This is a genomic window from Kitasatospora sp. NPDC093550, from assembly GCF_044764985.1.
GTDB lineage: Bacteria > Actinomycetota > Actinomycetes > Streptomycetales > Streptomycetaceae > Kitasatospora.
Genome location: NZ_JBIWJF010000025.1, coordinates 1 through 57671, shown reverse-complemented (window position 1 = coordinate 57671; position 57671 = coordinate 1). Strand labels below are relative to the sequence as shown.

Here is a 57671-nt window from a genome sequence, read left to right as displayed (position 1 = left end):
GATCCCGGTCCGGTCGCCCTGCTGACCGCGGCCGGACGGGCCGTGGCGGAGCGGGCCCCGACGCCCGGGAGCGCCCGCTCGGCCGGGGAGCGGTCGGCCCGGGGCCTGCGGCTCGGCCGAGCGGCGTGCGCGCCCGCCGCGTCCCGCCCCGGGAGCGGCCCGCACCGCTGCCGCGGGGTCCGGCGGGCGGCGAGGGGAGGCCGTCGTGCCCACTGAGCCACCCGCCGCCGCACCGGCCCGTCGGCTGCTACGCCTCGCCGTGCGCCATCGCGATCAGGCGGTCCAGCACCGCGCGGCCGCTCACCCGCAGGCCGTCGTGCTCCCACTCGTTGGTGATCCAGGTCCGCAGGCCGCGCACCGCGCGCGCGGTCTCCAGCGAGTCGGCGGTGTCCACGTACATGTCGTCGTGGTACACCGCCGCCACGACCGGCACGCTGTTGGCGGCCAGCCGTGCCCGGTCGTACAGGTCGGGCCAGTCGGTACGGGCGGCGAGCAGCTCGGCGGTCTCCTTCAGCGGGCGCAGCGCCGGGTCGGTGTCGAACATCCAGGGGTAGATCATCTCCCCGGTGAACAGCACCGGTGCGTCGGACTCCAGCGCGGCCCGGGCGTCGAACTGCGGGAACTCCTTGCGGAGCCGCTCGGCCGACCAGGCGGTGCCGCCCTGGTCCACCGACCGCTGGCCGTAGATCGACTCGTGCAGCACCGCGTACAGCGGGCCGCCCGCGAAGGAGAGCTGGGCCTGGGCGCCGGCCAGGAAGGTGTCGGAGAGCTCCGGCCCGGCCGCCCCCTCCACCCAGGCCTCCTCCAGCAGGTAGTGCAGGGTGCCGGAGCCGCTCCCGCCGCCGAGCAGCAGACCGAGGGCCTGGAACGCCTCGACGGTGAGCACCCCGCCGTCCGGCAGGGTCGCGGGGGAGTCCGCGAGGTGGGCGGCGATCCGCCGCACCGCCTCGACGTCCTGCGGGTACCGGGCGTAGTGGTCCTCGTTCTTGCGGACCACCCGCGGGTAGGCGGCGCGGTAGACGTCGTCCGCGGAGCTGCCGAGGCCGGCCAGGCCACCGGTGATGAAGGCCTCGGTCAGGCCCTCGGGGGCGACGGAGAGGTAGGTGAGGGTGCAGAAGCCGCCGAAGCTCTGGCCGAGCACGCTCCAGCGCCGGTCGGCGCCGAGCAGCCTGGTGCGGATCAGCTCGGCGTCCCGGACGATCGAGTCCGCGCGGAAGTGGGCCAGGTAGTCGGCCTGTTCCCGCGCGCCGCCCCGGCGGGCGAGGGTCTGGCGGGTGGCGGGCGTGGAGCGCCCGGTGCCGCGCTGGTCGAGCAGGAGCACCCGGTAGTCGTCCAGGGCGCGGTCCAGCCAGGAGTCCCGGCCGAGCGGGCGGGCGGCCTTGCCGCCGGGCCCGCCCTGGAGGAAGAGCAGCCAGGGCAGGTCGTCCCGCTCGCGGCCCGCGGCCACCACCTCGCGGGCGTACACCTCGATCTGCTCGCCCTGCGGGGCGGCGTGGTCGAGGGGGACCTGGAACACGTGGTCGGTGGCGACAATCCCGGGCAGCCGGCTGATGGTGGACATGCAACTCCTCGGTCTCTGCTGGTCACAGCGCTGGCGTCGCGGTTCACGGGGTCACCGGGTGCGGGGCCGCGACCCCCGCACCGTATCCTGGCGGCGGTCGAGCGCCGGTTCGACCGCCATCGGCCGCGGGGTCGGGCGGCGGACACCGGCCGGAGCCACTGCGAGGCACGTCGGCGGACGGCCCGGGAGGCGCGGATCCGGGCCGGGCCGCAGACGACGACGGGCCTGCGGCGAGCCCCCGGCGGGCGCCCCGGCGGAGACGGCGCGACCGCCCGGCAGGGCCGGTCCCGACCGGCGGCGGACGCGCCGGGGCGTGACCTGGCGGCCGTGCGCGGCGTTCACCCCGGGGGCCCTGTGCCCGGGCGGGGTCCGACCGGCGGCGCGGTACCCGGCGGCCCCGGCCGCCGAAGGCGTTCGGCCGGGCGCGGCACCGGAGCCCGGTCGCCGCCAGGGCCGACCGGCCCGACGGGCGAGGGCCACGGGGGCGGGGCGTCACGGGCGGGCCTGGCCACCGGACCTGACGGGCCGTACCGGGCAGCGCGGAAGGCCCGACGCGAACGCGGGGCGGCGGTACCGGACCGGTACCGGGCACCGCTTGGCACGACCCGGCACCGGGTACGGCCAGACACGGCACACCAACGGCACACCAGCCGACGGGGCACCCCGCCGGCCCGGCACCATCAGCACGCGATCGAGCACGCTCGCGGCCCACCGGCCTGACCCGGCCACCGGACCGCCGAGGGGAGGAGAGTCCGGTGACCGCCATGAGGCCACCACAGGCCATGCCGGCCGAGAGCGTGCTCGGCGCGCCGAGACCGGTCGGGCGTCCCGACCAGGTCCCGCCGACCGGCCCCGGGGGCGCCCCCGCCGGCCCGGGGCGCCCCGCGGTCCCGCCGCGCCCGCAACCGCCCGCCGTCCACCACGCGGTGATCTGCGTCAACGCCCCGGCGATGGCCGCCTCCGGTCCCGACGGCCAGCTGCGCGGCCACGGTCTGCACGGCTTCTACCGCAACGGCGTCCGGGCGCTCGCCCGGATGGAGCTGCGGCTGGGCGGCATGGAGCCGCTCCCGCTCCAGGGCGCCCTGACCAGCACCGCCCAGGCCCGCTTCCTCGGCGCCGTCCGCCTCCCCGGCGACCTCGACCCGGACCCGGCGCTCACCGTCGAGCGGCTGCGCCACGCGGACGGCGTGGAGACCGTGGTCGTGCGCAACACCGGCTCGCGGCCGGCCCGGCTGCCGCTGGAGATCGCCGTCGGCACCGACCTCGGACCGGTCGCCGAGATCGCCGCCGGACACCGCCCGCCCGACCTGCCGGGCCAGGTGCAGTCCGCCGGGCTGCGCTGGACGGGCCCAGTGCACAGCGCCGTGGTCAGCGCCAAGCCCTCCCCGCACGCCGTGCTGGCCGGCGCCGGGGTGCTCCGCTGGGACCTGGAGGTCCAGCCCGGCGCCCGCTGGTCGGTCGAGCTGCGCACCGAACTGGAGGGCGTCGCCACCGGCCCGCGTCCGCCCGGCGGCCGCGGCACCGGCGTCCCGTTGCCCTGGTCCGAGCCGGAGGTCCGCAGCGACGACTCCCGGGCCGCCCCGCTGGTCTCCCGCTCCCTGGACGCCCTCGGCGCCCTGCTGTTCGCCGATCCGGACCGCCCGACCGACCTCTACCCGGCGTCCGGAGCGCCCTGGCGCTTCGGCCTCGCCCCGGCCGACGCGCTCTGGGGGGCCCGGCTGACCCTGCCGCTCGGCACCCGGCTGGCCGCCGGCACCCTCCGGGCGCTGGCCCGCCGTCAGCAGCTCACCGCCGCCCCGGGCCGCACCGAGGGCCTGCTGCCCGGCGCCCTGCGGCACGGCGGCCCGGAACTGCCGCCCACCTGCACCGCGACCGAGGCCACCCTGCTGTTCGTCACCGTGCTGGCCGAGTCCTGGCGCTGGGGCCTGCCGCGCTCGGAGGTCGCCGAGCTGCTCCCGGCCGCCGAGCGGGCCCTGGCCGCCCTGCGCGACGGCCTGGTGGACGGCTTCGTCACCGACCTGAGCCGTCCCGCCGAGGAGCGCTCCGCGCACCCGGTCGCCGCCCGCGCCGAGGTCCAGGCGCAGGCCCACCGCGCCGCGCTGCACGGCGCCGAGCTGCTGGAGGCCTTCGGCCGCCCGGGCGCCGAGGGCTGGCGGAGCTGGGCGGCCGGGCTGCGCGGACGCTTCCGCGAGCGGTTCTGGATCGACGACCTCTCCGGCGGCCGCCCCGCCGCCGGTCTGGGCCCTGGCGGACAGCCGCTGCCCGCCGTCGCCTCCTCCCTGGTGCACCTGCTGGACACCGGGCTCGCCGCCGACGGCGAGCGGCACGAGGGCCTGCTGGACCGCGAGCAGACCCGGCTGCTCGCCCAGCGCCTGGTCGCGCCGGAGCTGGACAGCGGCTGGGGCCTGCGCACCCTCAGCGCGAAGTCCCCCCGCTTCAACCCGCTGGGGCACCGCGGTGGCGCCGTACGGGTCCACGAGACCGCGCTGGCCATCGCCGGACTGGCCGAGGCCGGTCACGAGAACGAGGCCGGCACCCTGCTGGAGGGCCTGCTCGCCGCGGCCGCCCACTTCGAGGGACGGCTGCCGGAGATGTACGCGGGGGAGCAGCGCACCCCCGGCTGTCCGCCGGTGCCGCACCCGGCCGCCTGCCGCCCGGCGGCGGTCTCGGCGGCCGGCGCCGCGCACGCGGTGTTCGCCCTGGCCGGGGTCCGGCCCGACGTCCCGGGCGGCCGGGTCCTGGTCCGGCCGGCCAGCACGGCGCCGCTCGGCGAGCTGGAGCTGACCGGGCTGCGGGTCGCGGGCGAGCCCTTCTCCGTCCGGGTGAGCCGGATCGGCGTGGCGATGGTGGAGGAGGCGTCCGCGGACCTGCAGCTCGTCGCCCGCTGAGGCGACCGCGCGGCCCACACCGCTCCGGTGGCAGCCCCCGCCGACGGCAGCGGACCCGGGCCCCGCCCGCCCGTGCGCGAACCGTGCCGGGCGGGCGGGCCACCGGGCTCGCGCGGTCCCCGCGCAAGGCCTGTGCTTATCGTCAGAGAGACGACTATGATCGTCGCCATGTCGCGTTACGATCCGTCCGCCTTCCCGCCGTTCGCCGTCACGGTTGACCTGGTGGTGCTGACGGTGCGCGACCACTCGCTCTGCGCCCTCCTGGTGAGACGGGGCGAGCCGCCGTTCCAGGGGTACTGGGCCCTGCCCGGGGGCTTCGTCCGCCCGGACGAGGGACTGGCCGAGGCCGCCTCCCGCGAGCTGGCCGAGGAGACCGGCCTGCGCGCGCACTCGGCGCCGGGCCACGAGGCGGTCGGCCCCGGCGCGGCCGGAGCGCACCTGGAGCAGCTCGCCACCTACGGCCATCCGCAGCGCGACCCCCGGATGCGGGTGGTCAGCGTCGCCTACCTGGTGCTCGCCCCCGATCTGCCGACCCCCCGGGCCGGCGGCGACGCCAGCAGCGCCCGCTGGGCGCCGGTCGGCGAACTCCTCGGCGACAACCCGGCCGACGGCGTCCCGCTCGCCTTCGACCACGGGCTGATCCTCGCCGACGGCGTGGAGCGCGCCCGGTCCAAGATCGAGTACTCCTCCCTCGCGACCGCCTTCTGCCCGACCGAGTTCACCGTCGGCGAGCTGCGCCGGGTCTACGAGGCGGTCTGGGGCGTGGTGCTGGACCCCCGGAACTTCCACCGCAAGGTCACCGGCACCCCGGGCTTCCTGCTGCCCTCCGGCGGCACGACGACCCGTCAGGGCGGCCGCCCGGCCCAGCTGTTCACCGCCGGGGGCGCGACCGTCCTGAACCCGCCGATGCTCCGGCCGGAGTCCTGAGGCCCCACCGGACGGGACCGGAGCCCGCACCCCCGCGGCGCCTCGACGCGCCGCACTCGCACGCGCGTCCGCGCGCCGCGTGGAGGCCCGACCCCGCGCGGCCGAACGGGCCGGCCCGGCTGCGGCGGCTCCGGCGTCGGCGCAGAGTGTCGGTGGACGCTTCGGCCGCCGGGCCGAAGGCCTTCCGGACCCCAGGAGCCCCGTGATGGCCCTCAAGGACCGCGCGAACCGGCGACTCCTCATCGAGGGGCTGGCGGCCGACTACAGGAGCCTCGACGCGACCACCACGGCCACGGAGGAGGAGCTGGCCGCGCTGGAGGCCGGGCCGGCCGCGCCCGAGTCGGTCGCCGCCGTGCAGGAGCGGCTGGCGGCCGAGCACGAGCAACTGGGGCAGCTCGCGCTCGAGGGCCGGGCCGCCGTCGACGGGTTCCGGGCGGTCTGCGGAGGCGAGGAGCTCCCGCCGCTGCCCTGGCCGCCCGGCTAGCCGCGGCGAGCGCAGGGCGACGTGGGGCCGTGCCCATCACCCCGGAACGGCCGGTCCCGTGAATCGCAGGATCGGATTGTCCCCTGATCGGGTGAGGTGGGCAGCCGGCGGGCCCGCGCCGTTCCCGCAATGCCCGGAATAGCCCTCACCGCCCCCTAATGTGCTGGCGCGGAGCCGTCCGGGCGCAGGCCCGCCCGTCAGGGGCGCTCCGCGTCGAGCAGGTCGGCCGAGGGCATGGGAGCAGCCAGCGATGATCCAGATCACCGGACTGACCAAGGTCTACCGCAAGGGCGCCCCACCCGCGGTACTGGATCTCACCTTCGACGCCCGGCCGGGCATGGTGACCGTGCTGCTCGGCGCCGAGGGCGCAGGCAAGTCCACCGCGCTGCGGCTGATGCTCGAGCTCGAACGCGGCCAGGGCGTCACGCTGTTCGACGGTCACCCGTACCGCCGCCTGCGCCGTCCCGAGCGCGAGGTCGGCGTGCTGCTCCCCGGGCCGGGCGAGGGCGCGGCCGGGCACCCGGGCCGCAGGGCGCGCGGCCATCTGCGGATGCTCGCCGCGGCCGTCGGCGCCCCCGCCCGGCGGGCCGACGAACTGCTGGAGCAGACCCGGCTGGCGGCTGTCGCCGGGCAGCGGCTGCGCACCTTCTCACCCGGCATGCACCGCCGGCTGGCGCTGGCCGCCGCCCTGCTCGGCGACCCCGGCACGCTCCTGCTGGACGCGCCGACCGAGGGGCTGTCGCCGCGCAACGTCGAGTGGTTCCACTCCTTCCTGCGCTCGTTCGGCGTCGCCGGGGGCACGGTCCTGGTGACCACCCGCACCCCGCAGGAGGCCTCGCAGCTCGCGGACCGGGTCATCACCCTGGACCGCGGGCGGCTGGTGGCCGACCAGCCGGTCACGGAGTTCCGCCGGACCAGGCTCAGCCCCGAAGTCGCCGTCCGGGGGCCGCAGATGGCGCGGCTGGCTGACCTGCTGGTCGGCCAGGGCGCCGAGGTCCGCCGGGACGGCAGCGTGGGCCTCGCGGTGGCCGGGATCGACCGCACCGAGATCGGCGAACTCGCCTACCGGCACGGGATCCTGCTGCACGAACTGGCCGACCGGGTGGTCGAGCAGCCCGTACCCCGGGCCGTCCTGCCGACGCCGTCGGGCCGCTCCGGCGGGCTGCTGGTCCGCCCGGTGGCGGACGCCGTACCTGGCCCCGCGCCGAGCGCCGAAGCGGACCCCGGAACGGCCTCCCCCCAGGTCCCCGGGCCCGCCCGCCCCTCCGCCGTCGAACCCTCCGCGACAGAGCCCTCCGCGACGGAGGCCGCCGTCGCCGAACCCGCCGAGCCGGCCGGCGGTGAGTCGGCCGTCGACCCCGACGCCCAAGTCACCACCCGGCAGAGCCGGGTGCCGCGCCCCCAGGACGACGCGTCCCTGCCCACCCGCGCCCTGCCCGTCGCCGTGGTCGCGGCGGCCCTCCCCGTCCTCGCCGGCCCCACACGTGGGGCCGGCTCCGCCCGCTCCGCCCGACCCGGCCCGACCGCCGAGCGCGCCGGTACCGCCGGTACCGCCGGTACCGCCGAGCCGGCGCCCACCGTCGCCGTCGACCGGCTGTTCCGCGACGACCCGGCCCCGGCGGAGGAGACGGTCCGGCCCGAACCCCCGGGCCGCCGGAAGACCGCCGACCTGCTCACCGACGACACCGTCCGCCTCCGCCGCCTCACCTCGGGCGCGACCGCCGCCCCGGCCCCCGCCACCCCCGACGACCACCGGAGCGAGTGAACCGTGCGTGACCTGGCCTACGAGCTGCGCCGGCTGCGCGGCCTGCGTTCCACCTGGCTGCTGCTGGCCGCCGTCCTGCTCGGCGACGCGGCGGTGGCCGCCGTCCTGGCGAGCCAGACCCCGGACGGCCCGCTGGCCGCCCCCGCCGGGGTGCGGCTGCTGACCGCCGCCGTCCCGCTGATCCCGCTGCCGTTCGCCGCCCTCGGCGCCGGCGTGCTGGGCGCGCTCTCCTACGGCCACGAGGTGCGCCATCCCGGGCTGCCGGCCTCGCTGGTGTCCTACCCGCGCCGGGTGCGGTTGCTGCTGGCCAAGCTGCTGGTGGTCGGCCCGGTGGCGGCGCTGCTGGCGCTGGCCACCCTGGTCCTGGACACGGCGGCCGTGCACCTCGCGCTGCCGGACGGGGTGACGGTCGCGGCCTGGGCGGAGCCCGCCGCGCTGTCGGCCCGGGTGTCCGAGGCGGTGACCGGCGCCGGGCTGTCCGGGCTGTCCGACCTGCCGGGCGGCTTCGCCCCGCTCGGGCTGGTGGCCGGCCACGGCGTGCCGGCCGCCCTGCTGGCGTTCGTCCTGCTGGCGGTCGTGGCCGCCTGGACCGGGGTGCTGACCGCCGCGCTGACCCGCAGCGCCGCGGCCGGGGTGCTGCTGCTGTGCGCGCTGCCGCCGGTGCTGGAGTCCGGTGTCGCCCTGCTGCTGCGCCGGACCGGCCGGCCGTGGCCGGTGCGCGCGGCCGAACTGCTGCCGTTCCAGTCCGGCATCGAGTGGGCCTACGGCTGGGTGTACGGCGGAGCGCACGGGGCGGCGGCCGGGAGCGCGGCGCTGACGGACCCGATGCTGCTCGCGGCGGTCGCGGCCCCCGCAGCCGTCCTGCTGCTCGCCGTCCTGCTCGTCCAGGCCCGCCGCAGGACGCTGTAGGGCCCGCCGCGGCGGGCCGCGGGGCGGGCGCTGCCCGAAGTACCAAGATCGACCAGCAGTGACCGTAATGAGCGGTTCTTCCTGATAAGAAGTCAATTATCCAGTCACGGTCGATCACCCTTTCGTGTGCTTTTCACGAGAATTCTCAAGCCGCGCCTGCCGATCGCCGACAAAGGAGGCGTGAGTACCCTTGCGCACCCCCCCATGACCCCCGCCCGTTCCGCCGATGGGCCCATCCACGGCTCCGGCGATCTGGACCGCTTCTCGTACGCCGACCGGCCGACCCCGCCCGCGCCCCGCTGGGAGGGCGCCGAGTCCGACATCGGCCGGGTCGGCCGCAAGACCACCAGCAGCCGCGGCCGCGGTCTGCACGGCCAGCTGGTCCAGCAGCTCGGCCAGATGATCGTCTCCGGCGACCTCGGCGCCGACCGTCCGCTGGTGCCGGAGGAGATCGGCCAGCGCTTCGAGGTCTCCCGGACCGTCGTCCGCGAGTCGCTGCGCGTGCTGGAGGCCAAGGGCCTGGTCAGCGCCCGGCCGAACGTCGGCACCCGGGTCCGCCCGGTCGGTGACTGGAACCTGCTGGACCCGGACATCATCGAGTGGCGCGCCTTCGGCCCGCAGCGGGACGAGCAGCGCCGGGAGCTGTTCGAGCTCCGCTGGGCGATCGAGCCGCTGGCCGCCCGGCTGGCCGCCGGTCACGGCCGGGAGGACGTCCAGCAGCGGCTGGTCGAGCTGGTCGAGATCATGGGCCACGCCGCCGCCCAGGCCGACCTGTCCACCTACACCCGGGCGGACGCCGAGCTGCACGGCCTGGTCCTGCAGATGGCCGGCAACCGGATGCTGGAGCACCTGTCCGGGATCGTCGCCTGCGCCCTGCAGGTCTCGGGCGGCCCGGCGATCTCCTGCGAGCGGCCCTCCGAGTCCTCGGTCAGCCTGCACGCCCGGCTGGTCGACGCCCTGGGAGCCGGCGACGGCGCCGCGGGCGAGGTCGCGATGCGGGCGCTGCTCACCGTCCACCCCGAGATCGAGCCCTCCGTCCCCGCCCCCCGGGAGCACTGAGCGGGCTGTTCTCGACGAGCGGAGGCGCCGGGCCCAGGTGGCCCGCTCCGCCCGGGCCCTCCGGCCGCACCGCGCGGCGCAGCCGGGGGGCTTCCGCATGCGGACGGTCCCTCCGGGGGAGCGTCCGCGCCGGCTCCGGCGACCGCCCTGGTCATGACAACGACTTCGCCGTGAGTGCGCGATGATGGAATCCGGCCCGTGGCCGCAGGCGCCGAGTGGTGTGACCCGCGACACGAAGGCCATGCGTAACACTTGACGAGTAGCAGCGATGTGTCCTGAGCGGGAGCAGCTCCGGAATACTCCAACATGTCAGAATGCTGTGTTGGTCCGCGGCGCTGCTGCCGTCCTGCAAACCCAGTCCTCAAGCCCGAGTCGGTCGGAATCGACACCGCGCGCCCGACGCGCGATCTCTTTCCCCGCCCTCTCGGGCGGCCGGTACGGGTTCGAGTCCACTCATCGTCCGAGAGGTTGTTCGTGTCGGCCAGCACATCCCGTTCGCTTCCCCCCGAGATCGCCGAGTCCGCGGCTCTGCTGGCGCTCATCGAGCGGGGCAAGGCCCAGGGGCAGATCGCCGGTGACGACGTGCGCCAGGCGTTCGAGGCGGACCAGATCCCGGTCACCAAGTGGAAGAACGTCATGCGCAGCCTCAACCAGGTGCTGATTGAGGAGGGGGTGGACCTCATGGTCAGCGCGGCCGAACCGGCCGGCGCCAAGCGCAAGAGCGTTGCTGCCAAGAGCCCCACCAAGCGCACCGCCACCAAGGCTGTCACCACCCGGACCCCGGCCGCCCCGTCGGCCCCGACCAAGCCGCCCGTGCGGATCGCCCCCGGTGCCCCCGTCGCGGCTCCGGCCGTCGCGGCCGCCGCCGCGGCCCCGGCCCCCACCGTCTCCGCCGAGATCACCGTCGAGGAGACGGCCGCCGTCGTCACCGAGGTGAAGGCGGTCGCGGCGAAGAAGGCCGCCCCGGCCAAGAAGGCCGCGGCCAAGAAGACCGCCGCGCCGGCCAAGAAGGCCGCCGCCAAGAAGACCACCACCGCCAAGGCCGCCAAGGGCGGCGAGGAGGAGCTGCTCGGCGAGGAGGAGCTGCTCGAGGACGTGGCTCTGCCGGGCGACAAGGCCGAGGCCGAGGGTCCGGAGGAGGAGTCGGAGGGCTTCGTCCTCTCCGACGACGACGAGGACGACGCGCCGGCCCAGCAGGTCGCCGTCGCCGGTGCCACCGCCGACCCGGTCAAGGACTACCTGAAGCAGATCGGCAAGGTCCCGCTGCTCAACGCCGAGCAGGAGGTCGAGCTCGCCAAGCGCATCGAGGCCGGCCTGTTCGCCGAGGACAAGCTCTCGGCCGCCGACAAGCTCGCCCCCAAGCTCAAGCGCGAGCTGGAGATCATCGCCGAGGACGGCCGCCGGGCCAAGAACCACCTGCTGGAGGCCAACCTCCGTCTGGTGGTCTCGCTGGCCAAGCGCTACACCGGCCGCGGCATGCTCTTCCTGGACCTGATCCAGGAGGGCAACCTGGGTCTGATCCGCGCGGTCGAGAAGTTCGACTACACCAAGGGCTACAAGTTCTCGACCTACGCCACCTGGTGGATCCGCCAGGCGATCACCCGCGCCATGGCCGACCAGGCCCGCACCATCCGCATCCCGGTGCACATGGTCGAGGTCATCAACAAGCTGGCCCGTGTCCAGCGCCAGATGCTCCAGGACCTGGGCCGCGAGCCCACCCCGGAGGAGCTGGCCAAGGAACTCGACATGACCCCCGAGAAGGTCATCGAGGTCCAGAAGTACGGCCGCGAGCCGATCTCGCTGCACACCCCGCTGGGCGAGGACGGCGACAGCGAGTTCGGTGACCTGATCGAGGACTCCGAGGCGGTCGTCCCGGCCGACGCGGTCTCCTTCACCCTGCTCCAGGAGCAGCTGCACTCGGTGCTGGACACCCTGTCCGAGCGCGAGGCGGGCGTGGTCTCGATGCGCTTCGGCCTGACCGACGGTCAGCCGAAGACGCTCGACGAGATCGGCAAGGTGTACGGGGTCACCCGTGAGCGCATCCGCCAGATCGAGTCGAAGACCATGTCGAAGCTGCGGCACCCGTCGCGTTCCCAGGTGCTGCGCGACTACCTGGACTGATCGACAGCGATCGTCGCGGCGAAGGCCCGGAGCCGTACGGCTCCGGGCCTTCGCGGCTGTTCGGGCCCGGGTGCGTCAGCGTCCGGGTGGCGGTTGTCGCTCGTCCGGGTGGCGGCGTGGCGGGAAGTGGTCGCGCAGCGTAGTTGATCACCTACGCTGTGCCGGTTGCCTGCTGCCGAGCCTTCTGGAGTCACGGTGCCGACCGACCCGGACCGCACTGACCTGCCGATCCCCGCCGAGCCCCGGACGGGCCCGGTCGTCGCCCGGGCGAACCGCCGCCGCCGGGCCGCCGTCCTGGCACTGCTCGCCGCCGCGCCCGTTCCGCTGGTCGCCTTCGGGACGGCGGCGCCGGCCGCGGCGCAGCGCCGAGTGGTCGGCGGCAGCGCCGCGAGCACCGTCGACCACCCGTGGATCGTGGCGCTGGCCAGCCGCCCGCAGTTCGGCAGCGGCCGTTCCGGCCAGTTCTGCGGGGGTGCGCTGGTCAGCCCGACCAAGGTGGTCACGGCCGCGCACTGCTTCTACGACGAGGCCAAGGGCCGGGTGGACCGGCCGGGCCTCAAGGTGATCGTCGGCCGGGACGACATGCGCGGCACCTCCGGCCGGGAGGTGGTGGTGCGGTCGGTCTGGATCCACCCCGACTACTCCTTCGCCGCCAACATGAACGACGTCGCGGTGCTCACCCTCGGCGAGTCCCAGGGCTCCCGGCCTGTGGTCGAGCTGGTGGGGCAGGGCGAGACGGCGCCGTACGCGGCCGGGAACACGGCGCAGGTGTACGGCTGGGGCGACACCAGCGGGCGGGGGGACTACTCACCCGTGCTGCGCGGCGTGGACGTGTCGATCGTCCCGGACCAGACCTGTGCGCACGCCTACCCCGGCGGGCAGGACGGCAAGTTCGACGCCCGGGGCATGGTCTGCGCGGGCGAGGAGAAGGGCGGCAAGGACGCCTGCCAGGGCGACAGCGGTGGTCCGCTGATCGTCGGCGGCCGACTGGTCGGCCTGGTGTCCTGGGGTACGGGCTGCGCCGAGGCGGCCCACCCGGGCGTCTACACGCGGGTGTCCTCGGTCTCGGACGCGGTGCGCTCGGTGCTGTGAGCGCGGGAGCACCCACGGTGAGAGTCGCGGTGCGTGCTGCGGCCGTCACGTTCTGACGCCGCGTCTGGCCGCCGCGGCCCGCCCGGGTCGAACGCGGGGGAACCGTCCCGAGAACAGCAGAGCCGGGCGACCGGCCCCCGAAGGGGTTGGTCGCCCGGCTCCCCGGTCGCGCGCGGTGCGCGACCGGACACAGCTCGACGCTGGCTGCTGGTGGCGCCCGGGATCAGCGCTCGTCGTCGGTGGCCGTCGCGGTGGTGCTGGTGAGCCGGCCGCTCTCGTCCTGTATCTCCACGGCGATCTTCTTGAGCTCGGGCTCGAACTTCCGGCCGTGGTGGGCGCAGAAGAGCAGCTCTCCGCCGCTGGCGAGTACGACGCGCAGGTAGGCCTGGGCGCCGCAGCGGTCGCAGCGGTCAGCCGCGGTGAGCGGGCTCGCAGGTGTCAGAACAGTAGTCACGTCGCCTCTTCTCTAGCTCGACGAGCTGTCGTACCAGGGTCAACATCCAACCAGGCCGAAAACGTTCCCGCTCGTGGCTTTTCTTCTCTGAGGATTCTGCTGTGTTGATGAGGACGTGCCCCGGGGGCCGGTGGTTCATGCGTGCCGAATCCCGGGATCCGCCCCCGGCTCGAACGCCCGATCGGGATCGGGTTCGAGGTCCGCGTAGCATAATCCTCTGCCGGGTTGGAGCATAAGCCCCGTCCCGGGCCCCGGTAGCCTGCATAACGGCAGTTCCGGAGCCTGCGCCGGGCCCCACGATCCGCCAGGACCGGTGCTACCGGGAGGAGATGGCGCCCCCAAGGCCCACACCCGGGCGCGGTGGTTGTTCGCGCAGCGCGTACAAGCTGCGCGGGACCTGCCCGTCGTGCTGTGCACCCGACGGAGGGGTGCGGGCACGCAGGGCGACGGATGTCGGTGCGGCGTGCTGCACTGGCGTTTGATCCGGATCCGTCCGGATGTGACCGATGAGACAGACTTCACCGAGGAGAGTGCCGCGTGAGTGCCGAAACGACCGTGCCGTCCGCGCTGCTGGCCGGCGACGACGGTTCCAACTACACCGCGCGGCACCTGCTCGTCCTGGAGGGGCTGGAGGCGGTCCGCAAGCGCCCCGGCATGTACATCGGCTCGACCGACAGCCGCGGCCTGATGCACTGCCTCTGGGAGATCATCGACAACTCCGTCGACGAGGCGCTCGGCGGCCACTGCGACCGCATCGACGTCGTGCTGCACCCGGACTCCTCGGTCGAGGTGCGTGACAACGGGCGCGGCATCCCGGTGGACGTCGAGCCCAAGACCGGCCTGTCCGGCGTCGAGGTCGTGATGACCAAGCTGCACGCCGGCGGAAAGTTCGGCGGCGGCTCCTACGCGGCCTCCGGCGGTCTGCACGGCGTCGGCGCCTCGGTCGTCAACGCGCTCTCCGCCCGGCTGGACGTCGAGGTCGACCGCGGCGGCCACACCCACGCCATCAGCTTCCGCCGCGGCACCCCCGGCATCTTCACCGAGACCAGCCCGGACGCGCCCTTCGAGCCCGCCAACGGCCTGACCAAGACCCGCAAGGTGCCGAAGACCCGGACCGGCACCCGGATCCGCTACTGGGCGGACCGGCAGATCTTCCTCAAGGACGCCAAGCTCTCCCTGGAGACGCTGCACAGCCGCGCCCGGCAGACCGCCTTCCTCGTCCCCGGCCTGACCATCGTCGTGCGTGACGAGCGGCTCACCGAGAGCGAGCAGATCGAGGAAACGGTCTTCCGCTACGACGGCGGCATCGCCGAGTTCTGCGAGTTCCTGGCGCCCGACAAGCCGGTCTGCGACGTGCTGCGGCTGCGCGGCGAGGGCACCTTCAAGGAGACCGTGCCGGTCCTCGACGAGCTCGGCCACATGACGCCCACCGAGGTCACCCGCCACCTCGGCGTGGACATCGCGCTGCGCTGGGGCGCCGGCTACGACACCACCCTGCGCTCCTTCGTCAACATCATCGCCACCCCCAAGGGCGGCACCCACGTCACCGGCTTCGAGCGCTCGCTGGCCAAGACCGTCAACGAGGCGCTGCGCGCGAGCAAGCTGCTGCGCGTCGCCGAGGACGACATCACCAAGGACGACGCCACCGAGGGCCTCACCGCCGTCGTCACCGTCCGGCTCGCCGAGCCGCAGTTCGAGGGCCAGACCAAGGAGGTGCTCGGCACCTCGGCGGCCAACCGGATCGTCGCGGCCGTCGTCGCCAAGGAGCTCAAGGCCTTCCTCACCTCGGCCAAGAAGGACGAGAAGCTGCAGGCGCGGGCCGTGCTCGAGAAGGTCGTCGCGGCCGCCCGCACCCGCGTCGCCGCCCGTCAGCACAAGGAGGCCCAGCGCCGTAAGACGGCACTGGAGACCAGCTCGCTGCCCGCCAAGCTGGCCGACTGCCGCAGCGACGACGTCGACCGCAGCGAACTGTTCATCGTCGAGGGGGACTCCGCGCTCGGCACCGCCAAGCTCGCCCGCAACTCCGAGTTCCAGGCGCTGCTGCCGATCCGCGGCAAGATCCTCAACGTGCAGAAGGCCTCGGTGAGCGACATGCTCAAGAACGCCGAGTGCGCCGCGATCATCCAGGTGATAGGGGCCGGTTCGGGCCGCACCTTCGACATCGACCAGGCCCGCTACGGCCGCGTCATCTTCATGGCCGACGCCGACGTCGACGGCTCGCACATCCGCACCCTGCTGCTCACCCTCTTCCACCGCTACATGCGGCCGATGGTCGAGCAGGGGCGGGTCTTCGCCGCCGTGCCGCCGCTGCACCGGATCGAGCTCACCAACCCCAAGCGCGGCCAGGAGAAGTACCACTACACCTACTCCGACGCGGAACTGCGCTCCACCCTGCTGGAGTTCCAGCGCAAGGGGCTGCGCTGGAAGGACCCGGTGCAGCGCTACAAGGGCCTGGGCGAGATGGACGCCGACCAGCTGGCCGAGACCACCATGGACCCGCGCCACCGCACGCTGCGCCGGATCAACCTGGGCGACCTGGAGCAGGCCGAGAAGATCTTCGACCTGCTGATGGGCAACGACGTCGCCCCGCGCAAGGAGTTCATCGTGGACTCGGCGGCCACCCTGGACCGTTCCCGCATCGACGCCTGACGCCGGCCGTCCGCGCGGGCCCTCCACCCACGGGTGGAGGGCCCGCGCTCTTTCGTTTCCACCCGAGGTCCACCCCGGCTCCGATCAGCGGGAACGCCGCGGTCCGTAGCGTCGGAGAGGTCAGCAGAAGCCTTCCGTCGGGACGGAGATCCCCATGAGCGCCATCGCCAACCTCCTCGTGATCGCCGTGGCGGTGGTCGTGGTGGTCCAGCGCCAGATGCGTGTGCAGCGACTGGACACCGAGCGCCGCTTCTGGCTGCTGCCGCTGATCCTGGGCGCGCTCGCGCTGCGGGACCCGCAGATCATCGACCACCAGCACACCGGAGTCTCGGTGGCCCTGCTGGCCGCCGGACTGGTCACGGTGCTCGCCATGGGCTCGGTCTGGGGCTGGACCGTCCGGCTCTGGCGGGACGCCGACGGCGCCGTGCTGGCCAAGGGCACCAAGGCCACGATGGCCGCCTGGGGTGGGATGATCGCCGTCCGGGTCGGCCTGTACGGGATCGGCTCGGCGCTGCACGTCCACCAGTCGGGCAGCTCGCTGATGCTGGGCATGGCGGTCATGCTGCTGGTCCGCTCGCTCGTGGTGAACTGGCGGGCCCGGATGCTGGAGCCCGCCGGGCGGACCGCCGCGGTGCGGTGACCCCCGTCGACGGACCGCAGCGATCCACCACCGGTGAGCCCTGGGCCGCCGTGAGCACCGAGGAGGCACCCGTGGCCGGGTGGTACTGGACCCGCTGGCCGTCCCGCGAGGGGCTGGAGCGCGAGGCCGAGAGCCGGCCGCGGCGGGTCCTCACCGTGTTCGGCCGGACCGTCCTGCTGGCCGTCGTCGGCTGGGGGACCTTCTCCGACGGCAAGTACGCCGGCTGGGCGGCGGCGGCCGCGGCCGCGGGGCTGGTCGCGGCCGTCGCGCTCTGCGCGCTGTACCTGCGCGCCACCCGGGAGCAGCACCTGGCGGCCTCCTGCCTGCTGGCCGCCGCCCTGGTCGGCGGCGGCTGGCTCGCCGACTGCGGGCGGGCCTACACGCTGGCCGACTTCCTCTGGATCGGGCTGGCCGTCACGGTGCTGATCCGGCTGCCGCCCGCGCCCGCCGCGCTCGCCGCCGCGGCCGCGCTGGGCTCGTACACGGCGGCCTCCCCGGCGAGCTGGCTCAGCGTCTCCGCCACCGTCGGGGGTTCCGTCCTGGTCGGCTTCCTGCTGCGGTTGGACAGCGAGGCGCGCGGCACCGCCCGCCGACTGCTGGTCCAGGAGCGGGCCGCCCGGGCGGCCGAGGCGGAGAGCGCGGCGCTCGCCGAACGCGCCAGGATCGCCCGGGAGATCCACGACGTGCTCGCGCACAGCCTCTCCGCGCAGCTGGTCCACCTGGAGGCGGCCCGGCTGATGCTGGAGCGGGACACCGACCGCGAGCAGATCCGCGAACGGGTCGTCGCCGCCCGCCGGATGGCGCAGGACGGGCTGGCGGAGACCCGGCAGGCGCTGTCCGCGCTGCGCGGCGAGTTCACCCCGGTCGGGGAGTTCCTGGTGGAGCTGACCGGTCGGGAGCACGCCCCGCTCACCGTCACCGGTACGCCCCGACCGCTGGCCGCCGAGGCCGGGTTGGCGGTGCGGCGCACCGCGCAGGAGGCGGTGACCAACGTCCGCAAGCACGCGCCGGGCGCCCGGTGCTCGGTCGAACTGCGCTACCTGGACGACGTGGTGGAGCTGGAGGTGCGCAACACCCGGCCGCCGCGCGGTGAGTCCGCCGGGGAACTGGCGGCCAGCGGCAGCGGGTACGGTCTGCTGGGAATGCGCGAACGCGCGGAACTGCTCGGCGGCACACTGCTGGCGGGCCCGGAGGACGGAGGGTGGCGCGTGCTGCTGCGGGTGCCGGCATGACGGCGGCGGTCACCAGGGTGCTGGTCGCCGACGACCAGACGGTGGTGCGCGAGGGCATCGTGATGCTGCTGGGGCTGCTGCCCGGCATCGAGGTGGTCGGTGCGGCCGGGGACGGCGAGGAGGCCGTCGCCCTGGTGGAGCGGCATCACCCGGACGTGGTGCTGATGGATCTGCGGATGCCGCGGGTGGACGGCGTGGAGGCCACCCGGCGGATCAGGGCCGCCCACCCGGAGACCGAGGTCGTGGTGCTCACCACCTACGCCGACGACGAATCGCTGTTCCCGGCGCTGCAGGCCGGGGCGCGCGGCTACCTCACCAAGGACGCCGGCGGCGAGGAGATCGCCAAGGCCATCGCGGACGTCCGCGCGGGTGCGGCCGGGCTCTCCCCGCAGGTCCAACTACGGCTGCTGGAAAGGCTGTCGGAGCATCCCGGCCGGTCCGGGCCGGTCGCCCAGCGCCCCGCCGTCCGGCCGGGGGAACTGCCCGACGGGCTGACCGTCCGGGAGGCCGAGGTGCTGGCGCTGATCGCCGAGGGGCTCTCCAACGCCGAGATCGCCCAGCGGCTGTTCGTCAGCCAGGCCACCGTGAAGACGCACATCAACAACCTGTTCGCCAAGACGGCGGTACGGGACCGGGCTCAGGCGGTCGCGTACGCGTTCCGGCACGGAATCACCGGTACGCAGCAGTAGTCGGATGAGTGCCTGTCGGATGATCGACCACCTCATCGAGTGAAGGTATCTGCGATGGTCAGAGGGGCTGTCCCGGGGCCCCCATGATGGTTCGGGTCAGAGCGTCCGGCCGTCCAGGAGCAGCAGTGCCACAGCAGCAGACGAGCAGTCCCGGGCAGGGGCAGCGATTCGACTGGTGGGCCGCTCCGGCTGCCACCACCGACTCCGGTCCGGCCGCCGCGCCCCGCCGAACGGCGGTACCGGCCCAGCCGACGCAGGCCCGTACCGCACCCGCTTCCGTTCCGGCCGCCGCACCGGCCTCCGCACCCGCGCGACCCTCGGCCGCCGCGCCCGAGCCCGCGGTCGCGCCACCGGCGCCGCCCGCTCCGCCCGTCGCACCCCCCGCAGCCCCGCCGGTACCGGCTCCGGCGGTAGCGGCATCGGCGCCGGTCCCGGCTCCGCGGCCGGGGAGCAGCCCCGACAGCACCGAGGTCTACCGGACGGTCCAGGCCAGCGCGGCCTTCCAGGAGATCCGCCGCAGCTACCGGTCCTTCGTCTTCCCGACCAGTGGCGCCTTCCTCGGCTGGTACCTGATGTACGTGGCCGCCCAGGCCGCCGCGCCCGGCGTGATGCGCAGCCAGGTGGCCGGCCCGCTCAACGTGGCCTGGCTGCTGGGCCTGCTGCAGTTCGCCTCCACCTTCCTGCTCACCTGGCTCTACGCCCGCAACGCCCGGACCGAGCGCGACCGCGCCGCCCTGGGCCTGCGCTGGGACACCCAGGACCAGCTGCGATGACCGACCGGACCCCCGCGGTGCTGACCACCGCCACCCCGCCGCCCGTCGCCCCCACCGGTGACCACCACTCGCTCGCGATCGTGCTGTTCGCCGTGATCGTGCTGGTCACCCTGGGCATCACGCTCTGGGTCGGCCGCCAGGGCAACGCCGCCGTGGACTTCTACGCCGGCGGCCGCGACTTCACCCCGCTGCAGAACGGCGTCGCCCTCTCCGGTGACTACCTGTCCGCCGCCTCCTTCCTCGGCGTCGCCGGGCTGATCGCCCTGTACGGCTACGACGGCGTGCTCTACAGCATCGGCTTCCTGGTCGCCTGGCTGGTCGTGCTGATGCTGGTCGCCGAACTCGTCCGCAACGCCGGCCGGTACACCCTCGCCGACGTGCTCGCGCTGAGGCTGCGCCGCCGCAAGGTCCGTGCGGCGGCCGGCGGCGCCAGCGTCGTCGTCACGCTGCTCTACCTGGTCGCCCAGATGGTCGGTGCCGGCTCGCTGGTCGCCCTGCTGCTCGGCACGAACAGCGCCCAGGCCAGGACCTGGACCATCATCGCCGTCGGCGCGCTGATGATCGTCTACGTGACGATCGGCGGGATGCGGGCCACCACCTGGATCCAGATCGTCAAGGCCTGCCTGCTGATCGCCGGCTCGGTGCTGCTCACCGTGCTGCTGCTGGTCCGCTTCCACGGTGACGTGTTCGAGCTGATGCGCCAGGCCGCCCGGCACAGCGGCGCGGGGCACCGCTACCTCGAACCGGGCCTCAAGTACGGCGCCACCTTCACCAGCCGACTGGACTTCTTCAGCCTGGGCCTCGCCCTGGTGCTGGGCACCGCCGGTCTGCCGCACATCCTGTCGCGCTTCTACACCGTGCCCACCGCGCGGGCCGCCCGCCGCTCCACGATGTGGGCGATCGGACTGGTCGGCGGCTTCTACCTGATGGCCATCGCGCTCGGCCTCGGCGCCACCGCGCTGGTCGGCTCGGCGGAGGTGCGGCACGCCAACTCGGCCGGGAACACGGCCGTCCCGCTGCTCGCCCTGGTGCTCGGCGGGGGCAACGGCAGCACCGGCGGGGTGGTGCTGTTCGCGCTGATCTCGGCGATCGCCTTCGCCACCATCCTCGCCGTGGTCGCCGGGCTGACCCTGGCCTCCTCGGCGGCCTTCGCCCACGACATCTGGGCGGGCGCCTGGCGCAGCCGCCCGGGCCGCCGCCGCAGCGCAGGCGCGACCGAGGAGAAGGCGGGCGAGCAGCAGGAGGTGGTGGTCGCCCGGTTCGCCGCCGTCGGGATCGGCGCGGCCGCGATCGCGATCAGCCTGTTCGCCCAGCAATTGAACGTCGCCTTCCTGGTCGGCCTGGCCTTCGCCGTCGCCGCCTCCGCCAACCTGCCCGTGCTGCTGTACAGCCTGTTCTGGTCGCGGTTCACCGCCCGGGGCGCGGTCTGGTCGGTGTACGGCGGGCTGGTCCCGGCGATCGTGCTGGTGTTCTTCTCACCGGTGGTCTCGGGCACCAAGGTGGCGTTGTTCCCCGGCGTCGACTTCCACTGGTTCCCGCTGGAGAACCCCGGCATCGTCTCCATCCCGCTCGGGTTCCTGGCGGGCTGGCTCGGGACGCTCACCTCCCCCGAGCCCGCCGACGCGGACCGCTTCGCCGAGCTGGAGGTCCGTGCCCTCACCGGTGCGGGCGCGGCCTGAGCCGTCGCGCCCGGGGAACCCCGGCGGGCCTGGGGCCGCCGGGGTTCCCCCCTGTCCGGGGACTCGACGGCGGGGGCGCGCTGGCTACGCCCGGGCGGGGAGCCCGTAGCGGTGCTCGGGGCGGCCGGTGTCGCCGTACCGCAGGGTGAGCCGCAGCCGGCTGTCCCGTTCGAGCTGCTTGAGGTAGCGCTGCGCCGTGGAGCGGCTCAGCCCGGTGGCGTCCGCGACCTCCTGGGCGGACAGCGGCCGGCCCGCCCGGCGCAGGACGCCCAGCACCAAGTCGGTGGTCGGCGCGGAGTGGCCCTTGGGCAGCGTCCCGGCCGGGGCGGTGGCACCGCGCAGGGTCGCGAACAGCCGGTCCACCTCGTCCTGGCCGGCCTCCCGGGCCGGGGCGGCCAGCGCGTGCCGCAGTTGCGCGTACGCCACCAGCTTCTCCCGCAGCCCGGCGAAGGTGAACGGCTTGACCAGGTACTGCAGCGCGCCGTGCTGCATGGCGGCGTGCACCGTGGAGACGTCCCGGGCGGCGGTCACCATCATCACGTCGCAGGTCACCTGGCGGTCCCGGAGCCGGCGCACCAGGGCGAGGCCGGTCTCGTCGGGCAGGTGGTGGTCGAGCAGCAGCAGGTCCACCGGGCGGCGCTCCAGCGAGGCCAGCGCCTCCCCGGCCGAGTGCGCGGTGCCGGTCACCCGGAAGCCCGGCACCTTGGCCACGTACGCGGCGTGCACGTCGGCGACCCGGAAGTCGTCGTCCACCACGAGTACGTCGATCATCACGCCTCCACGAGCCGATCGGTGAGCAGGGCCTCGGGCAGCTCGACGGTGAACCGGGCGCCGCCCAGCGGCCCGGCGTCGAGCACGATCCGGCCGCCGGTCCGCTCGACCAGCCGCCGCACCATCGCCAGCCCCAGCCCGCGCGGACGGTGCGCGGGCGCGTCCTTGCTGGTCCACCCCTCCTCGAAGACCTGCTCCCGCAGCTCCTCCGGTACGCCCGGGCCGCTGTCCGCGACCTGCAGCAGCAGGGTGGAGCCGGCCGCGGCCAGGCTCACCTCCACCCGACCGGCCCCGCCCGGCGCGAGCGCGTCCACCGCGTTGTCGATCAGGTTGCCGAGTACCGTCACCAGCGCCCGGGCGTCCACCACCGCGTCCGGCAGGTGCGCCGCCGGGGCCAGCACCAGCCGGACCCCGCGCTCGCCCGCCACCGCCGTCTTGCCCGCCAGCAGCGCCGCGACGTGCGGGTCCTGCACCTGTTCGGCGATCCGGGCGGCCACCACGGCGTGCGAGCCGGACTGCTCCGAGATGAACGCCACCGCCTGCTCGTGCCGGCCCAGCTCCAGCAGGCCCAGCAGGGTGTGCATCCGGTTGGCGTGCTCGTGGTCCTGGGCGCGCAGCGCCTCGGTCAGGCTCCGGGTGGTGTCCAGCTCGCGGACCAGCGACTCCAGCTCGGTACGGTCGCGCAGCGTGACCACCGCGCCGCCCTCGGCCGTCGCCATCCGGTTCACCACCAGCACCCGGTCGTCCCGGACGGCGGGCAGGTCGGCGCCGGTGATCCGGCCGGTCAGCACGTCGGCCAGCCGGCCCGGCGGCAGCGCCTCGGTGATCGGGCGGCCGGTGCAGTCCTCGGGCAGCCCGAGCAGCCGGACCGCCTCGTCGTTGGCCAGCCGGATCCGGCCGCGCTCGTCCAGGGCCACCATGCCCTCGCGGATGCCGTGCAGCATCGCCTCCCGCTCCACCAGCAGCGCGGAGATGTCGGCCAGCGCGATGTTGTGGGTGCGGCGCTTGAGCCGACGGGCCAGGGCCAGCGTGGCGACCGTACCGGCGGCCAGGCCGGCGCCCGCGCACAACAGGATCCCGGTGAGCATCGTGAGCAGCCGGCGGCGGATCGAGTCGTCGCTGATGCCCACCGAGACCTCGCCGACGATCCGGCCGTCCGCCATCCGCAGCGGGACCTTGCCGCGGGCGGTGCGGCCCAGCGTGCCCTGCTGGATCGCGGTGACACTGCGGCCGCTGAGCGCCGGCTCCGGGTCGGTGCTGACCCGCTGGCCGATCCGGCCCGGGTCGGTGTGCGAGAGCCGGATCCCGTCCAGGTCGGTGACCACCACGAAGCTGGCGCCGGTGGCCAGGCGGATCTGCTCGGCGTTGCGCTGCGCCGCCACCACGTCGCGGGCGTCGGCGGCCCGGGCGATGCTCTCGTCCGTGGCGGTGGCCTGGGCGATCGACAGCGCCCGCTGCATCGCGTCGTGGTCCAGCTCGCTGCTGACCGGGGCCAGGAAGAGTCCGGCGGTCACGGCGGTGACACCGACGGTGACGACGGTCTGGCTCAGCAGCAGCTGGGCGAAGACCCGGCGGGGCCAGTGCGGGAGCTTCATCCGGGCCTCCTCTCGGCGGCTGCGGGCGGTTCTACGGCGGTGGGTGGAGTCCCCGGGGGGCCGGGGCCGGGGGACCCGCAGGTGGGGGGACGCGCGGGTGGGGTCGGGACACCCTACGTTTCCGGCGTGTTTCTGTCAGCCGCGTCCCCGCAGTTGTAGCGGAAGCAAAACGAGCAGAACACCCCTCAACGCGGAGAAGCCGCACTACGCGGAGAAGGCTCCCGCCGGGGCCGGGCCCGCTCCTACCTTTCCGGGGCAAGCACAGACCCGGGAGGATCGAATGAGCAAAACCCCGGCGATCGAGCTGACCGGCGCGACCAAACGGTTCCGCACCCCGTCCGGGGCCCTGCACACCGCCGTCCGCGATCTCGATCTGACCGTCGCCCAGGGCGAGTTCGTCGCCGTCGTCGGACCCACCGGCTGCGGCAAGTCGACCACGCTGACCCTGGTCAGCGGCCTGGAGGAGCCCACCGAGGGCGAGGTCCGGGTGTACGGCGAGCCCGTGCGCGGGATCGACCCGAAGGTCGGGTTCGTCTTCCAGCAGGACGCCGTCTTCCCCTGGCGCACGGTCCTGTCCAACGTCATGGCCGGCCCGCGCTTCCGCGGCGTACCCGCCGCCGAGGCCAGGGAACGGGCCCGGGACTGGCTGGGCCGGGTCGGCCTCGCCGCCTTCGAGGACCGCTACCCGCACCAGCTGTCCGGCGGCATGCGCAAGCGCGTCGCGCTCGCCCAGACCTTCGTCAACGACCCGGCGATCCTGCTGATGGACGAGCCGTTCTCGGCGCTGGACGTGCAGACCCGCGCCCTCATGTCGGACCAGCTGCTGGAACTGTGGGCCGGCACCGGCTCCTCGGTCGTCTTCGTCACCCACGACCTGGACGAGGCCATCGCGCTCGCCGACCGGGTCGTCGTCATGACCGCCGGCCCGGCCACCGTCAAGGAGGTCTTCACCGTCGACCTGCCACGACCGCGCACTGTGGAGGCCGTCCGGCTGGAACCGAGGTTCGTCGAGCTGTACCGCGAGATCTGGGCCTCGCTCGGCGAAGAGGTGCGCATCACCCGGGAGAGAGGAGCGGGTCGTGCCGCTTGAGACCGCGTCCGAGACCGCGTCGCCCGTCGCCGGGGAGCCCCCGGCCGTCACCAGCAGAACCGAGGCCCGCGAACGGGCCGCCCGCAACCGGAAGTTGGGCGTCTACGGCGCCAGGGTCGCGGTCCTGGTCGCCTTCCTCGGGCTCTGGGAGGTCTGCGCCCGTACGGACGTCATCGACCCGTTCAACTTCTCGCAGCCGTCGAGGATCTGGGACCAGATCTGGCAGTGGATCACCCACGGCACCGCGCAGGGCTCGCTCGGCGAGCAGATCGGCTACACCCTCTACGAGGCCCTCACCGGCTGGGTGATCGGCGTCACCGGCGGCGTGCTGCTGGGCATCGCGCTCGGCCGGATCCGCTTCCTGGCCGACGTGTTCGGGCCGTACATCAAGGTGCTCAACGCCATCCCGAGGATCGTGCTCGCGCCGATCTTCCTGATCTGGTTCGGCCTCGGCCCGGCCTCCAAGGTCGCCTCCGCCGTGGTGCTGGTGTTCTTCCCGGTGTTCTTCAACGCCTTCCAGGGCGCCCGCGAGGTGGACCGCAACCTCGTCGCCAACGCCCGCATCCTGGGCGCCGACAACCGCAGGGTGACCCTCCAGGTGGTCATCCCCGCCGCCACCACCTGGATCTTCACCAGCCTGCACGTCAGCTTCGGCTTCGCGCTGATCGGGGCCATCGTCGGCGAGTACATCGGCGCCACCAAGGGCCTCGGCCTGCTCGTCGCGGCCGCCCAGGGCACCTTCAACGCGGCCGGCGTGTACGCCGCCATGACCATCCTCGCCGTCGTCGCGCTGCTCACCGAGGGACTGCTGACCCTCGCCGAGAAGAAGCTGTTCCGCTGGAAGCCCGCCGACGCGGGCGACGGCCGCTGACTCCCCCCGCCGGTAAGAAGAGAGAGGCACCCCCACCCATGCGCCCCCACCCGACCGGCAGAGCGTTCGCTGCCGCCCTCGCCGCCGTCCTGCTCCTCCCGCTCTCCGCCTGCGCCAACGACGCCGCCACCGCCGGCCACGGCGCGGTCGCCGCCCCGCCCGGGCAGCAGGTCGACGGGCCCAAGGTCAAGATCATGGTCGGTGGCCTGGACAAGGTCATCTACCTGCCCGCGATGCTCACCCAGCGGCTCGGCTACTTCGCCGAGGCCGGCGTCAACGTCGAGCTGATGACCGAGCCCGCCGGCGTGAACGCCACCACCGCCCTGCTCGCCGGGGACGTCCAGGGCGCCGTCGGCTTCTACGACCACACCATCGACCTGCAGGCCAAGGGCAAGAACGTGGAGTCCGTGGTGCAGTTCGCCCAGGCTCCCGGCGAGGTCGAGGTGGTCTCCACCAAGCAGGCCGACGCCCTCAAGTCCGGTGCCGACTTCAAGGGCAAGAAGCTCGGCGTCACCAGCATCGGCTCCTCGACCGACTTCCTCACCAAGTACCTCGCGGTCAAGAACGGCACCGCCGTCAGCGAGTTCAGCCCGATCGCGGTCGGCGCCGGCCAGACCTTCATCGCCGCGCTCCAGCAGGGCAGCATCGACGCCGGGATGACCACGGACCCGACCGTCGCCGCCATCCTGGACAAGGGCCTCGGCAAGGTCCTCTACGACATGCGCACCCCCGAGGGCTCGCGCCAGGCGCTCGGCGGGCTGTACCCGTCGTCCTCGCTGTACATGAACACCGACTGGGTGGCGAAGAACAAGGACACCACCCAGAAGCTCGCCAACGCCTTCGTGAAGACCCTCAAGTGGATGTCCACCCACACCCCCGAGGAGATCGCCGCGAAGATGCCCGCCGACTACGCGCAGGGCGGCGCCGAGCAGTACGCGGCGGCGATCAAGGCGACGCTGCCGATGTTCACCGCGGACGGCGTGATGCCGGCCGACGGGCCGAAGACGGTGCTCGCGGTGCTCGCGGCGTTCCACCCGGACGTCAAGGGCAAGGAGGGGTCGATCGACCTGTCGAAGACGTACACCACCGAGTTCGTCGGCAAGGCCACCGGGTGATCCCCCCGGCCGCCGGCTGATCCCCCCCCGGCCGCCGCGGTCCCGCGCCCACCCCCACGGGCGCGGGGCCGCGGCACGCCTCCCGGCTGCACGCCCCGCAGGTGCACGCCTCCCGGCTGCTTCCCGGGCTGCACGCCCCGCGGCTACACGCCCCGCACGGAGAGCACGTCCATCCGCGACGGCGTCCCCGCCGCCTTGCCGCAGCTCTCCGGACGCGGCGGCTCGCTCGCCGACTCGATCACGTCCACCTCCCAGACCCGGCCGTCCCGGTGCAGCACCGTCACCAGCCAGCGGCCCGCGCCGTCCGGCCGCTGGGTGAGCGTCAGCGCGTCCACCCCGGTCTCGCCGATCGCCAGCCGCACCGCGTGCTCGGCCGCCTGACCGGGGCGGTCCCAGCCCGAGCAGCCCCGTGACCACTCCGGCACCATGTGCCCGGCCGCCGTCGCCGCCAGCACCTCCTTGGCGCTCTCCGCGGTCAGCCGCCCGTACGCGTAGCCGTACGGCAGCACCAGCATCGTGGGGGAGAAGCGGTGCCCGCCCAGGTGGGTCACCTCCCAGACCTCGCTGTGCCCGGCCGCCGCCAGCTCCGCCGCGAGCGGACGCCCCAGCAGCGCGCAGCAGCGGTCCCGCCGTCCGTTGGTGCACACCAGCGCCACCGGGCCGCCGACGTGCTCCGCGCCGAAACCGGTGTGGTCGCCCGCGCCCAGCGCCGCGAAGTCCAGCGCCAGCAGCTCCGCCGGATCCGCCACCTGCGCCCGGCGCACCCAGCCGCGGCCCGGCACCGCGTGCGCCACGATCACCTCGTGCCGCGCCGTCGGCAGGCAGTCCGCGTGCCGCCCGGGCCGCCGGACCAGCGCCACGCGCACGCCCGTCCCCGCCGTGGCCTCCTCCAGTGCCCGCCCGACCGCCGCGTCCAGATGGCTCTCGGCCAGGGCCTTCGCACCCCACGGCCCGGTCTGCTCCACCAGCAGCCAGGTGCTCGCCACCGCCGCCGTCGCGGCCAGCGGCTCCGAAAGTTCACGCGACACGGTCGCACAGGTGCTCACGCGGGAAAGGCTACCCTCACCGGCTGCCGCGGCCGCCGCTACCAGGCGTTCTGCCACGGCAGTGGGCCCCGGGAACGACGGAGGGAGGGGCACCCCCGCAGGGCGCCCCTCCCTCCGTCCGCCGTCACGCCGGGCCGGCGACCACGGCGACCGGAGTGGTGACCGGGGTGCCCGAGCCGTCGCGGCGCGGGTCACGGTCGGGCAGGGTGACCGGGGCGCCCTTGGCCGTGGCGGCGCGCGCCGGTGCGGCGCCCGCCCAGGCGAAGGCCAGGGCGTCCTCACCGCGCAGGAAGCGCTGGCAGCGCACACCGCCGGTGGCACGGCCCTTGCGCGGGTACTGCTCGAACGGGGTGACCTTCCACGTGGTCTGCTCGCCGCCGGCCAGCGTGCCCGAGGCCGTCGCCACCGAGACCACCACGGCGTCCGCGGCCGGATCCACCGCCGTGAACGACAGCACCCGCGCGCCGTCGGCGAGCTTGATGCCCGCCATGCCGCCGGCCGGACGGCCCTGCGGGCGGACCTGGCCCGCCGGGTAGCGCAGCAGCTGCGCGTCCGAGGTGATGAAGACCAAGTCCTCCTCGCCGGTGCGCAGTTCGACCGCGCCCACCAGCTCGTCACCCTCCTTGAGGGCGATCACCTCGAACTCGTCCTTGTTCGCCGGCCACTCCGGCACCACCCGCTTCACCACGCCCTGGACGGTGCCCAGCGCCAGCCCCGGCGAGGACTCGTCCAGCGTGGTCAGCGCCAGCACCCGCTCCCCGGCCTCCAGCCGCAGGAACTCGCCCACCGCGGCACCGCCCGCCAGGTTCGGCGACGGCGTCGGCGGCAGGGCGGGCAGGTCGATCACCGGCAGCCGCAGCACCCGGCCCGCGGACGTCACCACGCCCACGTCCGCCCGCGCCGTCGCGTGCACCGCCGACACGATCACGTCGTGCTTCGAGCGCGCCTCCGACAGCTCGAACGGCTCGCCGTCCGCCGTGCGCGCCAGCAGGCCCGTCGAGGACAGCAGCACCCGGCACGGGTCGTCCGCGACCTCCAGCGGCACCGCCAGCGCCGCCGCCGGCGCCGCGCCCGCCTCCAGCAGCACCGTCCGCCGCTCGGTGCCGAACTGCTTCGCCACCGCGCCCAGTTCGGACGAGACCACGCTGCGCAGCTTGGTGTCCGACTCCAGGATCTCGGTCAGGTCCGCGATCTCCGAGTTGAGCTTCGCCTGCTCCTGCTCCAGCTCCACCCGGTCGAAGCGGGTCAGCCGGCGCAGCGGGGTGTCCAGGATGTACGCGGTCTGGGTGTCCGACAGCGAGAAGCGCTCCATCAGGCGCTCCTTCGCCTGCTGGGCGTTGTCACTCGACCGGATGATCGCGATGACCTCGTCGATGTCCAGCAGCGCCACCAGCAGGCCCTCGACCAGGTGCAGCCGCTCCTGCCGCTTGCGGCGGCGGAAGTCGCTGCGCCGGCGCACCACGGTGAAGCGGTGGTCGACGTAGACCTCCAGCAGCTCCTTCAGGCCCAGCGTCAGCGGCTGCCCGTCCACCAGCGCCACGTTGTTGATGCCGAAGGTCTCCTCCATCGGCGTCAGCTTGTAGAGCTGCTCCAGCAGCGCCTCCGGCACGAAGCCGTTCTTGACCTCGATCACCAGCCGCAGCCCGTGCTCGCGGTCGGTCAGGTCCTTGACGTCCGCGATGCCCTGCAGCTTCTTCGCGTTGACCAGGTCCTTGATCTTCGAGATGACCTTCTCCGGGCCGACGTTGAACGGCAGCTCGGTGACCACGATGCCCTTGCGGCGGGCCGTCACCGCCTCCACCGTCGCCGTCGCCCGGATCTTGAACGTGCCGCGGCCCGACTCGTACGCGTCCCGGATCCCCGACAGGCCCACGATCCGGCCGCCGGTCGGCAGGTCCGGACCGGGGACGAACCGCATCAGCGTGTCCAGGTCCGCGTTCGGGTGCTTGATCAGGTGCCGGGCGGCCGCCACCACCTCGGACAGGTTGTGCGGCGGCATGTTCGTCGCCATGCCCACCGCGATGCCCGTCGCGCCGTTCACCAGCAGGTTCGGGAACGCGGCCGGCAGCGCCAGCGGCTCCTGCTCGCTGCCGTCGTAGTTCGGGCCGAAGTCGACGGTGTCCTCGTGGATCGACTCCACCATCGCCATCGCCGCCGCGGTCAGCCGCGACTCGGTGTAGCGCATCGCCGCCGGCGGGTCGTCGTTGCCCAGCGAACCGAAGTTGCCGTGCCCGTCGATCAGCGGCAGCCGCATCGAGAACGGCTGCGCCATGCGCACCACCGAGTCGTAGATCGACTGGTCGCCGTGCGGGTGCAGCCGGCCCATCACCTCGCCGACCACGCGGGCGCACTTCACGTGCCCGCGGTCCGGGCGCAGGCCCATCTCGTTGGCCTGGTACAGGATCCGGCGGTGCACCGGCTTCAGACCGTCCCGCGCGTCGGGCAGCGCCCGCGAGTAGATCACCGAGTAGGCGTACTCCAGGAAGGAGCCCTGCATCTCGTCCACGACGTCGACGTCGAGGATCCGCTCCTCGAAGTCTCCGGGCGGCGGGGTCTGCGAACTGCGGCGGGCCATCGCGGCGGGGCTCCCTTACGTGTCGCTGGCTGTGTGTCTCGGTCGTTCGTCGGTCGGTCTCGGCCGTCCTGCCGCCGGACCCGTCAACCGGGACGGCCGACAGGGCACGGCGCCCCCATTGTGGACCCTCGCGCCGACACTCCCGGTCAGCGGCCCTCTTCCGCCCCTGGCGAACGACCCGGTCCGCGCGGACACGAACACGGCTCCCGCGCGTTGCACCACAATGGGGGACGCCACACGAACCCCCGACATCGACGACGGGAAGGACCCGAGCGCATGGCCAACCCGGCCCCCGCCTCCAGCCGAGGCATCGCCATCACCGAGCACCGCCTGGCCAACGGGCTGCGCGTCGTCCTCTCCGAGGACCACCTCACCCCGGTCGCCGCCGTCTGCCTCTGGTACGACGTGGGCTCCCGGCACGAGGTCAAGGGCCGCACCGGCCTCGCCCACCTCTTCGAGCACCTGATGTTCCAGGGCTCCGCCAACGTCTCCAACAACGGCCACTTCGAACTGGTCCAGGGCGCCGGCGGCTCGCTCAACGGCACCACCAGCTTCGAGCGCACCAACTACTTCGAGACCATGCCCGCCCACCAGCTGGAGCTCGCCCTCTGGCTGGAGGCCGACCGGATGGGCTCGCTGCTCGCCGCGCTCGACGACGCCTCCATGGAGAACCAGCGCGACGTCGTCAAGAACGAGCGCCGCCAGCGCTACGACAACGTCCCGTACGGCACCGCCTTCGAGAAGCTCACCGCGCTGTCCTACCCCGACGGCCACCCGTACCACCACACGCCGATCGGCTCCATGGCCGACCTCGACGCGGCCACGCTGGAGGACGCCCGCACGTTCTTCCGCACCTACTACGCGCCCAACAACGCCGTCCTGTCCGTCGTCGGCGACATCGACCCCGAGCAGACCATCGCCTGGGTCGAGAAGTACTTCGGCTCCATCCCCGCCCACGACGGCAAGCAGCCGCCGCGCTCCGGCGAACTCCCCGACACCATCGGCCGGGAGATCCGCGAGGAGATCCACGAGGACGTCCCGTCCCGCGCGCTGATGGCCGCCTACCGCCTCCCGCACGACGGCACCCGCGAGGCCGACGCCGCCGACCTCGCCCTCACCGTCCTCGGCAGCGGCGAGTCCAGCCGCCTGTACAACCGGCTCGTCCGCCGCGACCGCACCGCCGTCGCCGCCGGCTTCGGCCTGCTGCGCCTGGCCGGCGCCCCCAGCCTCGGCTGGCTCGACGTCAAGACCTCCGGCGACGCCACCATCGCGCAGATCGACGCCGCCGTCGACGAGGAACTCGCCCGCTTCGCCGCCGAGGGCCCCACGTCCGAGGAACTGGAGCGCGCCCAGGCCCAGATCGAGCGCGAGTGGCTCGACCGGCTCACCACGGTCGCCGGCCGCGCCGACGAACTCTGCCGCTACGCCGTCCTGTTCGGCGACCCCAAGCTGCTGAACGACGCCCTCCCCAAGGTCCTCGACGTCACCGCCGAGGAGGTCCAGGCCGTCGCCAAGGCCCGGCTCCACCCCGACAACCGGGCCGTCCTCGTCTACGAGCCGACCGCTGCCGAGACCGACGCCGACACCGACGCTTCCGAAGAGGAGGGTGCCGCCGTATGAGCACCGACTACGTCCCCGCCATGACGTTCCACCCCCAGCCGCAGCCCGGCACCCCCAGCCCGTGGGCCTTCCCCGCCCCCGAGCGGACCGCCCTCGGCAACGGCATCACCGTGCTGCACTGCCACCGGCCCGGCCAGCAGTTGGTCGCCGTCGAGGTCCTCCTCGACGCCCCGCTCGCCGCCGAGCCCGACGGCCTGGACGGCGTCGCCGCGATCCTCGCCCGCGCCCTCAACGAGGGCACCGACACCCTCACCGCCGAGGAGTTCGCCGGCGAGCTGGAGCGGGCCGGCGCGACCCTGGACGCGCACGCCGACCACCCGTGCATCCGGGTCTCCCTGGAGGTCCCCGCCTCCCGGCTCCAGCGCGGCCTCTCCCTGCTCGCCGACGCCCTGCGCGCGCCCGCGCTGCCCGAGGCCGAGATCGAGCGGCTGGTCGCCAACCGCCTGGACGAGATCGTCCACGAGCAGGCCAACCCCGCCCGGCGCGCCGCCAAGGCCCTCTACGCCGAGCTGTTCGACGCCGCCGACCGGCTCTCCCGGCCCCGCTCCGGCACCGCCGACACCGTCAAGTCGATCGACCGCGCCGCCGTCAAGGCCTTCTACGAGGCCCACGTGCGCCCCGCGACCAGCACCGTCGTCGTGGTCGGCGACCTCACCGGCGTCGACCTGCCCGCCCTCCTGGAGGGCACCCTCGGCAGCTGGACCGGCTCGGCCGCCGAGGCCTCGGTGCACGCCCCGGTCGCCGGCGACGACCACGGCCGCGTGGTCATCGTGGACCGCCCCGGTTCCGTCCAGACCCAGCTGCTCATCGGCCGGATCGGCCCCGACCGCCACGACCCGGTCTGGGCCGCCCAGACCCTCGGCACCTACTGCCTCGGCGGCACCCTCACCTCCCGCCTGGACCGCGTCCTGCGCGAGGAGAAGGGCTACACCTACGGCGTCCGGGCCTTCGCCCAGCCGCTGCGCTCCGCCGCGGACGGCAGCGGACGCTCGCTGCTCGCCATCAGCGGCTCGGTGGACACCGCCTCCACCGCCCCGGCGCTCGCCGACACCTGGACCATCCTGCGCACCCTCGCCGCCGAGGGCCTCACCGAGGCCGAGCGCGACGAGGCCGTGCAGTTCCTGGTCGGCGTCGCCCCGCTGAAGTACGAGACCGCGGGCTCGGTGGCCGGCACCCTGGCCGACCAGGTCGAGCAGTACCTGCCGGACGACTACCAGGCCGAGGTCTACCGGCAGCTCGTCGAACTGTCCGCCGCCGCCGCCACCGAGGCGGTCGTCGCGGCCTTCCCGCCGGACCGGCTGGTCACCGTGCTGGTCGGCGACGCGGCCACGATCGCGGACGACGTGCGGGCGCTCGGCATCGGCGAGGTCACCGTCGTCAGCTGACGCACCCCACGTCCGTGCGCGGCCCGGTGGAGCACCCGCTCCTCCGGGCCGCCGCCGTTTTTTAAATCCCTTGCAGGCCGCTCGGGTTCCGTGGATAGATGTTCCCCGACGCACAGCACGTGCGAACTGCGACGAACGGGAAGGGAGGCGGTCACCATGCGGGTCGAGCGAGTGATACGACGACGCTCCCCAAGGCCGTATCTCCCCCGCGTCGCTTCGGCTGCCTGAGCGCGCCACCCCTGAACTTCCCCGAGCCGCACCGGGATTCTCTTACGCGCGGCATTTCTTCCGCTGAACTCCCCGACCCCTGGAGGTCGTTCACCCATGACGTACACCGAAGTCCCCGGCGTCCGGGTTCCGATCCGGATGTGGACCGACCCGGCGACGGTCGAGGGCGCGGCGATGCAGCAGCTGCGCAACATCAGCTCGCTGCCCTGGCTGCGCGGCCTCGCCGTGATGCCCGACGTCCACCTGGGCAAGGGCGCGACGGTCGGCTCCGTGATCGCCATGAAGGACGCCGTCTGCCCGGCGGCGGTCGGCGTCGACATCGGCTGCGGGATGAGCGCGGTGAAGACCTCGCTCACCGCCGACGACCTCCCGGACGACCTCTCCGGCCTGCGCAGCAAGATCGAGCAGGCCATCCCGGTCGGCCGCGGCCTGCACACCGACCCGGTCGACCCGGCCAAGCTGCAGGGCTTCCGCGCGGCGGGCTGGGACGACTTCTGGCAGCGCTTCGACGGCATCGCGGAGGACGTCAAGTGGCGCCGCGAGCGGGCGATGCAGCAGATGGCGACGCTCGGCGGGGGAAATCACTTCATCGAACTTTGTGTTGATACGACCGGTGCGGTCTGGCTGATGCTGCACTCCGGCTCCCGCAACATCGGCAAGGAGCTGGCCGAGCACCACATGGGCGTCGCCCGCTCGCTGCCGCACAACCAGGGCCTGGTCGACCAGGACCTCGCGGTCTTCCTCGCGAAGACCCCGGAGATGGCGGCCTACCGCCAGGACCTCTTCTGGGCGCAGGAGTACGCGAAGCACAACCGCGCGGTCATGATGGCGCTCTTCCAGGACGTCGTCCGGCGAGAGTTCACCAAGGCCGACGTCACCTTCGACGAGGTGATCAGCTGCCACCACAACTACGTGGCGGAGGAGCGGTACGAGGGCGTCGACCTGCTGGTGACCCGCAAGGGCGCGATCCGGGCCGGCTCCGGCGACCTCGGGATCATCCCGGGTTCGATGGGGACGGGCTCCTACATCGTCCGCGGCCTCGGCAACGAGGCGGCGTTCAACTCCGCCTCGCACGGCGCCGGCCGCAAGATGAGCCGCAACGCCGCGAAGAAGCGGTTCACCACGCGGGACCTCGCCGAGCAGACCGCGGGCGTGGAGTGCCGCAAGGACAGCGGCGTGGTCGACGAGATCCCGGGCGCGTACAAGAACATCGAGAAGGTCATCGGGCAGCAGAAGGACCTCGTCGAGGTGGTCGCGCACCTCAAGCAGGTCGTCTGCGTCAAGGGCTGACCGCCCGGCCCGTCCGGCGGAAGGCCCGGCTCGGAAGGGCTGAGCACAGCAGATCGGGGTGCCACCGGGAATCCGGCGGCACCCCGATCGGGTGTGTGCGAGGCCTCAGGCCGCGGCGGGGAGCTCGTCGAGGCCTTCGGCGACGAGCTTGGCGAGGCGGTCGAGGGCCTGGTCGGCGTCGGGGGCGTCGGAGGCCAGGATGACCTCGTCGCCGCCCTGGGCGCCCAGGGCGAGGAGGCCGAGCATGGAGGCGGCGTTGACCGGGTTGCCGCCGGGCTTGGCGATGGTGATCGGCACGCCGGTGGCCGTGACGGCCCGGACGAAGACGGAGGCGGGACGGGCGTGCAGGCCCTCGGCCCAACCGATGGTGACGCGGCGCTCAGCCATGAGACGTGCCTTTCCGGTGAAGCTGGTCACGGCCGTGCTCGGGGAGCGGGGGAAGCGGCCATGTTGTCTAGACCAGTGTTGCACGCAGTCGACCCCGGTGAGGCGCCGCGTTCAGGAGTTGTGATTGTTTCTTTTCGGGGCATAAACCCCGGCTACCGGTTCCGTCCACCCTGCCGTGAGCAGGAGCCCGGCGCCATCCGGCCCGCCGCCGGATAACCTGACGAATGTGGACGACTCCGCGGTAGCGAATCCCGAGCAGCAACCGGACTATCCGCAGCACTGGGAGGCCGACATCCTGCTGCGCGACGGCGGTACGGCCCGGATCCGGCCGATCACGCCCGCCGACGCCGGCCGCCTGGTGGAGTTCTACGAGCAGGTCTCGGAACAGTCCAAGTACTTCCGCTTCTTCGCCCCCTACCCCCGGCTCTCCGCGAAGGACGTCCGCCGCTTCACCCACCACGACTTCGTGAACCGGGTCGGCCTCGCGGTGGTCGTCCGGGACGACTTCATCGCCACCGTCCGCTACGACCGGATCGACGCCGAGGGCCGCCCCTCCGCCAGCGGGACCGACGCCGAGGTCGCCTTCCTGGTGCAGGACGCCCACCAGGGCCGCGGCGTGGCCTCCGCGCTGCTGGAGCACATCGCCGCCGTCGCCCAGGAGCGCGGCATCCGCCGCTTCCAGGCCGAGGTGCTGCCGGAGAACCGGAAGATGGTGAAGGTCTTCACCGACGCCGGCTACACCCAGCACCGCAGCTTCGCCGACGGCGTGGTGCACCTGGAGTTCGACCTCGAACAGACCGACCGCTCGCTCGCCGTGATGCGCGCCCGCGAGCACCGCGCCGAGGCGCGTTCGGTGCAGCGGTTGCTCACCCCGCGCTCGGTGGCGGTGATCGGGGCCTCCCGCACCCCGCAGACGGTGGGCCGGGCGATCCTGCGCGACCTGCTGGCCGGCGCCCCGGCCGGGTTCCCGGTCCACGCGGTGAACCGCAACGCCCGGCCCGGCAGCGAACTGGACGGCGTCCCGGTGCACCGTTCGATCCTGGACATTCCCGGACCGGTGGACCTCGCGGTGATCGCCGTCCCCGAGAGCGCCGTCCCGGCCGCGGTCGCCGAGTGCGGCGCCCACGGCGTGCAGGGCCTGGTGGTGGTCACCGCCGGCTACGCGGAGACCGGTCCGGAGGGTCGGGACCGGCAGCGGGCCCTGGTCCGCCAGGCCCGTGCGGCCGGGATGCGGGTGGTGGGCCCGAACGCCTTCGGTCTGATCAACACCGACCCGGCGCACCCGCTGAACGCCTCGCTCGCGCCGCGCCTGCCCGGCCGCGGCGACTTCGGGATCTTCTGCCAGTCCGGCGCGATCGGCGTGGCCCTGCTGGAGGCCGCCCACAAGCGCGGCCTCGGCGTCTCCTCCTTCGCCTCGGTGGGCAACCGCGCCGACGTCTCCGGCAACGACTTCCTCCAGTACTGGGCGGAGGACGAGGCCACCCGGGTGGTGCTGCTGTACCTGGAGTCCTTCGGCAACCCGCGCAAGTTCACCCGGATCGCCCGGCGGCTGGCCGCCGTCAAGCCGATCGTGGTGGTCAAGGGCGCCCGGCACACCGGCAGCCTGCCGCCCGGCCACGCCGTCCCGGCCACCGCCACCGCCCTGCGCGACGCGACCGTCGACGCGCTGTTCGAACAGGCGGGCGTCATCCGGGTCGGCACCATCACCGAGCTGTACGACACCGGCGAGCTGCTGGCCCTGCAGCCGCTGCCCACCGGGGACCGGGTCGCGGTGGTCGGCAACTCGGACTCGCTCGGCCTGCTCACCTACGACGCCCTGCTGAGCGCGGGCCTGCGTCCGCGCACGCCCGTCGACCTGACCACCGCCGCGACCGGCGAGAACTTCCGGATCGCCCTCGACGTCGCCCTCGCCGACCCGGCCGTGGACGCGGTGATCGCCGTCGCCATCCCGCCGATCGGGACCTCCGCGCACGCCTTCATGGGCGGCCGGCTGACCGGCGAGGACGATCCGGCGATGGGCTCGGACGACCCGGAGATCGCCGCCGCCCTGCTCGAAGCCGGTCAGCGTGCCCGGGAGTTGGGCAAGCCGCTGGTGCTCGCCCACCTGGCGCTGACCGACCTGCCGGCCCGGCTGCGCCCCGGCGGCATCCCCGCCTACCCGGCGCCCGAGCGCGCCGTGCAGGCCCTCGGTCACGCCGTGCACTACGCGCAGTGGCGCCGCCGTACGGCCGAGGCTGAGGAGACCGCGCGCGTCCCGGAGCTGGACCGGATCGACGAGCCGGGTGCCCGCGCCCTGGTGGCGCAGGAACTGAGCACCCGGGCCGCGACGGCCGCCCGCACCCAGCCCGGCGGCGCCCGGATCACCCTGCCGGACGCCGCGGCCCGCGAGCTGCTGGCCCGCTACGGCATCGACGTCTCGCCGACCCTCCCGGCGCCGGACGAGGCCACCGCCCTCGCCGCGGCGGCCTCGCTGGGCTACCCCGTGGCCCTGAAGGCGACCGCCCCGCACCTGCGCCACCGCCCCGACCTGGGCAGCGTCCGGCTGGACCTGACCGGTGAGCCGGGTCTGCGCCGCGCCCACCGCGAGCTGGACGCGCTGCTCGGCGGCGCCGCGCAGGCCGAGCTGGTGGTGCAGCGGATGGCGCCGCGCGGCGTGGACACGGTGATCGGCGCCACGGTCGACCCGGCCGTCGGCGCGATCCTGTCCTTCGGCCTGGCCGGCGCGCCGGCCGAACTGCTGGGCGACACGGCGCACCGACTGGTTCCGGCCACCGACCAGGACGTCGCCGGGCTGATCCGGGAGGTGCGGGCGGCGCCGCTGCTGTTCGGCTGGCGCGGCGCCGAGGCGGTGGACACCGGCGCTCTGGAGGAGCTGCTGCTCAGGGTGTCGCAGCTGGTGGACGACGTCCCGGAGATCGCCTCGGTGGACCTCGAACCCGTGGTCGTGGCCCCGCACGGGCTGGCGATCCTGGGGGCGCGGGTGCGGGTCGCGCCCCTGCCCGTCCGCAGTGATCTGGGCCCGCGCGCGATGAGCACGCTGTAACCTTCCTAGGTTGCGCCCTGCCCGGGCGCTGTTGTCCGAAGCTCGGCGCCGCGCCGCCCGCTTCGTCGGCGGACCATGCCAGGATGGAGATATGGCGAAGACCGGTACCACCACCACTCAGGACCTGCGCTCGGCGATCGAGCGCAGCGGCTACTACCCGGCCCTGGTGTCCGAGGCGGTCGAGTCCGCGGTGGGCCCGGAGCCGATCAGCTCCTACCTGGTGCACCAGGAGACGACCTTCGACGCCAACGAGGTCCGCCGGCACGTGACGGTGCTGGTGCTGACCCCGACCCGGTTCGTGGTGAGCCACACCGACGAGCAGTCGGGGGCCGAGGGCAGCCCCTCGGTGCCGTTCGCGACGACCTCGACGGAGAGCGTCCGGCTGGACCGGATCGGCTCGGTCGTGCTGAGCCGGATGGTGGCGAACCCGGAGACGTACACACCGGGCACGCTCCCGCGCGAGGTGGTCCTGACCATCGGCTGGGGCGCGGTGCAGCGCCTGGACCTGGAGCCGGCCGGCTGCTCGGACCCGAACTGCGAGGCGGACCACGGCTACACCGGCTCGGCGACGGCTGACGACCTCTCACTGCGGGTGAGCGAGGCCGGCGACGGCCCGGAGACGGTGGCCCAGGCCCTGCTGTTCGCCCGGGCGCTGTCCGACGCGACGATCAACAACGGCCCGCGGGTCTGATCGCCGCCCCCACCGCTACGAATCCGGTTCCATGTCCTTCGTTCCTGCCGACGGCTACGACGCCTTCGAGATCCTTGACCCGGCCGCGGCCCCCGCGCCCCCGTACGGCAGCGGTTCGCTGTGCGACCTGCTGCCCTCGGTGGCGGCGGGCCTCGGCGTGCCCGGGTTCACCGCGACGCTGCCGATCGCCCCGGCGGACCGGGTGGTGGTGTTCCTGGTGGACGGCCTCGGCTGGGAGCTGCTGCTGCGCCACCCCGAGTACGCGCCGTTCCTGTCCTCGCTGGCCGGGAGCTCGCTGGGCGGCAGCGGCCGTCCGCTGACCGCGGGCTTCCCGTCCACCACGGCGACCTCGCTGGCCTCGGTCGGCACCGGGACGCCGCCGGGCCTGCACGGCCTGGCCGGGTACACGGTGGCGGTGCCGGGCGCCGGCTACCTGATGAACCAGCTGCGCTGGCAGCCGCCGACCGAGCCGCACGCCTGGCAGCCGTACCCGACGGTCTTCGAGCAGACGCACCGGGCCGGGGTGGCGACCGCGCAGGTCTCCTCCCCGCTGTTCGCCCAGACCCCGCTGACCAGGGTGGCGCTGTCCGGCGGCACCTTCCACGGCCGCACCACGGGCGAGGAGCGGATGGACCTGGCGGCCTCCTGGCTGGCCGAGCACGACCGGGCGCTGGTGTACACCTACGTCAGCGAGCTGGACGGGGCGGGCCACCGCTTCGGGGTGGACTCCGACGAGTGGCGGATGACCCTGGACGCGGTCGACCGGCTGGCCCGTCGGCTGGCCGAGCAGCTGCCGCCGCGTTCGGCGATGTACGTGACGGCCGACCACGGCATGATCGACATCGCGCCGGAGGACCGGATCGACTTCGACGAGGACTGGGAGCTGGGCGCCGGCGTCGCCCTGCTCGGCGGCGAGGGCCGGGCCCGGCACGTGTACGCGGTGCCGGGGGCCGCGGCCGACGTGCACGCCGTGTGGAGCGAGGTGCTGGGCGACCGGATGTGGGTCGCCACCCGGGACCAGGCGATCGCGGCGGGCTGGTTCGGCCCGGCGGTGGACGAGCGGGTGTACGGCCGGATCGGCGACGTGGTCGCCGCGGCGCGCGACGACATCGCGATCGTCGCCTCCCGCAACGAGCCCGGCGAATCCGCGATGATCGGCCTGCACGGCTCGATGACTCCGGTCGAGCAGTTCGTGCCGCTCCTCGAAGTCCGCGGCTGATCCCTTCCCTTGACTCTTCTGTGCCCGAACTCCCCTGATGTGAAAGGCCTTTGCTCCACCCATGGCTGAACTGGTGTTCTTCTCGGGCACGATGGACTGCGGCAAGTCGACGCTGGCGCTGCAGATGGACCACAACCACACCGCGCGGGGCCGGCAGGGCGCCATCCTCACCCGGAACGACCGGGCGGGCGCCGCGACGATCTCCAGCCGGCTGGGCCTGCGGGCCGAGGCGGTCGAGGTGACGGACGACTTCGACTTCCACGCGCACGTGGTGCACCGGCTCTCGGCGGGCGGCCGGGTGGACTACCTGATCTGCGACGAGGCACAGTTCTTCTCCGCCGAGCAGGTCGACCAGCTGGCCCGGGTGGTGGACGAGCTGGGCATCGACGTCTACACCTTCGGCATCACCACCGACTTCCGCACCCGGCTGTTCCCCGGTTCGCAGCGGCTGATCGAGCTGGCCGACCGGGTGGAGGTGCTGCAGGTCGAGGCGCTGTGCTGGTGCGGGGCGCGAGCGACCCACAACGCCCGTACGGTCGGCGGGGTGATGGTGGTCGAGGGCGCCCAGGTGGTGATCGGCGACATCTCGGTGAGCCAGGACGAGGTCGGGTACGAGGTGCTGTGCCGCCGGCACCACCGCCGCCGGCTGACCGCGGCGACGGCCCGCGCCTCGGTGCTCTCCCCGGACGTGCTGCCCTTCGAGGAGCAGCAGGTCTGACCCCCCAACGTCCGCGCCCGCTACGCCGAGGCCTCCAGCACGGAGAAGTGCCCGCCCTGCGGGTCGGCCAGCCGGGCGGCGCGGCCGTGCGCGGTCTCGTGCGGCTCGACCAGGATCCGGCCGCCGAGTTCCACCGTGTGACGGGCGGTCAGGCTGGCGTCCCGGACGGCGAAGTGGGTGCGCCAGCGCGGTGGGTGGCCGCGCAGGTCGGCGCGGTGCCTGATGCCGGCGACCGGTCGGCCGTGCACCAGCAGCGAGCTCTCGTCCGCTCCGGGCCGGACGGTCCGGTCGAGCACGGCGGCGTAGAAGGCTGCGGCGCCCTCGGTGTCGGGGGTGAGCAGTTCGACCCAGGCCGGTTCGCCGGGTTCGGTGCCGGCCTCCCGGCCGAGGTGTTCCTCGCCCTGCCAGAGGCCGAAGACGGCGCCGGAGACGTCGGAGGCGATGGCCATCCGCCCGGCGCGCTCGGCCTGCAGGGGCCCGACGGCGACGGTGCCGCCGCACTCCCGCACCAGCTGGGTGGTGCGGTCGGCGTCGTCCACGGCGAAGTAGGTGGTCCACTGCACCGGGAAGCCGGTGGCGGTGGAGAGGCCGAGGCCGGCGACCGGCGCCCCGTCGAGCTCGGCCCGGACGTAGTCGCCGAGTTGGCCCGGTCCTGGGGTGTAGGTCCAGCCGAGCAGCTCGCCGTAGAAGGCGCGGGCGCCGGGCAGGTCGTCGGTCAGCAGGCTGACCCAGCAGGGCGTGCCCTGGGCCAGTCGGAGTTCCACCGCGGGCAATGCGGGCCTCCTCGTGGGTGGTTGGCGCACGGAAACCTCGTGCGCGAGGGTGATGCTTCCACTCTGGGGGGCGCCCAACCCTCGGGCCGCGCGGAAATCGCGGCAAAGTCCGCACAAAGGGCGGTGGGTCGGCGGCGCTGCGCGACAATGGCCGCCATGACCACCTACAACGACGGTTCCCCGCTGATCTCCGCGGCCGAGCTGGCCGAGGCGCTCGCCTCGGCCCGTCCGCCGGTGCTGCTGGACGTGCGCTACCAGCTGGTCGGCGCCGCGCCGGGCGGCCCGACGGCGGCCGAGGAGTACCGGGCCGGACACCTGCCCGGCGCCCACTTCGTCGAGCTGGACCGGGACCTGGCGGCCCCGCCCGGCGCCCCCGGCCGGGGCGGGCGCCACCCGCTGCCGGACCCGGAGGAGTTCGGCGCGGCGATGCGCGGCTTCGGGGTGAGCGCCGAGCGCCCGGTCGTGGTGTACGACGGCGCGGCCTCGATGGCGGCCGCCCGCGCCTGGTGGCTGTTGCGCTGGGCCGGGCACCGGGAGGTCCGGGTGCTGGACGGCGGCTTCGCGGCCTGGCGGGCGGCGGGGCTGCCGGTCACGGCCGAGCTTCCGGAGGCCGCGGGGGGTGACTTCAAGCCGGTGCCGGGGCAGCTGCCGACGGTGGACGCGGACGGCGCCGCGGCCTGGGCACGCGACGGCCTGCTGCTGGACGCCCGGTCGGGGGAGCGCTACCGGGGCGAGACGGAGCCGGTGGATCCGCGGGCCGGGCACGTCCCGGGCGCGGTGTCGGCGCCGACCGCCGAGAACGTGGGCCCGGACGGCCGGTTCCGTCCGGCCGCCGAGCTCGCGGCCCGCTTCCGGGCGCTGGGCGCGGGGGAGCGGGAGACCGCGGTGTACTGCGGTTCGGGGGTGACGGCCGCGCACCAGATCCTGGCGCTGGAGGTGGCGGGCCTGTCGGCCACGCTGTACCCGGGGTCGTGGAGCGAGTGGTCGAGCGATGACAGCCGTCCGGTGGCGGTCACCGACCAGCCGGGCTGAGACGGACCGGGCCGATACGTACCGGACCGAGACGTGCCGGAGGGGCGGGAGGCCCGGCCTCCCGCCCCTCCGGCGTCGTCTACTCCTGCTTCTTGCGCCGGCTGCCGAAGACGATCTCGTCCCAGCTGGGCACGGTGGCCCGCCGCCCGGGCCGGACGCCGTCCGCCTCGGCCTGCCGGTCGGTGGTGCCGACCAGGCGTTCGCGGTGCGGTGCGACGGCGCGCGGCATCAGGATGTCGGCGTAGGCCGAGCCCGCGCCGACCGCCGGTGCGGCGGCCGCGGCCGGCTCCTCGCTCTCCTCGGCGACCTCGGCGGGCACCGGCTCGATCGGGGTGGGGCCGCCGACGGCGAGGTCGCCGCGGAACGCGGGGACCACGTCGAGCAGGCTGGTCAGCGAGTCCCGGGCGTCGGCGGTGGCCTCCCGCGACTCGCGGACCTCACGGGCCGACATGATGCGGTCGGCGGAGGGCCGGTCGATCATCGGGCGGGGCGGCCGGTCCTGGGGGAGCCGGGCGATCCGCGGGATGAACGGGAAGACCGACTCCTCCTCGCGCTCGACGTTCTCGCCGATCAGCGCGCGGGCCTCGTCGTCGTTGGGCTGGACCAGGCGCCGGGGCGGGTCGTACGTCCACGAGGCGCTGCGGCCCTCGCCGTCGGCCCGGTAGGAGAGGACGACCTCCCAGGTGCCGTCGTCGCGGCGCCAGGAGTCCCAGCGCTCGGTGTCCTTCTCGGCGCCGCGCAGCGCGAGCCGCTCGGCGACGGCCTCGCCGAGCTGCGGGCCGGGGGATTCGCCGTTGCGGCGGATGGCGGTCTTGCGGGCGCGCTCGGCCATGAAGGCGCGCTCGGCGAGGACCGGGCCCTCGAAGCGGCGGACGCGGTCGACGGAGATCCCGGCGGCCTGGGCGACCTCCTCGGCGGAGGCACCGGCTCGTATCCGGGCCTGGATGTCCCGGGGGCGCAGATGGCTCTCGACCTCGATCTCGATCTGGCCGAGGCGCGGCCGGTCGCCGCGGATGGCGGCGCGCAGCCGCTCGTCGATGGGGAGGGTGTACTCCGTGCTGTCGGCAGCCTTGAGCACCAGCCGTGTGCCGTCGTTGCTGACGGCCACAACCCGCAGTTCGGGCACGGTTACCTCCCGGGTGGTGCCTGCCGACGTCACCTGCGTCGCTGCTCCCGTACTGAGTGTGGCCTGCCCGCTCGCGACTGGCCACAACCTTGCTGAGTTCCCCGGCGTGTCGGGCTTACGCCCGGGCACGCCGCTGTGGCACGGTTGCCTTTTTGCCACGTCATCCGTCGACGTCGCGCCTGGGTGTCCCGGCCGTCCTCGCACGCGCAGTGATCGCGACGATCCGGGACGGGCGTCGCCGTGCGTGCCCGTTCCGTGGCTCCTCGTCAAGCTGCCGGTGTAGGCGCAGTCGACAAGTCGACCCAAGGCTCAGGCTTTACGAACAGTACTCCATTCGTGGCATCCGGAGGGGCGGCTCGCCGCTCAAGTCTCCCGCGATTCACGGGAATCTCAAGAGCGCGCGCCTCCGATGGCACACCATCGACGGGGGAACGGTGATCATCTTCACACAATCCGGGCGTGCGGAACCGCATTTTCGTCCCTTGTGTCCTTCTTTGGGCAAGATGGAGTGACTTGTTCGAGGAACAGTCGTACGGACCGAGGGATGTTGATGCCGGAGCGGAGCCCCGCCGAGGAGGGCGGCAAGGAGGAGCGCAGGCGGATCGATCTGAGTGCGGCTCAGGTCGCGGCGAGTGCGCTGGCCGCCGTCGTGGGCGCGCTGTTGGCCTCCGAACTGGGCGTGTACGGAACGATCATGGGCGCGGCGGTGGTGAGCGTCGGGGCCACCACGGGTGGCGCGGTGTTCCAGCACATCTTCAGACGGACCGGTGAACAACTGCGCGAGGCGGTGGACCGCGGGCCGAACCAGACCGCGAACGCGCTGCGGCAGGTGCCGGTCGAGGACGGAACCGCGGTGCGGCCGCCGGAGATCACGGCGGAGTGGAACGAGCCGCAGGTGGTGCGGGCGCGGCGGCGGTGGTCCTGGAAGGGCTACGCGGTGGTGTCCGGGCTGGTGTTCGTGCTGGCGATGACGCCGATCCTGGCGTTCGAACTGGCCACCGGGCAGCCGGTGTCGGCCACGGTCACGGGGCAGTCCGGCAACGGCACCTCCCTCGGCGGTTCGGTGGCGCCCAAGTCCTCCCGGCCGCAGGAGGCTCCGCCGGAGCGGTCGGCCCCGGACGGGGAGCGCGGCTCGGGCGCCACGCCGTCCGGCGGTGCCTCGGCCCCGCCGACCGGGCGGCCGAGCCGGGAGCCGAGCGGCACCCCGAGCGCCGGGGCGGGGACGGCTTCGCCTTCGGCGGGCGCGAGTTCGAGCCCGTCGGCCGGCGCCTCCCCGTCGGCGGGCGGCGGGAAGCCCACCGACGGGACCACCTCGCAGCCGCCCGTACCGGGGGCGGGGCCGACGGTGGCCCCGCCGCCCGCCGGGGCGACGGCGAGCCAGGGCTCCGCGAACCAGGGCTCCGCGAGCCAGGGCTCGGCCGGCTAGGCCCTCTCTTCCGCCTAGGCGCCGAGTACCCGGCGCAGGTAGTCGTTGCCGAAGACTCGCCGCGGGTCGACCTCGTCGCGCAGGGCGGTGAAGTCGCCGAAGTGCGGGTAGACGCCGGCCAGGTAGTCGGCGTCGCGGGTGTGCAGCTTGCCCCAGTGCGGGCGGCCCTGATGGGCGGTCATGAGCTGTTCGACGCCGGTGAAGTAGCCCTGGTCGGCGGTGCCCCGGTAGAGGTGGACGGCGATGTACGCGCTGTCCCGGCCGGAGGCGGTGGAGAGCCAGAGGTCGTCGGCGGGGGCGAAGCGCACCTCGACCGGGAAGCTGACCTTCCAGTCGGAGCGGTCGACCAGGGCCTTCAGTTCGCGCAGCACCTCGCCGACGGCCGCGCGCGGCACCGCGTACTCCATCTCCACGAAGCGGACCTTGCGCGGGCTGGTGAACACCTTGTACGCGGTGTCGGTGTAACTGCGGTCGGACCAGGCGCGGCTGGCGAGCGCGGCGATCGAGGGGACGGAGCGGGGGAAGCGTCGGCCGACCCGGCAGGCGCCCTCCCAGACGGTGTTGGAGAGGAAGTCGTCCTCCAGCCACTCCTTGAACCGGGGCAGCGGGGCGGCCGGACCCTGACTGCGGTTGTTGCGCTTGGTGGAGCAGCGGTCGGTGTGCGGGAACCAGTAGAACTCGAAGTGCTCGTTGACGGCGGTGAGGTCGTCGAGCCGCTCCAGCACCTCGTCGAAGGTCATCGGCTGCTCGTGCGCGGTGAGCAGGAAGGCCGGTTCGACGCCGAAGGTGAGCGCGGTGATCACGCCGAGGGCCCCGAGGCCGAGCCGGGCGCCCTGGAAGAGCCGGGGGTTCTCGGTGGGGGAGCAGCGCTTCACGGAGCCGTCGGCGAGGACGATCTCCAGGGCGCGGATCTGGGCGGCGAGCGAGCCGGAGTCGCGCCCGGTGCCGTGGGTTCCGGTGCTGGTGGCGCCGGCGACGGTCTGGACCTCGATGTCGCCCATGTTGGTGAGGGAGAGGCCCTCGGCGGCGAGGATCCGGTTGAGGCGGTGCAGCGGGAGGCCGGACTCGACGGTGACGGTGCCGGCCTCGCGGTCGATCCCGCGGACGGCGGTGAGCGCCTGCGGGCGGATCTGGACGCCGTCGCCGGCGGAGGCGATCGAGGTGAAGGAGTGGCCGGAGCCGACGGCCTTGACGGTGCGGCCCTGTTCGGCGGCGCGCAGGATCTCCTTGGCCAGTTCCTCCGCGGTGCCGGGGGCGGCGGAGCGGGCCGGCTCGGCGCTCTGGTTGCCGGCCCAGTTGGTCCACCGGGTGCGGGTCGCGGTACTGGCCTGGGGCATTGCGCTGCCTCCTGCTCCGGGGCCGAACGGGTCGGCGCGGTCCGGGGCGGCGCGGCCGCCCTACCCGCGGGTAGGGCCACGGGTAGGGCGAGAGATTAGTCAGTTCACCGTTCGACGTCTACGGGTCGACCGGCCCCGTCGGCGCCCTCGCCGGCGGGCTGCTCGGCGGCCAGTCCGGCGCGCAGCCAGCCGAGTCCGGCGAGGGCGGTGACCACGCCGAGGACGCCGGCGGCCAGCGGCACCCAGTAGCCGGCGGCGGCGCCGGAGGCGTCCACCACCCAGCCGCCGGCCGAGGAGCCGAAGGCGACGCCCACGGCCAGCCCGGTGGTGGTCCAGGCCATGCCCTCGGTGAGCTGTGCGGCCGGGACGAGCCGCTCGACCAGGGCCATCGCGGAGATCAGGGTGGGGGAGATGGCGAGGCCGGCGACCAGCAGGGCGCCGCCGGCCGCGACCAGTCCGCCGATGCCGTGCACGGTGGAGGCCACGACCAGGATCGGGACCATGCTGAGCGCCATCATCACGACGCCCACGACGAAGCGGTTGGACAGCGGGCTCCTGAGCTTGAGCGCCCCGTAGACGATCCCGGCCAGGCCCGAACCGAGGGCCCAGACGGCGAGGACGACGCTGGAGAGCCCCTTGTGGCCCTGGGCGTCGGCGAAGGCGACGGTGACGATCTCGACCGAGCCGAAGATCGCCCCGGTGGCGACGAAGGTGAGCACCAGGACGACCAGGCCGCCGTTGAGGATGGCACTGCCGCCGCTGCGCGCGGCGGCCGGGTGGACCGGCGGCTCGGTGCGGCGCTGGGCGGTGAACAGGGCGATGCCGACGGAGAGGGCGATGACGGCCACCAGCAGGCCGGCCTCGGGGAAGAGGTTGGTGGCCAGGCCGATCGCGACGATCGGGCCGACGATGAAGCAGACCTCGTCGACGACGGCCTCGAAGGAGTACGCGGTGTGCAGCTTGGCGGGCTCGTCGCGGTAGAGGTGGGCCCAGCGGGCGCGGACCATGGCGCCCGCGCTGGGCATCACACCGAGCCCGATCGCGAAGACGAAGAGCATCCACGAGGGCGCGTGGAAGTGCGCGCTGAGCAGCAGTCCGGCCGCGGCGGCGACGGTCAGTGCGGTGGCCGGGAGGGCGACCCGGCGCTGCCCGCGCCGGTCGACCAGCCAGGAGACTCCCGGGCCGAGCGCCGCGGCGGCGATCGCCATGGAGGCTTGGACCGCGCCCGCCAGCCCGTAGGACCCGGTCAGCTGGGACAGCATGGTCACGATGCCGATGCCGGCCATCGAGATCGGCAGGCGGGCTATGAACCCTGAGGACGAGAAGGCCAGGGTGCCCGGGGAGGCGAAGATCTGGCGGTAGCTGGACAGCACGGGGGAGCTCCGTGGGAGTAAGGAACGAGGCTGGCTAACACAGCTTACGTACCTTGGCAAACGGTATTTTCCGGACACCTGCGCGGCCACCGCGCCGGTCTCCGGCCCCTCAATGGCAGGATCGGTGCCATGTCCGACGCGCGCAAACCCTCCTCCTCCGGCGCCGCTCCGTACGACGCCCTGCTGCTGCTGTCCTTCGGCGGGCCCGAGGGCCCCGAGGAGGTCGTCCCCTTCCTGGAGAACGTCACCCGCGGCCGCGGGATCCCCAAGGAGCGGCTGAAGGAGGTGGGCAAGCACTACTTCCTGTTCGGCGGGGTCAGTCCGATCAACGAACAGAACCGCGAGCTGCTCGCCGCGCTGCGCAAGGACTTCGCCGAGCACGGCCTGGACCTGCCGGTGTACTGGGGCAACCGGAACTGGGCGCCCTACCTGGTCGACACCCTGCGGGAGCTGGCCGCCGACGGCCACCGCCGGATCGCCGTGCTCGCCACCAGCGCCTACGCCGGCTACTCGGGCTGCCGCCAGTACCGGGAGAACCTCGCCGACGCGCTGGCCGCCCTGGCCGAGGAGGGCGGACCCGCCCTGCGGGTCGACAAGCTGCGGCACTTCTACAACCACCCCGGCTTCGTCGAGCCGATGATCGACGCCACCCTGGCCGCGCTGGCGCGCCTGCCGGAGGCCGTCCGGGCCGGCGCCCGGCTGGCGTTCACCACCCACTCCATCCCGGACACCATGGCCGAGGCCTCCGGGGCCCCGGACGACCCGGCCCGCGGCACCCCGGGCGGGGCGTACGTCGCCCAGCACCTGGAGGTGGCCCGGCTGGTCGTCGCGGCCGTCGCCGAGCGCACCGGCGTCGCCGACCGGCCCTGGCAGCTGGTGTTCCAGAGCCGCAGCGGGGCCCCGCACACCCCGTGGCTGGAACCGGACATCTGCGACCACCTGGAGGCACAGCACACCGAGGGCGCGCCGGCCGTGGTGATGGTCCCGATCGGCTTCGTCTCCGACCACATGGAGGTCAAGTACGACCTCGACACCGAGGCGGTGGCCAAGGCCGCCGAGCTCGGCCTGCCGGTGGCCCGCGCCGCCACCGTCGGTGCCGACCCCCGGTTCACCGCCGCCGTGCGCGAGCTGGTCCTGGAACGGGCCGCCACCGAGCGCGGCGAGCCGGTGACCCGCTGCGCCCTCGGCGCGCTCGGCCCCAGCCACGACGTGTGCGCGGTGGCCTGCTGCCCCAACCCGCGCGCCCCGCGGCCGGCCGCCGCCGAGCGCTGACCGTCCGCCCCGCCGTACCGGAGGAGAATCCCGTGACCGCCCCCGCCCAGCCCGACGACCGGCTCCTCGACGACCTGCTGGACGTCGCCCTGGACGCGGCCCGGCAGGCCGGCGTCCTGCTGCGCGACGGCCGCCCCGCCGACCTCGGCGTCGCCGGCACCAAGAGCAGCCCGGTCGACGTGGTCACCGAGATGGACCTCGCCTCCGAGAAGCTCCTGCTGGAGCTGATCGGCGACCGCCGCCCCGCCGACGGCTACCTCGGCGAGGAGGGCGCCGAGCGGTCCGGCACCAGCGGGGTGCGCTGGGTCGTCGACCCGCTCGACGGCACCGTCAACTACCTGTACGGGCTGCCCTCCTGGGCGGTCAGCGTGGCCGCCGAGGTGGACGGCCGGGCGGTCGTCGGCGTGGTGTACGCACCGGCCCGCGAGGAGCTGTTCCACGCCGTGCTGGGGCGCGGCGCCCGGCTGAACGGCCGCCCGCTCTCGGCCCGCCCGGCCCCGCCGTGGGGCCAGGCACTGGTCGCCACCGGCTTCAACTACGTCCAGTCGGTGCGGGTGCGCCAGGCCGAGGTGCTGCTGGCGCTGATGCCGGAGGTGCGGGACGTCCGGCGGGGCGGGGCGGCCGCCGTCGACCTGTGCGACGTGGCCGCCGGGCGGCTGGACGGCTACTACGAGCGCGGCCTCGCCCCCTGGGACCGCGCGGCCGGGTGCCTGATCGCCACCGAGGCCGGCGCCCTCACCGGCGGCCGTCCCGGGCACGGGCCGGACCGCGAGCTGACCGTGGCCGCCGCCCCCGGCGTGTACGAGCCGCTGCAGGAGCGCCTGGCCGCGCTGCGCGCCTGGGCGGACTGACCGGTTCCGGCCCGGTTCCGGCCGGAACCGGGCCGGGCACCCGGCTCCGGGCCGGCCGACCCGTACGGCTCCGGACCGGCGCAGGGCAGGCCGGCGCCGGCCCGGACATGCGAAGAGCCCTGGCATACGGGGGATGCCAGGGCCTGGTTTTTCGCACGGCCCCCGCAGGGCCGCAGGTGCCGGAGGACCGGCGACGGGTCGGGTCAGGCAGCGGTGCGGTGGCGCTCCAGCACCGTGTCCACGCCGTGCTCGGCGGCGAGTCGGCGGAGGTCGTCCAGCTCGGACTGCTCCACCTCGGCGAGGAACTCGTCCCCGGCCTGGATCGCGCGGTGCAGGTCCTGCTCGGCGTTGGCTATGCGCTGCAGGATTCCGGCCTTGAAGGCGTCCATACGGGCCCCCTTACTGTGTCGGACGTGCACGGTCGTGCGTTCTCCGCCCCGAGGAGGTCCAGCCGGTGAAAGCGCCCCGGCCGACGGGTGGTGGCTCTCCGGTCGGGCGCGGAGACGGCCCTTCGGCCGCTCCCGGTGATGTCCCAGCCCCAGGGCCGGCGCGGATGAACGCACGGCGGGTGGGTGCGATCGACCAAGGGCCAGATCGCGGGTGTGCAGCTGTCCTCCCCGCCGAGGGGGCCGGGAAACCTCCCGGCGGAAGAAAGTTGCCCGTGTCACAGTCCAAGCGGAGTGGTGCTGACACGAACGGTCACCGGCGCCGCCCCGGGGCCCTTGCCCGACTGGCAGCTTATCGCTGCTTTACCGCAGGACCAGGCAGGATGGAGGCACCGTCGGAGCCGTGCGTCCGCTTCCGGGGCCGGCCTGGAGAAGGGACAACGACCGTGCGGGTTCTCGTCGTCGAGGACGAGCAGCTGCTTGCCGAGGCCGTCGCGACCGGCCTGCGCCGCGAGGCGATGGCCGTCGACGTGGTGTACGACGGGGAGGCCGCGCTCCAGCGCATCGCGGTCAACGACTACGACGTGGTGGTCCTGGACCGCGACCTCCCGCTGGTCCACGGCGACGACGTCTGCCGCAAGGTGGTCGAGCAGGGCCTGGCGACCCGGGTGATCATGCTGACCGCCTCCGGCGACATCAGCGACCGCGTCGAGGGCCTGGAGATCGGCGCGGACGACTACCTTCCGAAGCCGTTCGCCTTCAGTGAACTCGTCGCCCGCGTCAGGGCGCTGGGTCGCCGCGCGACCGTCCCGCTGCCCCCGGTGCTGGAGCGGGCCGGCATCTCGCTCGACCCCGGCCGGCGCGAGGTGATCCGCGAGGGACGCACCGTCCAGCTCGCCCCCAAGGAGTTCGCCGTCCTGGAGGTGCTGATGCGGGCCGGCGGAGCGGTCGTCTCCGCCGAGCAGCTGCTGGAGAAGGCCTGGGACGAGCACACCGACCCGTTCACCAACGTCGTGCGCGTCACCGTGATGACGCTGCGCCGCAAGCTCGGCGACCCGCCGGTGATCGTCACCGTGCCGGGCTCCGGCTACCGGATCTGACCGCCGGGATCCGCCGGACTCCCCCTCGAGGAGGGGCCCGACCCCCGGGATTCCACCACCCCGCGCCCGCCCCGGCGGACGCCCCGAGAGGACGATCATGACCACCCCGCCCCCGGCCGGCGGGGCCTCCGGCGCGCCCGCCGGCGGCCCGCGCGCCGTCCCGCCCAAGCCCGTGCACCCGCCGCGCTCGGCCCGGTCCCAGCAGACCTACGTCCCCGGTGACGGCGTGCTCGCCTGGCTGCCCTTCCGCCCCACCATCCGGATGCGGCTCACCCTGCTCTACGGCGGGATGTTCCTGATGGCCGGCGTGGTGCTGCTGCTGGTGATGTACTTCTTCGTCCAGCAGGCGCTCCAGGAGGTCGGCCAGCCGCACCTGCTGCTCAACGGGTCGGGCATCTCGGTGCGGACCCCGGACAACCTCACCCTCAACAGCCAGTCCGCGCTCGACCAGTGGCTGAACGACTACAAGGCCTTCCAGGCCAGCCAGGCGCTCAACACCCTGCTCCGCAAGCTGCTCACCGTCCTCGTCTGCCTCGCCGTGATCGCCTTCGCGGCCGGCTACGCGATGGCGGGCCGGGTGCTGCGCCCGCTCGGCCGGATCACCCGCACCGCCCGCGACGTCGCCTCCTCCGACCTGCACCGCCGGATCGAGCTGGACGGCCCGGACGACGAGCTCAAGGAACTCGCCGACACCTTCGACGACATGCTGGACCGGCTGGACCGCTCCTTCGACTCCCAGCGCCGCTTCGTCGCCAACGCCTCGCACGAGCTGCGCACCCCGCTGGCGATCAACCGGACCCTGCTGGAGGTCCAGCTCTCCGACCCGGCCGCCTCGCCCGACCTGCAGCAGCTCGGCAAGACCCTGCTGGCCACCAACGAGCGCAGCGAACAGCTGGTCGAGGGCCTGCTGCTGCTCGCCCGCAGCGAGAACGAGCTGACCGACCGCCGCCCGGTGGAGCTGTCCGAGGTGGCCACCCGGGCGCTGGAACAGACCAGGGCCGAGGCGGACAAGCGCGAGGTCGAGCTGCGCTCGAAGCTCGATCCGGCCGTGGTCGCGGGCAACGGCGTGCTGCTGGAACGGCTCGCGCTCAACCTGCTGCAGAACGCCGTCCGGTACAACACCGCGGGCGGCTGGGTCGAGCTGTCCACCGCCGTGGTGCCGGGCGGCGGCGAGCTGGTGGTCTCCAACACCGGCCCGGTGGTGCCGGGCTACGAGCTGGAGCACATCTTCGAGCCGTTCCGCCGGATCAAGGGCGCCGACCGCACCCGCAGCGACAAGGGGGTCGGGCTCGGCCTGTCCATCGTCCGCTCTGTGGTGCGGGCCCACGGCGGCACCGTCGAGGCCACCCCGCGCTCCGGCGGGGGCCTCACCATGCGGGTTCGCATCCCCTCGCCGTAGCGCCGGCCGCCCCGTTCCGTGGGCGACCGTTCCCAGCCGCCCCCGTCAGGCCGTCAAGACGACATAAGGCCTGGCGGGGGCGGCTTGTCATTTCCGGTCCGAGCAACTTACGGTGTCGTAACCTACGCAACCGTAAGTGCGTCGGTCGGCGCCCCGCCGATGTCCGCACGACGACTGCCCGCCCAACGCGCCCGTCCCGCGCGTGCCGTCCCCCAGGAGCAAGACCGTGACCATCGCCCCTGTGCAGAGCAGCACCTCGCTCGGATCGAGCGGCTGGACCGACGCGCGGCTGATCCTGGCCCTCGAAGAGGTCGTGGAGAAGGAGCTCAACCGCCACCTGGGCGTCGCCAAGGAGTGGATGCCGCACGAGTTCGTGCCGTGGAGCCAGGGCCGCGACTTCGACGGCGTGCTGGGCGGCGAGGCCTGGTCGATCGAGCAGTCGCAGGTGACCGCGCTGGGCCGGGTCTCGCTGGTGGTGAACCTGCTGACCGAGGACAACCTCCCCAGCTACCACCACGAGATCGCGACCATGTTCGGCCGCGAGGGCGCCTGGGGCACCTGGGTGCACCGCTGGACGGCCGAGGAGGGGCGCCACGGCATAGCCATCCGCGACTTCCTGCTCGCCACCCGGGCCGTCGACCCGGTGGAGCTGGAGCGGGCCCGGATGAACCACATGTCCGAGGGCTTCGAGTCCGACAACGCGCACAGCATGCTGCACTCGGTCGCGTACGTGGCCTTCCAGGAGCTCGCCACCCGCATCGCGCACCGCAACACCGGCAAGTACGCCGGCGACCCGCTGTGCGAGCAGCTCCTGGCGAAGATCGCCAACGACGAGAACCTGCACATGGTCTTCTACCGGAACCTGCTCAAGGCCGCCCTGGAGATCGCCCCGGACCAGGCCATGCGGGCCATCGCCGACGTGGTCACCGGTTTCCGGATGCCCGGCCACGGGATCCCCGGCTTCGAGCGCGCCGCCGCCCAGATCGCCCTCGGCGGGGTGTACAACCTGCGCATCCACCACGACGACGTGCTGCAGCCGGTGCTGCGCAAGCTCAAGGTGATGGAGATCGACGGCCTGGGCCCCGAGGGCGTGCTGGCGCAGAACGAGCTGGGCGTCTTCCTGGACGGGCTGGACGCGCAGGCGCGGAAGTTCGAGGAGCGCCAGGCCGCGCTGCTCGCCCGGCGGGCGGCCCGCCGCGGCGCCGAGTAGGGCGCCGCGCGGGGCGGTCGGAGTGGGTGGATTTTCCGTGGTTTGCCCCGGAAGATTCTGAACGTGACCAAGCTCACACCGTGTCGCTCCACGATGTCGGGCGACCCCGGAGAGTGATCACTCATCCGGGGGTGTCGATTGCGTTCCGTGACCGGATTTCACCCCCGGAAGGGCCCGTCGGATCGGCTGCCATCCCTGGTGGTCAAGGGTTTCCGTGAGTACCCGCACCATCGGTGCTCACTGTGCGTGGTCGATTTGCCGGGCCCGGGGAGGGGCGGTGATTCCCCAGCGTGAGGCCTTCGGCGAGCGCGAGGATCACCCCGATGGAGGCCCGGCTGAGTGTCGATTGAGTAACAGGGCTTGAAGTAAGGCAAAATCTCCGCCTCGGGTCGGGCACAAGACCGACCCCCCATGCGTTACGTGCGCTGGAGATACCGCACACACCGCACAAACCCGGAGGGGGAGAGCGAAAAATGGCAACCGACTACGACACCCCACGCAAGACCGACGATGACGTCAACGAGGACAGCATCGAGGAACTCAAGGCTCGGCGGAACGACAAGGGCACCAGCTCCGTCGACGTCGACGAGTTCGAGGCGGCCGAGGGCCTGGAGCTCCCCGGCGCCGACCTCTCGAACGAGGAGCTCGCCGTCCGCGTCCTGCCGAAGCAGGCCGACGAGTTCACCTGCATGAGCTGCTTCCTGGTGCACCACCGCAGCCAGCTCTACAGCGAGAAGAACGGCAACCCGATCTGCCGGGACTGCGGCGCCTGAGCACCGCGGCGGTCAGGGCCCGGTGCCCGCGGCTCCCGCGGGACCGGCACACCGCTCCTTCCGGCCCCGGGCAGCGGGGCCGGACGGCAGTTCCGCGGGCGGTCCGTCCGGACGGCCCCGGCAGGACGGAGCCGGCCGACGCGTCGGCCGGCACAAAGTCGTAGGGACGGTCCCGCAGCAGCGGAACCGTCCCTCTCCGTTTCTCCGGCTCTCCCCGGACCCTCCGGCCTCCGGGGCCCTCGTGCGCGCGCCCTCAGGTGCGGGCGCCGCGCCGGGCCTCCTCCAGCGCCTCCGCCAGCTTCATCGGCGAGCGGGTCGACAGGTACAGGTACGGCGTCGGGTCGGCGGGGTCGCTCACCTCGACCCGCAGGGCCGTCGGGACGTAGCTGCGCAGCAGCATGAAGGCGCGCGGATCGGCCTTCGGGCCGCGCCAGGCCGTCGCCTCGGCGGGGCTCAGCGCCTGCGAGGTGCCGAGCGCGTCCACCGGGATCCGGGCCGGTCCGGCCACCAGCGAGCCCTGGACCACACGGATCCGGGCCGAGCCGTAACTGCTGACCGCGACGGCGCCGGCGGCGATGCCGACCACCAGCCCGACCAGCGCGGCCGGGCCGCTGACCCGGATCAGGATCAGCGCGAGCGTGAGGCCCACCGCGACCGGGAGCAGCCACCAGGAGCGCGGCACCGTGAGGCGTTCGTCGTACATGCCCCCCATTGTGGGCGCCCTGACGCCCGGCGCGGGACGCCACCCCCACCGGAGGCCTTGCTACCCCTGGGTAGGGTTGGGCGGCGTGACCGGTACGACTGCCCCCAGCACCCCCACCGACCGGCCGGCGCCCGCGATGCCGCCGACCCCGACCACTCCGCCGCCGGACGCCGTCCTGCCGGAGCGCGCCCCCGGGGCGCCCGCCCCCGGCACCCGGCTCGGCTCCCACTACGAGCACTGCTTCGGCTGCGGCCCGCAGCACCCCGGCGGCCTGCGGATCGACGCGATCGCCGGCGAAGGGCTCGACGTCACCGCCGAGTTCACCGTCCGGGACGTCCACCAGGGCGGCCCCGGCCTGGCCCACGGCGGCGTGCTGACCACGGCCATGGACGAGACCCTCGGCACGCTCAACTGGCTGTTGCAGGCCCCCGCCGTGACCGGCCGGCTGGAGACCGACTTCCTCTCCCCGGTGCCCGTCGACTCCGTGCTGCACCTGCGCGCCTGGGTCACCGGCGTGCACGGACGCAAGATCTACAGCGCCGCCGAGGCGCGCATCGGCGGCCCGGACGGACCGGTCGCGGTCCGTGCGCAGGCCCTCTTCATCCAGGTGAAGCTGGAACACTTCACCACGCACGGTCGTCCCGAGGACATCGAGAAGGTCCTCGACGACCCGGATCTGATGAAGCGCGCACGAGCCTTTGAGGTGAACCCTTGAGCGATACCCCCCGCCCGCAGCTGGACGTCCTGATCAAGCGCATCGACCCCGAGCTGCCGCTGCCCGCCTACGCGCAGCCCGGGGACGCCGGCGCCGATCTGCGCACCACCGTCGACGCCGAGCTGGCCCCGGGGGAGCGGGCGGTCCTGCCCACCGGCATCGCCGTCGCCCTCCCGGACGGCTACGCGGCCTTCGTCCACCCCCGGTCCGGGCTGGCAGCTCGTTGCGGAGTTGCTCTCGTGAACGCCCCGGGGACGGTCGATGCCGGGTACCGTGGAGAGATCAAGGTGATCGTCGTCAATCTGGACCCGCGCGAGGGGGTCAGCTTCCGCCGAGGGGACCGGATCGCCCAGCTGGTGATCCAGCAGGTCGAGAAGGCCCGCTTCCACGAGGTGGCGGAGTTGCCTGGGTCGGCACGCGCCGAGGGCGGGTTCGGGTCGACCGGTGGCCACGCCGCGGTCTAGCATTCCCGCGGCCTCGCAGGAAGCCGAGCAGGTATTCGCATCGGTCTTGGACCGGGAAGGACAGTGACCGTGTTCCGTCGTCGCCAGAAGAGCGAGGACGCTGTCGAGCAGCTCGCCGACGACGCCATCAGCGCCGACGAGACGGCCGATGACGTCGAAGGTTCCGCCGAGAGCGAGAACGTGACCGAGCTGGACCCGGCCGACAGGGTCGGCCTGCCGCCGGCCCCGCGGCCGGACGGTCCGTGGGACCACTCCGAGCTGGAGAACCCCGAGGAGGGGCGAGTCGACCTCGGGGGTCTGCTGGTCCCCGGTGTCGAGGGCATGGAGCTGCGCGTCGAGGTCGCCGGTGACGCGATCGTGGCGGCGACCCTCGTGCTCGGCAACAGCGCCATCCAGCTCCAGGCCTTCGCGGCCCCCAAGTCCGAGGGCATCTGGGGGGAGGTCCGGGAGGAGATCGCCAACGGCATCACCTCGCAGGGCGGCCTCATCGAGGAGGAGGAGGGCCCGCTCGGCTGGCACCTCCGCGCCCAGGTCCCGGTGCAGCTGCCGGACGGCACCCAGGGTGTGCAGCTGGTGCGGTTCGTCGGCTGCGACGGCCCGCGCTGGTTCCTGCGCGGTGTGATCTCGGGCCAGGCGGCGGTGCAGCCGGAGATGGCCGGGATCCTCGAGCAGGTCTTCCGCCAGACGGTCGTCGTGCGCGGCGAGGCCCCCATGGCCCCCCGCGACCCGATCGTGCTGAAGCTTCCCGAGGACGCCCAGATGGTGGCCGACGGTGGCGGGGCGGCCGCCACCGCCGGCGAGGGCGACAGCCGTTTCGGCGGCGCCTCGCTCGACCCGTTCGCCCGCGGCCCGGAGATCACCGAGGTCCGCTGACGGCTTGATCGCCCCCGTCCGGGACTCCCGGACGGGGGCGATTTGCATGTGGCGGGTCGGTCCCCGTACAGTTCCGGAGTCGCCGCGGGAGACCGGGGCGACAAAGCGGAAAGCGAATCCGATGAAGGAAACTCCGGGAAAACGGAGCGGAAAACATCTGATAAGCTGGAAACACGAAAGAACGAAGCCCGGAGGGTCCGCTGGAAGGCGGTCCGAAGGAAGCGTCCGTTCCTTGAGAACTCAACAGCGTGCCAAAAGTCAACGCCAGATATGTTGACATCCCCGGCCTCGA

49 protein-coding genes (1 of these 49 running past the window's edge) are annotated in these 57671 nt (G+C 73.9%); 36 read left to right on the top strand and 13 right to left on the bottom strand.

Features of this window, described 5'->3' with window-relative positions:
• Positions 1–25, top strand: the end of a protein-coding gene (locus ACIRD3_RS31175) for a DUF4192 domain-containing protein (RefSeq protein ID WP_402223297.1). The gene continues 1352 nt to the left of window position 1, outside the view; 25 of the gene's 1377 nt are visible here — the last part of the coding sequence; the start codon falls outside the window, past its left edge; its stop codon occupies positions 23–25.
• A gap of 222 nt (positions 26–247) precedes the next feature.
• On the opposite strand, the gene ACIRD3_RS31170 is transcribed toward ACIRD3_RS31175, so the two are convergent.
• Positions 248–1561, bottom strand: coding sequence for an alpha/beta fold hydrolase (locus ACIRD3_RS31170; RefSeq protein ID WP_402223296.1), 1314 nt, complete (start codon positions 1559–1561; stop codon positions 248–250).
• Positions 1562–2325: 764 nt separating this feature from the next.
• Here ACIRD3_RS31170 and ACIRD3_RS31165 point away from each other — a divergent pair.
• The 8 genes from ACIRD3_RS31165 (at position 2326) to ACIRD3_RS31130 (ending at position 12806) form a co-directional block, all read left to right on the top strand.
• Positions 2326–4449 (top strand): glycogen debranching N-terminal domain-containing protein, encoded by a 2124-nt coding sequence (locus ACIRD3_RS31165; RefSeq protein WP_402223385.1) that lies wholly within the window; start codon positions 2326–2328, stop codon positions 4447–4449.
• A 168-nt stretch (positions 4450–4617) separates the two neighbouring features.
• A complete protein-coding gene (locus tag ACIRD3_RS31160) occupies positions 4618–5376 on the top strand; it encodes an NUDIX domain-containing protein (protein ID WP_402223295.1) in 759 nt (252 codons plus the stop codon).
• A gap of 205 nt (positions 5377–5581) precedes the next feature.
• Positions 5582–5860 carry a hypothetical protein gene (locus ACIRD3_RS31155; RefSeq protein ID WP_402223293.1) on the top strand — a complete coding sequence of 93 codons (279 nt, stop codon included), beginning with the start codon at positions 5582–5584 and terminating at the stop codon, positions 5858–5860.
• Between the two features lie 250 nt (positions 5861–6110).
• Positions 6111–7625 (top strand): ATP-binding cassette domain-containing protein, encoded by a 1515-nt coding sequence (locus tag ACIRD3_RS31150; protein WP_402223291.1) that lies wholly within the window; start codon positions 6111–6113, stop codon positions 7623–7625.
• A 3-nt stretch (positions 7626–7628) separates the two neighbouring features.
• Positions 7629–8534 (top strand): hypothetical protein, encoded by a 906-nt coding sequence (locus tag ACIRD3_RS31145; protein WP_402223289.1) that lies wholly within the window; start codon positions 7629–7631, stop codon positions 8532–8534.
• 126 nt (positions 8535–8660) lie between these two features.
• Complete coding sequence (locus ACIRD3_RS31140) at positions 8661–9593, top strand: FadR/GntR family transcriptional regulator (RefSeq protein ID WP_402223287.1); 933 nt, start codon at positions 8661–8663, stop codon at positions 9591–9593.
• 468 nt (positions 9594–10061) lie between these two features.
• A complete protein-coding gene (locus tag ACIRD3_RS31135; protein ID WP_402223285.1) occupies positions 10062–11714 on the top strand; it encodes an RNA polymerase sigma factor in 1653 nt (550 codons plus the stop codon).
• Between the two features lie 294 nt (positions 11715–12008).
• Positions 12009–12806, top strand: a complete 798-nt coding sequence (locus ACIRD3_RS31130) for a S1 family peptidase (protein WP_402223384.1) — start codon at positions 12009–12011, stop codon at positions 12804–12806.
• Between the two features lie 223 nt (positions 12807–13029).
• On the opposite strand, the gene ACIRD3_RS31125 is transcribed toward ACIRD3_RS31130, so the two are convergent.
• Complete coding sequence (locus tag ACIRD3_RS31125) at positions 13030–13260, bottom strand: hypothetical protein (RefSeq protein WP_238863936.1); 231 nt, start codon at positions 13258–13260, stop codon at positions 13030–13032.
• Between the two features lie 537 nt (positions 13261–13797).
• On the opposite strand from ACIRD3_RS31125, the gene ACIRD3_RS31120 reads away from it, so the two are divergent.
• From ACIRD3_RS31120 to ACIRD3_RS31095, 6 genes are all read left to right on the top strand, one after another.
• On the top strand, positions 13798–15909 hold the full coding sequence (locus ACIRD3_RS31120) for a type IIA DNA topoisomerase subunit B (RefSeq protein WP_402223283.1): 2112 nt from the start codon (positions 13798–13800) through the stop codon (positions 15907–15909).
• Positions 15910–16063: 154 nt separating this feature from the next.
• Positions 16064–16549, top strand: a complete 486-nt coding sequence (locus tag ACIRD3_RS31115; RefSeq protein WP_402223281.1) for a DUF1453 domain-containing protein — start codon at positions 16064–16066, stop codon at positions 16547–16549.
• A gap of 71 nt (positions 16550–16620) precedes the next feature.
• Entirely contained in the window at positions 16621–17781 is a 1161-nt protein-coding gene (locus tag ACIRD3_RS31110; RefSeq protein WP_402223279.1) for a sensor histidine kinase, read from the top strand.
• A complete protein-coding gene (locus ACIRD3_RS31105; protein WP_402223277.1) occupies positions 17778–18470 on the top strand; it encodes a response regulator in 693 nt (230 codons plus the stop codon). The genes ACIRD3_RS31110 and ACIRD3_RS31105 overlap by 4 nt, the downstream gene beginning before the upstream one ends.
• Before the next feature lie 125 nt (positions 18471–18595).
• Positions 18596–19243, top strand: coding sequence for a DUF485 domain-containing protein (locus ACIRD3_RS31100; RefSeq protein WP_402223275.1), 648 nt, complete (start codon positions 18596–18598; stop codon positions 19241–19243).
• Entirely contained in the window at positions 19240–20922 is a 1683-nt protein-coding gene (locus ACIRD3_RS31095; RefSeq protein WP_402223273.1) for a cation acetate symporter, read from the top strand. The genes ACIRD3_RS31100 and ACIRD3_RS31095 overlap by 4 nt, the downstream gene beginning before the upstream one ends.
• Before the next feature lie 84 nt (positions 20923–21006).
• Here ACIRD3_RS31095 and ACIRD3_RS31090 read toward each other — a convergent pair whose 3' ends face one another.
• The gene (locus ACIRD3_RS31090) at positions 21007–21693 is read right to left on the bottom strand and encodes a response regulator (protein ID WP_402223271.1); all 687 of its coding nucleotides are present in this window, start codon (positions 21691–21693) and stop codon (positions 21007–21009) included.
• A complete protein-coding gene (locus tag ACIRD3_RS31085) occupies positions 21693–23288 on the bottom strand; it encodes an ATP-binding protein (protein ID WP_402223269.1) in 1596 nt (531 codons plus the stop codon). Before ACIRD3_RS31085 ends, ACIRD3_RS31090 begins: the two co-directional genes overlap by 1 nt.
• Positions 23289–23568: 280 nt before the next feature.
• Between ACIRD3_RS31085 and ACIRD3_RS31080 the strand changes: the two genes are divergently transcribed.
• Genes ACIRD3_RS31080 through ACIRD3_RS31070 form a run of 3 tightly spaced genes read left to right on the top strand, consistent with a single transcriptional unit; the run spans position 23569 to position 26364 of the window.
• Positions 23569–24378: an ABC transporter ATP-binding protein gene (locus ACIRD3_RS31080; protein ID WP_402223267.1), complete on the top strand. Its 810-nt coding sequence runs from the start codon at positions 23569–23571 to the stop codon at positions 24376–24378.
• Positions 24368–25249 (top strand): ABC transporter permease, encoded by an 882-nt coding sequence (locus ACIRD3_RS31075; protein WP_402223265.1) that lies wholly within the window; start codon positions 24368–24370, stop codon positions 25247–25249. The genes ACIRD3_RS31080 and ACIRD3_RS31075 overlap by 11 nt, the downstream gene beginning before the upstream one ends.
• 38 nt (positions 25250–25287) lie before the next feature.
• Positions 25288–26364 (top strand): ABC transporter substrate-binding protein, encoded by a 1077-nt coding sequence (locus ACIRD3_RS31070; RefSeq protein ID WP_402223263.1) that lies wholly within the window; start codon positions 25288–25290, stop codon positions 26362–26364.
• Positions 26365–26507: 143 nt separating this feature from the next.
• Here ACIRD3_RS31070 and ACIRD3_RS31065 read toward each other — a convergent pair whose 3' ends face one another.
• Positions 26508–27410, bottom strand: coding sequence for a sucrase ferredoxin (locus ACIRD3_RS31065; protein ID WP_402223261.1), 903 nt, complete (start codon positions 27408–27410; stop codon positions 26508–26510).
• A 124-nt stretch (positions 27411–27534) separates the two neighbouring features.
• The gene (locus tag ACIRD3_RS31060; RefSeq protein ID WP_402223259.1) at positions 27535–29985 is read right to left on the bottom strand and encodes a DNA topoisomerase (ATP-hydrolyzing) subunit A; all 2451 of its coding nucleotides are present in this window, start codon (positions 29983–29985) and stop codon (positions 27535–27537) included.
• 276 nt (positions 29986–30261) lie between these two features.
• On the opposite strand from ACIRD3_RS31060, the gene ACIRD3_RS31055 reads away from it, so the two are divergent.
• The 3 genes from ACIRD3_RS31055 (at position 30262) to ACIRD3_RS31045 (ending at position 34508) form a co-directional block, all read left to right on the top strand.
• Positions 30262–31605 (top strand): M16 family metallopeptidase, encoded by a 1344-nt coding sequence (locus ACIRD3_RS31055; RefSeq protein WP_402223257.1) that lies wholly within the window; start codon positions 30262–30264, stop codon positions 31603–31605.
• 20 nt (positions 31606–31625) lie between these two features.
• On the top strand, positions 31626–32990 hold the full coding sequence (locus ACIRD3_RS31050; RefSeq protein ID WP_402223382.1) for a M16 family metallopeptidase: 1365 nt from the start codon (positions 31626–31628) through the stop codon (positions 32988–32990).
• Between the two features lie 324 nt (positions 32991–33314).
• Positions 33315–34508, top strand: a complete 1194-nt coding sequence (locus ACIRD3_RS31045; protein ID WP_402223256.1) for an RtcB family protein — start codon at positions 33315–33317, stop codon at positions 34506–34508.
• Positions 34509–34613: 105 nt separating this feature from the next.
• Here the strand turns inward: ACIRD3_RS31045 and ACIRD3_RS31040 are convergent, their stop codons facing one another.
• Positions 34614–34895 carry an HPr family phosphocarrier protein gene (locus ACIRD3_RS31040; RefSeq protein ID WP_402223254.1) on the bottom strand — a complete coding sequence of 94 codons (282 nt, stop codon included), beginning with the start codon at positions 34893–34895 and terminating at the stop codon, positions 34614–34616.
• 226 nt (positions 34896–35121) lie between these two features.
• Here ACIRD3_RS31040 and ACIRD3_RS31035 point away from each other — a divergent pair, with 226 nt between their 5' ends.
• The 4 genes from ACIRD3_RS31035 to ACIRD3_RS31020 all read left to right on the top strand — a co-directional run bounded on the left by ACIRD3_RS31035 (position 35122) and on the right by ACIRD3_RS31020 (position 40566).
• Positions 35122–37938 (top strand): GNAT family N-acetyltransferase, encoded by a 2817-nt coding sequence (locus ACIRD3_RS31035; RefSeq protein WP_402223252.1) that lies wholly within the window; start codon positions 35122–35124, stop codon positions 37936–37938.
• A gap of 91 nt (positions 37939–38029) precedes the next feature.
• Positions 38030–38629 carry a DUF5998 family protein gene (locus ACIRD3_RS31030; RefSeq protein WP_402223251.1) on the top strand — a complete coding sequence of 200 codons (600 nt, stop codon included), beginning with the start codon at positions 38030–38032 and terminating at the stop codon, positions 38627–38629.
• A gap of 31 nt (positions 38630–38660) precedes the next feature.
• Positions 38661–39848, top strand: a complete 1188-nt coding sequence (locus ACIRD3_RS31025) for an alkaline phosphatase family protein (protein WP_402223249.1) — start codon at positions 38661–38663, stop codon at positions 39846–39848.
• Positions 39849–39909: 61 nt separating this feature from the next.
• Positions 39910–40566, top strand: coding sequence for a thymidine kinase (locus tag ACIRD3_RS31020; protein WP_402223247.1), 657 nt, complete (start codon positions 39910–39912; stop codon positions 40564–40566).
• Between the two features lie 20 nt (positions 40567–40586).
• On the opposite strand, the gene ACIRD3_RS31015 is transcribed toward ACIRD3_RS31020, so the two are convergent.
• Positions 40587–41330, bottom strand: a complete 744-nt coding sequence (locus ACIRD3_RS31015) for a VOC family protein (protein ID WP_402223380.1) — start codon at positions 41328–41330, stop codon at positions 40587–40589.
• A 165-nt stretch (positions 41331–41495) separates the two neighbouring features.
• On the opposite strand from ACIRD3_RS31015, the gene ACIRD3_RS31010 reads away from it, so the two are divergent.
• Positions 41496–42371, top strand: coding sequence for a sulfurtransferase (locus tag ACIRD3_RS31010; protein WP_402223245.1), 876 nt, complete (start codon positions 41496–41498; stop codon positions 42369–42371).
• 79 nt (positions 42372–42450) lie between these two features.
• Here the strand turns inward: ACIRD3_RS31010 and sepH are convergent, their stop codons facing one another.
• Positions 42451–43530, bottom strand: coding sequence for a septation protein SepH (sepH, locus tag ACIRD3_RS31005; RefSeq protein ID WP_402223243.1), 1080 nt, complete (start codon positions 43528–43530; stop codon positions 42451–42453).
• A 517-nt stretch (positions 43531–44047) separates the two neighbouring features.
• Between sepH and ACIRD3_RS31000 the strand changes: the two genes are divergently transcribed.
• Complete coding sequence (locus ACIRD3_RS31000) at positions 44048–44923, top strand: hypothetical protein (protein WP_402223241.1); 876 nt, start codon at positions 44048–44050, stop codon at positions 44921–44923.
• A 14-nt stretch (positions 44924–44937) separates the two neighbouring features.
• On the opposite strand, the gene ACIRD3_RS30995 is transcribed toward ACIRD3_RS31000, so the two are convergent.
• Both ACIRD3_RS30995 and ACIRD3_RS30990 read right to left on the bottom strand, forming a co-directional pair.
• Positions 44938–46260, bottom strand: a complete 1323-nt coding sequence (locus ACIRD3_RS30995) for a D-arabinono-1,4-lactone oxidase (RefSeq protein WP_402223239.1) — start codon at positions 46258–46260, stop codon at positions 44938–44940.
• Between the two features lie 104 nt (positions 46261–46364).
• On the bottom strand, positions 46365–47633 hold the full coding sequence (locus tag ACIRD3_RS30990) for an MFS transporter (protein WP_402223237.1): 1269 nt from the start codon (positions 47631–47633) through the stop codon (positions 46365–46367).
• 129 nt (positions 47634–47762) lie between these two features.
• On the opposite strand from ACIRD3_RS30990, the gene ACIRD3_RS30985 reads away from it, so the two are divergent.
• Both ACIRD3_RS30985 and ACIRD3_RS30980 read left to right on the top strand, forming a co-directional pair.
• Complete coding sequence (locus tag ACIRD3_RS30985) at positions 47763–48905, top strand: ferrochelatase (RefSeq protein ID WP_402223235.1); 1143 nt, start codon at positions 47763–47765, stop codon at positions 48903–48905.
• Positions 48906–48937: 32 nt separating this feature from the next.
• Positions 48938–49756 (top strand): inositol monophosphatase family protein, encoded by an 819-nt coding sequence (locus ACIRD3_RS30980; protein WP_402223233.1) that lies wholly within the window; start codon positions 48938–48940, stop codon positions 49754–49756.
• A 203-nt stretch (positions 49757–49959) separates the two neighbouring features.
• On the opposite strand, the gene ACIRD3_RS30975 is transcribed toward ACIRD3_RS30980, so the two are convergent.
• Complete coding sequence (locus ACIRD3_RS30975) at positions 49960–50145, bottom strand: hypothetical protein (protein WP_402223232.1); 186 nt, start codon at positions 50143–50145, stop codon at positions 49960–49962.
• Positions 50146–50588: 443 nt separating this feature from the next.
• On the opposite strand from ACIRD3_RS30975, the gene ACIRD3_RS30970 reads away from it, so the two are divergent.
• The 4 genes from ACIRD3_RS30970 to ACIRD3_RS30955 all read left to right on the top strand — a co-directional run bounded on the left by ACIRD3_RS30970 (position 50589) and on the right by ACIRD3_RS30955 (position 54624).
• Positions 50589–51242 carry a response regulator transcription factor gene (locus ACIRD3_RS30970; protein WP_063349384.1) on the top strand — a complete coding sequence of 218 codons (654 nt, stop codon included), beginning with the start codon at positions 50589–50591 and terminating at the stop codon, positions 51240–51242.
• A gap of 97 nt (positions 51243–51339) precedes the next feature.
• Entirely contained in the window at positions 51340–52641 is a 1302-nt protein-coding gene (locus ACIRD3_RS30965) for a sensor histidine kinase (protein WP_402223230.1), read from the top strand.
• A gap of 226 nt (positions 52642–52867) precedes the next feature.
• Positions 52868–53851 (top strand): acyl-ACP desaturase, encoded by a 984-nt coding sequence (locus tag ACIRD3_RS30960; protein ID WP_402223228.1) that lies wholly within the window; start codon positions 52868–52870, stop codon positions 53849–53851.
• A 473-nt stretch (positions 53852–54324) separates the two neighbouring features.
• Entirely contained in the window at positions 54325–54624 is a 300-nt protein-coding gene (locus tag ACIRD3_RS30955) for a DUF4193 domain-containing protein (protein WP_402223227.1), read from the top strand.
• A gap of 253 nt (positions 54625–54877) precedes the next feature.
• Here ACIRD3_RS30955 and ACIRD3_RS30950 read toward each other — a convergent pair whose 3' ends face one another.
• Positions 54878–55327: a DUF3093 domain-containing protein gene (locus ACIRD3_RS30950; RefSeq protein WP_402223225.1), complete on the bottom strand. Its 450-nt coding sequence runs from the start codon at positions 55325–55327 to the stop codon at positions 54878–54880.
• 136 nt (positions 55328–55463) lie between these two features.
• Between ACIRD3_RS30950 and ACIRD3_RS30945 the strand changes: the two genes are divergently transcribed.
• The 3 genes from ACIRD3_RS30945 (at position 55464) to ACIRD3_RS30935 (ending at position 57379) form a co-directional block, all read left to right on the top strand.
• Positions 55464–56042, top strand: coding sequence for a PaaI family thioesterase (locus tag ACIRD3_RS30945; protein WP_402223378.1), 579 nt, complete (start codon positions 55464–55466; stop codon positions 56040–56042).
• On the top strand, positions 56039–56506 hold the full coding sequence (gene dut, locus ACIRD3_RS30940) for a dUTP diphosphatase (RefSeq protein ID WP_402223223.1): 468 nt from the start codon (positions 56039–56041) through the stop codon (positions 56504–56506). Before ACIRD3_RS30945 ends, dut begins: the two co-directional genes overlap by 4 nt.
• Before the next feature lie 69 nt (positions 56507–56575).
• On the top strand, positions 56576–57379 hold the full coding sequence (locus tag ACIRD3_RS30935) for a DUF3710 domain-containing protein (protein WP_402223221.1): 804 nt from the start codon (positions 56576–56578) through the stop codon (positions 57377–57379).
• The last annotated feature ends 292 nt before the right edge of the window (positions 57380–57671 follow it).

Excerpts from the sequence above, each read along its gene's own strand:
- ACIRD3_RS31170 (WP_402223296.1), bottom strand. The coding sequence starts at position 1,561 with ATGTCCACCATCAGCCGGCTGCCCGGGATTGTCGCCACCGACCACGTG.
- ACIRD3_RS31165 (WP_402223385.1), top strand. The coding sequence starts at position 2,326 with ATGAGGCCACCACAGGCCATGCCGGCCGAGAGCGTGCTCGGCGCGCCG.
- ACIRD3_RS31160 (WP_402223295.1), top strand. The coding sequence starts at position 4,618 with ATGTCGCGTTACGATCCGTCCGCCTTCCCGCCGTTCGCCGTCACGGTT.
- ACIRD3_RS31155 (WP_402223293.1), top strand. The coding sequence starts at position 5,582 with ATGGCCCTCAAGGACCGCGCGAACCGGCGACTCCTCATCGAGGGGCTG.
- ACIRD3_RS31150 (WP_402223291.1), top strand. The coding sequence starts at position 6,111 with ATGATCCAGATCACCGGACTGACCAAGGTCTACCGCAAGGGCGCCCCA.
- ACIRD3_RS31115 (WP_402223281.1), top strand. The coding sequence starts at position 16,064 with ATGAGCGCCATCGCCAACCTCCTCGTGATCGCCGTGGCGGTGGTCGTG.
- ACIRD3_RS31105 (WP_402223277.1), top strand. The coding sequence starts at position 17,778 with ATGACGGCGGCGGTCACCAGGGTGCTGGTCGCCGACGACCAGACGGTG.
- ACIRD3_RS31095 (WP_402223273.1), top strand. The coding sequence starts at position 19,240 with ATGACCGACCGGACCCCCGCGGTGCTGACCACCGCCACCCCGCCGCCC.
- ACIRD3_RS31090 (WP_402223271.1), bottom strand. The coding sequence starts at position 21,693 with ATGATCGACGTACTCGTGGTGGACGACGACTTCCGGGTCGCCGACGTG.
- ACIRD3_RS31085 (WP_402223269.1), bottom strand. The coding sequence starts at position 23,288 with ATGAAGCTCCCGCACTGGCCCCGCCGGGTCTTCGCCCAGCTGCTGCTG.
- ACIRD3_RS31080 (WP_402223267.1), top strand. The coding sequence starts at position 23,569 with ATGAGCAAAACCCCGGCGATCGAGCTGACCGGCGCGACCAAACGGTTC.
- ACIRD3_RS31070 (WP_402223263.1), top strand. The coding sequence starts at position 25,288 with ATGCGCCCCCACCCGACCGGCAGAGCGTTCGCTGCCGCCCTCGCCGCC.
- ACIRD3_RS31060 (WP_402223259.1), bottom strand. The coding sequence starts at position 29,985 with ATGGCCCGCCGCAGTTCGCAGACCCCGCCGCCCGGAGACTTCGAGGAG.
- ACIRD3_RS31055 (WP_402223257.1), top strand. The coding sequence starts at position 30,262 with ATGGCCAACCCGGCCCCCGCCTCCAGCCGAGGCATCGCCATCACCGAG.
- ACIRD3_RS31050 (WP_402223382.1), top strand. The coding sequence starts at position 31,626 with ATGACGTTCCACCCCCAGCCGCAGCCCGGCACCCCCAGCCCGTGGGCC.
- ACIRD3_RS31045 (WP_402223256.1), top strand. The coding sequence starts at position 33,315 with ATGACGTACACCGAAGTCCCCGGCGTCCGGGTTCCGATCCGGATGTGG.
- ACIRD3_RS31040 (WP_402223254.1), bottom strand. The coding sequence starts at position 34,895 with ATGGCTGAGCGCCGCGTCACCATCGGTTGGGCCGAGGGCCTGCACGCC.
- ACIRD3_RS31030 (WP_402223251.1), top strand. The coding sequence starts at position 38,030 with ATGGCGAAGACCGGTACCACCACCACTCAGGACCTGCGCTCGGCGATC.
- ACIRD3_RS31025 (WP_402223249.1), top strand. The coding sequence starts at position 38,661 with ATGTCCTTCGTTCCTGCCGACGGCTACGACGCCTTCGAGATCCTTGAC.
- ACIRD3_RS31020 (WP_402223247.1), top strand. The coding sequence starts at position 39,910 with ATGGCTGAACTGGTGTTCTTCTCGGGCACGATGGACTGCGGCAAGTCG.
- ACIRD3_RS31010 (WP_402223245.1), top strand. The coding sequence starts at position 41,496 with ATGACCACCTACAACGACGGTTCCCCGCTGATCTCCGCGGCCGAGCTG.
- ACIRD3_RS31000 (WP_402223241.1), top strand. The coding sequence starts at position 44,048 with ATGCCGGAGCGGAGCCCCGCCGAGGAGGGCGGCAAGGAGGAGCGCAGG.
- ACIRD3_RS30995 (WP_402223239.1), bottom strand. The coding sequence starts at position 46,260 with ATGCCCCAGGCCAGTACCGCGACCCGCACCCGGTGGACCAACTGGGCC.
- ACIRD3_RS30985 (WP_402223235.1), top strand. The coding sequence starts at position 47,763 with ATGTCCGACGCGCGCAAACCCTCCTCCTCCGGCGCCGCTCCGTACGAC.
- ACIRD3_RS30975 (WP_402223232.1), bottom strand. The coding sequence starts at position 50,145 with ATGGACGCCTTCAAGGCCGGAATCCTGCAGCGCATAGCCAACGCCGAG.
- ACIRD3_RS30965 (WP_402223230.1), top strand. The coding sequence starts at position 51,340 with ATGACCACCCCGCCCCCGGCCGGCGGGGCCTCCGGCGCGCCCGCCGGC.
- ACIRD3_RS30955 (WP_402223227.1), top strand. The coding sequence starts at position 54,325 with ATGGCAACCGACTACGACACCCCACGCAAGACCGACGATGACGTCAAC.
- ACIRD3_RS30950 (WP_402223225.1), bottom strand. The coding sequence starts at position 55,327 with ATGTACGACGAACGCCTCACGGTGCCGCGCTCCTGGTGGCTGCTCCCG.
- ACIRD3_RS30945 (WP_402223378.1), top strand. The coding sequence starts at position 55,464 with ATGCCGCCGACCCCGACCACTCCGCCGCCGGACGCCGTCCTGCCGGAG.